General features: G+C 60.4%; 36 protein-coding genes and 2 tRNA genes. 19 read left to right on the top strand and 19 right to left on the bottom strand.

The features are described 5' to 3' along the window. Positions 1 to 117 precede the first annotated feature (117 nt). The 11 genes from AB4Z15_RS22395 to dnaA form a co-directional block, all read right to left on the bottom strand. Positions 118 to 193, bottom strand: a tRNA-Ala gene (locus AB4Z15_RS22395). Between the two features lie 71 nt (positions 194 to 264). Next, complete coding sequence (locus tag AB4Z15_RS22390) at positions 265 to 384, bottom strand: DLW-39 family protein (RefSeq protein WP_216924378.1); 120 nt, start codon at positions 382 to 384, stop codon at positions 265 to 267. 46 nt (positions 385 to 430) lie between these two features. Continuing rightward, positions 431 to 504: transfer RNA gene (locus tag AB4Z15_RS22385), tRNA-Ile, on the bottom strand. A gap of 113 nt (positions 505 to 617) precedes the next feature. Further along, positions 618 to 1,310 carry a DUF3566 domain-containing protein gene (locus tag AB4Z15_RS22380; protein ID WP_442019007.1) on the bottom strand — a complete coding sequence of 231 codons (693 nt, stop codon included), beginning with the start codon at positions 1,308 to 1,310 and terminating at the stop codon, positions 618 to 620. Beyond that, positions 1,307 to 3,976: a DNA gyrase subunit A gene (gene gyrA, locus AB4Z15_RS22375; RefSeq protein WP_442019006.1), complete on the bottom strand. Its 2,670-nt coding sequence runs from the start codon at positions 3,974 to 3,976 to the stop codon at positions 1,307 to 1,309. Before gyrA ends, AB4Z15_RS22380 begins: the two co-directional genes overlap by 4 nt. 61 nt (positions 3,977 to 4,037) lie before the next feature. After that, positions 4,038 to 6,116, bottom strand: a complete 2,079-nt coding sequence (gene gyrB / locus AB4Z15_RS22370) for a DNA topoisomerase (ATP-hydrolyzing) subunit B (protein WP_442019005.1) — start codon at positions 6,114 to 6,116, stop codon at positions 4,038 to 4,040. A gap of 338 nt (positions 6,117 to 6,454) precedes the next feature. Next, positions 6,455 to 7,009: a DUF721 domain-containing protein gene (locus AB4Z15_RS22365; RefSeq protein WP_442019004.1), complete on the bottom strand. Its 555-nt coding sequence runs from the start codon at positions 7,007 to 7,009 to the stop codon at positions 6,455 to 6,457. Beyond that, positions 6,996 to 8,189, bottom strand: a complete 1,194-nt coding sequence (gene recF / locus AB4Z15_RS22360; RefSeq protein ID WP_442019003.1) for a DNA replication/repair protein RecF — start codon at positions 8,187 to 8,189, stop codon at positions 6,996 to 6,998. The genes AB4Z15_RS22365 and recF overlap by 14 nt, the downstream gene beginning before the upstream one ends. Before the next feature lie 23 nt (positions 8,190 to 8,212). Continuing rightward, on the bottom strand, positions 8,213 to 9,097 hold the full coding sequence (gene gnd, locus AB4Z15_RS22355) for a phosphogluconate dehydrogenase (NAD(+)-dependent, decarboxylating) (protein ID WP_442005252.1): 885 nt from the start codon (positions 9,095 to 9,097) through the stop codon (positions 8,213 to 8,215). Between the two features lie 42 nt (positions 9,098 to 9,139). Next, on the bottom strand, positions 9,140 to 10,264 hold the full coding sequence (dnaN, locus tag AB4Z15_RS22350; protein ID WP_431117352.1) for a DNA polymerase III subunit beta: 1,125 nt from the start codon (positions 10,262 to 10,264) through the stop codon (positions 9,140 to 9,142). Between the two features lie 575 nt (positions 10,265 to 10,839). Next, complete coding sequence (gene dnaA / locus AB4Z15_RS22345; protein ID WP_431117351.1) at positions 10,840 to 12,261, bottom strand: chromosomal replication initiator protein DnaA; 1,422 nt, start codon at positions 12,259 to 12,261, stop codon at positions 10,840 to 10,842. A 464-nt stretch (positions 12,262 to 12,725) separates the two neighbouring features. Between dnaA and rpmH the strand changes: the two genes are divergently transcribed. The 8 genes from rpmH to AB4Z15_RS22305 all read left to right on the top strand — a co-directional run bounded on the left by rpmH (position 12,726) and on the right by AB4Z15_RS22305 (position 18,372). Then, positions 12,726 to 12,863, top strand: coding sequence for a 50S ribosomal protein L34 (rpmH, locus tag AB4Z15_RS22340; RefSeq protein WP_011776797.1), 138 nt, complete (start codon positions 12,726 to 12,728; stop codon positions 12,861 to 12,863). A 41-nt stretch (positions 12,864 to 12,904) separates the two neighbouring features. After that, positions 12,905 to 13,315, top strand: coding sequence for a ribonuclease P protein component (gene rnpA, locus AB4Z15_RS22335; RefSeq protein ID WP_442005253.1), 411 nt, complete (start codon positions 12,905 to 12,907; stop codon positions 13,313 to 13,315). A gap of 64 nt (positions 13,316 to 13,379) precedes the next feature. Next, positions 13,380 to 13,748, top strand: coding sequence for a membrane protein insertion efficiency factor YidD (gene yidD / locus AB4Z15_RS22330; RefSeq protein ID WP_442019008.1), 369 nt, complete (start codon positions 13,380 to 13,382; stop codon positions 13,746 to 13,748). A 16-nt stretch (positions 13,749 to 13,764) separates the two neighbouring features. Next, the gene (gene yidC / locus AB4Z15_RS22325; RefSeq protein WP_442019002.1) at positions 13,765 to 14,739 is read left to right on the top strand and encodes a membrane protein insertase YidC; all 975 of its coding nucleotides are present in this window, start codon (positions 13,765 to 13,767) and stop codon (positions 14,737 to 14,739) included. Continuing rightward, positions 14,739 to 15,290, top strand: coding sequence for a Jag family protein (locus AB4Z15_RS22320; RefSeq protein WP_442005255.1), 552 nt, complete (start codon positions 14,739 to 14,741; stop codon positions 15,288 to 15,290). Before yidC ends, AB4Z15_RS22320 begins: the two co-directional genes overlap by 1 nt. Positions 15,291 to 15,296: 6 nt before the next feature. Further along, a complete protein-coding gene (gene rsmG, locus AB4Z15_RS22315; RefSeq protein ID WP_442005256.1) occupies positions 15,297 to 15,947 on the top strand; it encodes a 16S rRNA (guanine(527)-N(7))-methyltransferase RsmG in 651 nt (216 codons plus the stop codon). Between the two features lie 129 nt (positions 15,948 to 16,076). After that, entirely contained in the window at positions 16,077 to 17,090 is a 1,014-nt protein-coding gene (locus AB4Z15_RS22310; RefSeq protein WP_442005257.1) for a ParA family protein, read from the top strand. Positions 17,091 to 17,157: 67 nt separating this feature from the next. Beyond that, positions 17,158 to 18,372, top strand: a complete 1,215-nt coding sequence (locus AB4Z15_RS22305; RefSeq protein WP_442019001.1) for a ParB/RepB/Spo0J family partition protein — start codon at positions 17,158 to 17,160, stop codon at positions 18,370 to 18,372. 5,894 nt (positions 18,373 to 24,266) lie between these two features. Here AB4Z15_RS22305 and trxA read toward each other — a convergent pair. The 5 genes from trxA to AB4Z15_RS22280 all read right to left on the bottom strand — a co-directional run bounded on the left by trxA (position 24,267) and on the right by AB4Z15_RS22280 (position 30,321). Further along, on the bottom strand, positions 24,267 to 24,593 hold the full coding sequence (gene trxA / locus AB4Z15_RS22300) for a thioredoxin (protein WP_216924410.1): 327 nt from the start codon (positions 24,591 to 24,593) through the stop codon (positions 24,267 to 24,269). A 37-nt stretch (positions 24,594 to 24,630) separates the two neighbouring features. Further along, a complete protein-coding gene (gene trxB / locus AB4Z15_RS22295; protein ID WP_442019000.1) occupies positions 24,631 to 25,587 on the bottom strand; it encodes a thioredoxin-disulfide reductase in 957 nt (318 codons plus the stop codon). A 290-nt stretch (positions 25,588 to 25,877) separates the two neighbouring features. Continuing rightward, a complete protein-coding gene (locus tag AB4Z15_RS22290) occupies positions 25,878 to 27,587 on the bottom strand; it encodes an ABC transporter substrate-binding protein (RefSeq protein ID WP_442018999.1) in 1,710 nt (569 codons plus the stop codon). 140 nt (positions 27,588 to 27,727) lie between these two features. Next, positions 27,728 to 29,791, bottom strand: a complete 2,064-nt coding sequence (gene murJ / locus AB4Z15_RS22285) for a murein biosynthesis integral membrane protein MurJ (RefSeq protein ID WP_442018998.1) — start codon at positions 29,789 to 29,791, stop codon at positions 27,728 to 27,730. 26 nt (positions 29,792 to 29,817) lie between these two features. Further along, positions 29,818 to 30,321: an NUDIX hydrolase gene (locus tag AB4Z15_RS22280; RefSeq protein ID WP_216924651.1), complete on the bottom strand. Its 504-nt coding sequence runs from the start codon at positions 30,319 to 30,321 to the stop codon at positions 29,818 to 29,820. A 196-nt stretch (positions 30,322 to 30,517) separates the two neighbouring features. On the opposite strand from AB4Z15_RS22280, the gene AB4Z15_RS22275 reads away from it, so the two are divergent. From AB4Z15_RS22275 to AB4Z15_RS22255, 5 genes are all read left to right on the top strand, one after another. Further along, positions 30,518 to 31,999 (top strand): CCA tRNA nucleotidyltransferase, encoded by a 1,482-nt coding sequence (locus AB4Z15_RS22275; protein WP_442018997.1) that lies wholly within the window; start codon positions 30,518 to 30,520, stop codon positions 31,997 to 31,999. Beyond that, positions 31,996 to 32,577, top strand: a complete 582-nt coding sequence (locus tag AB4Z15_RS22270) for a histidine phosphatase family protein (RefSeq protein WP_442005263.1) — start codon at positions 31,996 to 31,998, stop codon at positions 32,575 to 32,577. The genes AB4Z15_RS22275 and AB4Z15_RS22270 overlap by 4 nt, the downstream gene beginning before the upstream one ends. 612 nt (positions 32,578 to 33,189) lie before the next feature. Next, positions 33,190 to 33,330 (top strand): hypothetical protein, encoded by a 141-nt coding sequence (locus AB4Z15_RS22265; protein WP_223935169.1) that lies wholly within the window; start codon positions 33,190 to 33,192, stop codon positions 33,328 to 33,330. Positions 33,331 to 33,475: 145 nt separating this feature from the next. Then, positions 33,476 to 34,987, top strand: a complete 1,512-nt coding sequence (locus AB4Z15_RS22260; protein ID WP_442018996.1) for a glycosyltransferase family 87 protein — start codon at positions 33,476 to 33,478, stop codon at positions 34,985 to 34,987. Then, a complete protein-coding gene (locus AB4Z15_RS22255; protein ID WP_442018995.1) occupies positions 34,980 to 36,428 on the top strand; it encodes a phytoene desaturase family protein in 1,449 nt (482 codons plus the stop codon). Before AB4Z15_RS22260 ends, AB4Z15_RS22255 begins: the two co-directional genes overlap by 8 nt. 13 nt (positions 36,429 to 36,441) lie before the next feature. Here AB4Z15_RS22255 and AB4Z15_RS22250 read toward each other — a convergent pair whose 3' ends face one another. Beyond that, entirely contained in the window at positions 36,442 to 37,047 is a 606-nt protein-coding gene (locus tag AB4Z15_RS22250) for an NAD(P)-dependent oxidoreductase (RefSeq protein ID WP_442018994.1), read from the bottom strand. An 83-nt stretch (positions 37,048 to 37,130) separates the two neighbouring features. Between AB4Z15_RS22250 and AB4Z15_RS22245 the strand changes: the two genes are divergently transcribed. Then, positions 37,131 to 37,529: a winged helix-turn-helix transcriptional regulator gene (locus tag AB4Z15_RS22245; RefSeq protein WP_442018993.1), complete on the top strand. Its 399-nt coding sequence runs from the start codon at positions 37,131 to 37,133 to the stop codon at positions 37,527 to 37,529. 48 nt (positions 37,530 to 37,577) lie between these two features. On the opposite strand, the gene AB4Z15_RS22240 is transcribed toward AB4Z15_RS22245, so the two are convergent. Together AB4Z15_RS22240 and AB4Z15_RS22235 are read right to left on the bottom strand one after the other, a co-directional pair. Next, positions 37,578 to 38,279, bottom strand: a complete 702-nt coding sequence (locus tag AB4Z15_RS22240; RefSeq protein WP_442018992.1) for an ABC transporter ATP-binding protein — start codon at positions 38,277 to 38,279, stop codon at positions 37,578 to 37,580. Positions 38,280 to 38,309: 30 nt separating this feature from the next. Then, positions 38,310 to 39,389: an ABC transporter permease gene (locus AB4Z15_RS22235; protein ID WP_442018991.1), complete on the bottom strand. Its 1,080-nt coding sequence runs from the start codon at positions 39,387 to 39,389 to the stop codon at positions 38,310 to 38,312. A gap of 196 nt (positions 39,390 to 39,585) precedes the next feature. On the opposite strand from AB4Z15_RS22235, the gene AB4Z15_RS22230 reads away from it, so the two are divergent. The 5 genes from AB4Z15_RS22230 to AB4Z15_RS22210 all read left to right on the top strand — a co-directional run bounded on the left by AB4Z15_RS22230 (position 39,586) and on the right by AB4Z15_RS22210 (position 46,608). After that, complete coding sequence (locus AB4Z15_RS22230; protein WP_442018990.1) at positions 39,586 to 40,863, top strand: sensor histidine kinase; 1,278 nt, start codon at positions 39,586 to 39,588, stop codon at positions 40,861 to 40,863. Continuing rightward, on the top strand, positions 40,860 to 41,516 hold the full coding sequence (locus AB4Z15_RS22225) for a response regulator (RefSeq protein WP_442005272.1): 657 nt from the start codon (positions 40,860 to 40,862) through the stop codon (positions 41,514 to 41,516). Before AB4Z15_RS22230 ends, AB4Z15_RS22225 begins: the two co-directional genes overlap by 4 nt. A gap of 89 nt (positions 41,517 to 41,605) precedes the next feature. Next, positions 41,606 to 43,582 carry a penicillin-binding transpeptidase domain-containing protein gene (locus AB4Z15_RS22220; protein WP_442018989.1) on the top strand — a complete coding sequence of 659 codons (1,977 nt, stop codon included), beginning with the start codon at positions 41,606 to 41,608 and terminating at the stop codon, positions 43,580 to 43,582. A gap of 13 nt (positions 43,583 to 43,595) precedes the next feature. Then, positions 43,596 to 44,858, top strand: a complete 1,263-nt coding sequence (locus AB4Z15_RS22215; RefSeq protein ID WP_442018988.1) for an FAD-dependent oxidoreductase — start codon at positions 43,596 to 43,598, stop codon at positions 44,856 to 44,858. A gap of 67 nt (positions 44,859 to 44,925) precedes the next feature. Then, a complete protein-coding gene (locus AB4Z15_RS22210) occupies positions 44,926 to 46,608 on the top strand; it encodes an ABC-F family ATP-binding cassette domain-containing protein (RefSeq protein ID WP_216924442.1) in 1,683 nt (560 codons plus the stop codon). Positions 46,609 to 46,801: the final 193 nt, after the last annotated feature.

Raw genomic sequence — 46,801 nt, 5'->3', positions numbered from 1 at the left:
GCTGAGCGCGTTTTGAGCCGTCAAAACGCGCTCAGCTGCGACTCAGTTGGGAGCCCCAGGTGTGTGAATGGGTTAAATGCAAAAAGTCCCGGTCATTTCTGACCGGGACTTTTCTTATGGTGGAGGCACGGGGACTCGAACCCCGAACCCCCTGCTTGCAAAGCAGGTGCGCTACCAATTGCGCCATGCCCCCATAAGAAGCAACCCGTCAATCATACCCCATGTCAGGACTGGCTTTTGCCAGTTCCAGACCGGGCTCCGTGGCTAGTCGACCTTGTCGGTTGACTTGCTCCAGAGATCCTTCCGGGCTTCGGATTCCTGCGCCTTTTTATAGACCAGGACACCTGCGACCGCCGCTGCGACTACTACCAGCAACTTCTTCACAAGCACCTCATTCCGGTTCAGTGTTACCTGAACCTGTTAGGTTCCGTGGGCGTACCAGGACTTGAACCTGGGACCTCTTCGTTATCAGCGAAGCGCTCTAACCGCCTGAGCTATACGCCCCGATGCCTCATCGGGCCGAGATATGACTGTACAGCACATCCCGGCCCGATCTCAAATCGAGGCATTCTGACCGCTGAATCTCACCGTTTTCGGCGTAAATCCGCGGTTTTTTGCTAGTCGTCCGTCAGGGTGACGCCGATGCCGCCGACCAACGTTGCCGAAATGTTATAGAGCACGGCAGAGAGCATCGACAGGGCGGTCAACAGAACTACGTTCACTACGGCAATAATCGTGGCGAAGGAGGCCACCTGACCGAGCGAAGCAATCTTCTTCAACTCGAAACCACTGCCTTCGGAACCGGCCAAGGTCCCCAGCAGGCTGTCCACCTGGTTGAAGATACCTGTGAGATCCAACACAGTCCACAGCACGATCGCGGCGACAACCGTGACGATGCCCAGCGCCACAGACAGCAGGAACGCCATCTTCAGTACCGACCACGGGTCAACCTTGCTGACAAGGAGGCGTGCACGGCGCACCTTGGCCTTGGGAGCCGGCTTTACAAGTCCCGGCCCACCCTGCGCGGGGCGCTGACCGGGCGCACCAGTCGGACGCTGCCCGGGTTGTGCGGGCCGTTGGCCGGGAGCTGCAGCAGGACGTTGTCCGGCTGAGGCGGGGCGCTGTCCAGGCGAGGCCGGGCGCTGTCCAGGCGAGGCCGGGCGTTGTCCAGGAGCTCCGGCACCGGCGGCGCCGGCTCCCGGGCGTTGCTGGGGCCTTGCAGGCGCTCCTGCCTGCGTGCTGCCCGAGGGCTGCCGGAGTCCGCCGGGGACACCTGTGCTCGGCTTGGGATATGAGTCGGAATTACTCACTCGTTACCTCCGGTGTTGTCTTCGTTCAGCTCCGCGCCCGTTTCTGTATCCGGGTCCGCGTCGTTTTCCGTTTCTGACGTGACGGTCGCCTCAGTGGCTCCGTCTTCTGCAGCCAACGTTACGTCATCGTCCTGTCCGTCCTCGGACTCTTCGCCTTCCAAACCGCGTTCGCTGTTGCGGGCGACCTCAATAATGCGGTCATTCTTGTCCGGCTTCGCAAAGATGACGCCCATGGTGTCACGGCCCTTTGCCGGGACGCCACTGACGGCAGAGCGAACCACCTTGCCGCCCTCCATGACCACCAGGACTTCATCTTCTTCCTGCACAATCAAGGCGCCGACAAGGTCACCACGATCCTCCGCGAGCTTCGCCACCTTGATGCCAAGGCCGCCACGGCCCTGCAGTCGGTACTCATCCACGGCGGTCCGCTTCGCGTAGCCGCCCTCGGTCACGATGAAAACGAACGAGCCGTCCTGGACCACATCTGCGGCCAGCAGTTCGTCATCTTCACGGAACTTCATACCCGTCACACCGGATGTTGCCCGGCCCATGGGACGAAGTGCATCGTCGGTGGCGGTGAACCGGATGGACTGGCCCTTGCGTGACACCAGCAGGAGGTCATCAGTTTCACTGACCAACTGTGCAGAGACGAGCTCGTCACCGTCGCGCAGGTTGATGGCGATGACACCGGCTGTGCGGTTGGTGTCATAGTCCTCAAGCCTGGTCTTCTTGACCAAACCATTCTTGGTTGCAAGCACCAGATAGGGAGCCTGCTGGTAATCGCGGAGATCCAGCACCTGTGCGATGTGCTCGTCTGGCTGGAATGCCAACAGGTTTGCTACGTGCTGTCCCTTGGCGTCGCGTCCGGCTTCTGCGAGTTCGTAAGCCTTGGCACGGTACACGCGGCCCAGGTTGGTGAAGAACAACAGCCAGTGGTGCGTGGTGGTCACAAAGAAGTGCTCCACGACGTCGTCGCCGCGCAACTGTGCACCCTTGATGCCCTTTCCGCCACGCTGCTGGGAGCGGTAGTTGTCGCTGCGTGTGCGCTTGACGTAACCACCGCGGGTAATGGTGACGACCATTTCCTCTTCAGGGATCAGGTCCTCCATGGACATGTCCCCATCGAAGCCCATGAGAATGTGCGTGCGGCGGTCATCGCCATGCTTTGCAACGATCTCAGCAAGTTCCTCGCTGATGATCTGGCGCTGACGCTCTTCCGAAGCCAAAATCGCGTTGTACTCCTCGATCATGGCTTCGAGTTCGGAGTGACGGTCCTGGATCTTCTGGCGTTCCAAGGCAGCCAAACGGCGCAGCTGCATGTCCAGGATGGCGCGGGCCTGGAGTTCATCGATCTCCAGGAGCTCCATGAGTCCCTCGCGGGCCGCTTCCGTGGTGTTGGATGCACGAATAAGAGCGATAACCTCATCCAGCATGTCCAGTGCCTTCAGGAGTGCACGCAGGATGTGCGCTTCTTCCTCAGCCTTTCGCAAGCGGTAACGGGTCCGGCGGGCGATGACGTCCATCTGGTGGTTGACCCAGTGCCGGATAAAGGCGTCCAGGCTCAAGGTGCGGGGAACGCCGTCGACGATTGCCAGCATGTTCGCTGAGAAGTTGTCCTGAAGCTGGGTGTGCTTGTACAGGTTGTTCAGGACGACCTTGGCCACAGCATCGCGCTTCAGCACGATCACGAGGCGCTGGCCAGTACGGCCCGAGGTTTCGTCGCGGAGGTCCGCTATGCCTTGGATCTTGCCATCCTTGACCAGTTCGGCGATCTTGATGGCCAGGTTGTCCGGGTTTGCCTGATAAGGCAGTTCGGTGACCACCAGGCAGGTGCGGCCCTGTAGTTCTTCCACGTTGACCACTGCGCGCATGGTGACGGAGCCGCGACCGGTGCGGTAGGCGTCCTCGATGCCCTTGTGGCCCAGAATGGTGGCACCCGTGGGGAAGTCCGGTCCCTTGATCCGCAGCAGAAGTGCTTCGAGGAGTTCCTCGCGTGAAGCCGTGGGGTTGTCCAGGGCCCACTGCACGCCCTCTGCAACCTCGCGCAGGTTGTGCGGCGGAATGTTGGTAGCCATACCCACGGCGATACCGGAGGAACCATTCACCAGGAGGTTCGGGAAACGCGCCGGCAGGATGGTAGGTTCCTGGTTCTTGCCGTCGTAGTTGTCCTGGAAATCGACGGTTTCTTCGTCGATGTCGCGGACCATTTCCATGGCCAGTTGGGCCATCTTGGTTTCGGTATAACGGGGGGCAGCGGCGCCGTCGTTGCCGGGGGAACCGAAGTTGCCTTGGCCCAGCGCCAGCGGGTAGCGCATGGTCCAGTCCTGGATCAAGCGAACCAGGGCGTCGTAGATCGCCATATCACCATGAGGGTGATAGGTACCCATGACGTCACCCACAACACGGGCGCACTTGTTGAAAGAGCGGTCAGGACGGTAGCCGCCGTCGAACATCGCGTACAAAACGCGGCGGTGCACCGGCTTGAGGCCGTCGCGGACGTCCGGGAGGGCGCGTCCTACGATAACGGCCATGGCGTAGTCCAGGTAGGAGCGCTGCATTTCAGTCTGCAGGTCCACCTGCTCCACGCGGTCAGTCAGAACATCGCCTTCAAGGATGAGGTCGTCGACGCTGGGTTCCGCCGGGACTTCGGGAGTTTCGTCACTCATAATCTAAGTTTTCCGTTTCAGGTATATGTCAGCTCTGGAATATCTACAGCCTTGTGAGGCACTAGATGTCCAGGAACCTGACGTCCTTGGCGTTCTGCTGGATGAAGTTACGGCGCGATTCGACGTCCTCGCCCATCAGTACCGAGAAGGTCTGATCGGCAGCCAGGGCATCGTCCATAGTGACCTGCAAGAGAGTGCGGCGGTCCGGATCCATGGTGGTATCCCACAACTCGGTGTAGTCCATTTCACCAAGACCCTTGTAACGCTGGATTCCGTTGTCCTTGGGAAGGCGCTTGTTCATGGCCGCACCCTTACGGATGGTGTCGTCCCGTTCGCGATCGCTGTAGACATAGTCATGGGCGGCGTTGGACCACTTGATACGGTACAGCGGCGGCTGCGCAAGATAGACGTAGCCGTTCTCGATCAGCGGGCGCATGTAGCGGAACAGCAGCGTCATCAACAGCGTGGTGATGTGCTGACCGTCAACATCTGCGTCTGCCATCAAAACGATCTTGTGATAACGCAGCTTGGCGATATCGAAGTCTTCGCCAATGCCGGTGCCGAAGGCTGTAATCATGGACTGGACTTCGGTATTACCGAGCGCCTTGTCCAGGCGTGCGCGTTCAACGTTGAGGATCTTGCCTCGCAACGGCAGGATCGCCTGAGTTTCCGGGTTGCGTCCCCGCTTGGCCGAACCACCTGCGGAATCACCCTCCACCAGGTAGACCTCACAACGCGAAGGATCCTTGGAGGAGCAGTCGGACAACTTGCCGGGCATGCCGAAGGATTCCAGCGGGCTCTTGCGCCGGGCATTGTCACGAGCCTTGCGGGCAGCCATACGTGCCTGGGCAGCGGAAATGGCCTTCCGGATGACGTCGCGGGCGGGACCGGGGTTACGCTCCAACCAGTCGCCGAGCTGGTCCGTGACAACGCGCTGGACGAAGCCCTTGACCTCTGAGTTGCCCAGCTTGGTCTTGGTCTGTCCTTCAAACTGCGGCTCGGAAAGCTTGACCGAGATGACAGCCGTCAAACCTTCACGGATGTCATCACCGGTAAGGTTGTCTTCTTTTTCCTTGATGATGCTCTTCTCCCGCGCGTAGCGGTTGATCAGCGAGGTCATCGCAGCGCGGAAGCCTTCTTCGTGGGTTCCACCCTCATGGGTATTGATGGTGTTCGCGTACGTGTGGACGCTTTCGGAGTACGCGGTTGTCCACTGCATAGCGACCTCGACGGCGATGTGCCGCTCAGTGTCTTCAGTTTCGAAAGCGATGACATCCTCGTGGACGATCTCCACCTTCTTGCTCGAGTTCAGGTGCTTGACGTAGTCCAGCAGGCCGTCCGGGTACTGGTAGACGACCGTGCGGTGCTCGGCAGCAACTTCGCCTTCGGTAGCGACGGCGTCGAGATCCAGATCGTCCTCACCCTCCCGGGCGGCGGGACGCTCGTCAGTCAGGGTGATCCGAAGGCCCTTGTTCAGGAAGGCCATCTGCTGGAAGCGCGCGCGAAGTGTCTCGAAGTCGAATTCGGTGCTCTCGAAAATGGTTCCGTCAGGGTAGAACGTCTGTGTAGTCCCTGTTTGGTCCGTCTCTTCTCCCTTGACGAGTCCGCCTTGGGGCTTGCCGCCGTCGGCGAATGTCATACGCCAAACGTGGCCCTGCCGCCGGACTTCCGTATTCACGCGCCGGGACAGTGCGTTCACCACGGAGATACCCACGCCGTGAAGGCCACCGGAAACCGCGTAACCGCCGCCGCCAAACTTACCGCCGGCGTGCAGGATGGTCATCACGACTTCGACGGTGGGCTTGCCCTCGGTGGGGTGGATGTCAACGGGGATGCCGCGGCCGTCGTCAACAACCTGGACGCCGCCGTCGGCACGGAGCGTGACTTCAATATGGGTGCAGAATCCGGCCAGAGCTTCATCGACAGAGTTATCCACCACTTCATAGACCAAGTGGTGCAAACCGCGCGGACCGGTGGAACCGATGTACATACCGGGACGCTTACGTACCGCTTCAAGGCCCTCCAGGACAGTGATGTCGCTGGCACCGTACTCCCGGGGGGTTTCCGCGGGCGTGTCAGGCTTGGGAACAGTGTCCTCTTCGGGCTCTACTGCCAAGGTCTCTGCATTGTCGTTAGCCACAGGCGCTTTCGACTCCTCTGTATTCGATGACGGCCGTTCCCGTTGAAGGCCGCGGCAAACCGAGGCCTTCAACGAGCACGTGACTGATTGCGCCGTTTACTCCGACGAAGGGGGTCCTGGAAGCCAGGAAAGTGCTTCCAGGACCCCGACGACGTTTCACCGGCGCTCAGTGATCTACGCCAATTCTATCGTGGAAATGCGCGAATCCTTGCAAATACGGGGGCAGCCGAGAGCTGAATATGCCCGTGGGAGGCCACTGGCCCTATCTGAAATGGCCCTACGGTGGTCCTGATGGGGGCCTATACGACTCGGGGGCGTTGAAACGCCCTGCAAGCCGTTCAGCCGTACGTGTCCCGGGGGCCCCGACCTTTGACGCTGCGCCCACCCTTGCGCCAACTTGGCGCAGACGGACCGAGTACGTGGATGCTGGTCACCACACCTTCCCCGAGTTCATTCCGGAACATCTCAAGCAGGCTTGTACTCAGCAATCGCAGTTGAGTTGCCCATGCTGTGGAGTCGCAACGGACATGAAGTGTGGTGTCAGTAAAGCTCTCCGGCGTGCAGTGTGCAGAAATGTCCGCGCCCACCAACGTTTCCCATTCGGCCATGACCGAGCCAACGGCCACGGGCGATGTCCACCCACGTTCCGCCACCAACCGGCCGACGACTTTCCCCAGGCCCAACGGGTCACGTCCGGTCCCATGGAACTGGGTAAAACCCCTGGTGTCGCGAAGGCCCTTGCGTTTAGGCGCGGATCCGGGACGGGGAGCGCGCTGCCTGACTTCGCCTCTGGCTGCTGCGGCTTCCCGCATACGGTTCAGCGCGGCTTGGGCAGCATCGATTTCGTCCGGATCGCGGCCGGGTTGAAGTCCGTCGGGGCTATCCTTCGCCATCGATGCCTCCCGGAACAACGGTTATACGCCGCCCGGCCAGCTCCTCGGGAATATCGGCGTCGACGGCGGCCGTGACCAGTACCTGTTCGGCGCCGGCCACTATTGCTGCCAGTTTACGCCTGCGCTGGACATCGAGTTCGGCAAAGACATCGTCAAGAATGAGGATCGGCGCAGTGCCTCCGGTGCGGGCATCATCGAGCATGACGTAGTAGGAAGCGAGGCGCAGCGACAAGCACATTGACCACGTTTCACCGTGCGAAGCGTAGCCCTTGGCAGGTGCTTGGCCGAGCACGAGCTCCAATTCGTCCCGGTGCGGGCCCACCAGGGAGATGCCCCGCTCGAGTTCCTTCTTGCGGGATGCGGCGAAAGCATGGACGTAGCGCTCGGTGAGTTCGTCCACCGACAACAGCCTGAGGTCCTCGCCCGACGCCGAAGGTTCCGTTGGGCGATCGGCCGGACCGCCGTCGTCGTCCAGTACGCCCTGGATGGTTGAGCGGTACACCGCGCCGGCATCTTTTGAACCGTCAGTGAGCTGCGCGTAAGCACTGTTCAGGTGCGGGCGGAGCCGTTCCACAAGTTCCAGCCGCGCATGCAGGAGTTCGGCACCAGCGCGGGCCATATGCTGGTCCCAAACATCCAGCGTTGCCTCATGGCCTGCGGTAAATTTTCCGGTCCGCGCGGATTTCAGCAGGGCGTTGCGTTGCTTCAACACTCTGTCGTAGTCGCTGCGGGTAGCAGCATGGCGGGGAATCAAGCTGACCAGGAGCTCATCAAGGAAGCGCCTGCGGTTGGAAGGATCGCCCTTGACCAGCGCCAAATCCTCAGGTGCAAACAGGACGGTCTGGCAGATGCCCAGGATGTCCCTTGCGCGGACTGGGTTTCCTCGATTAATCCGGCCGCGGTTTGCCCGACCTGCATTAATTTCCACCTCAATAACCGTGGACTGCTCGCCGCGGATCAGCTTGGCCCTGATCATTGCGCGTTCCGCGCCGAAGCGAAGGAGTGGAGCATCGGTGCTGACGCGGTGCGAGCTCAGGGTTGCCAAATATCCGATGGCTTCCATGAGGTTGGTCTTACCGATCCCGTTCGAACCCACCAGGACAGTGACCCCGGGGCCAAGCTTCAGGTCAACCTGGGCGTAGCTGCGGAAATCGGTCAGCGAAAGATGTTCAAGATACACGCCGTCTGCTGGACTCCCGCGGCCTAGTTGGACGGACGTGTGGCGTGTCCGCCGAACTGGTGGCGCAACGCTGAAACCATCTTCATGGCCGGAGAGTTGTCTTCGCGCGAAGCGAACCGCGCGAAAAGTGCTGCGGTGATTGCCGGCGCCGGGACAGCGTTGGCAATTGCCTCTTCCACAGTCCATCGGCCTTCGCCGGAGTCTTCCACGTAGTCGTCGATCGAGGCCAGGCCCGGATCTTCGTCGAGTGCTTTGACCATAAGATCAAGCAGCCAGGAGCGCACGACCGTTCCTTTTTGCCAGGCGCGGAAGGTTCCGGGAAGGTCCTTCACGATGTCCTTGGCTGCCAGTAATTCGTAACCCTCGGCATAGGCCTGCATGAGCCCATACTCGATACCGTTATGCACCATTTTGGCGTAATGGCCGGCGCCGACTCCGCCGACGTGGACGAAGCTATCTGCTCGTTCCCCTTCGGGGCGCAGGGCATCGAAGACGGGCAACGCCAGCTCGATGTCTTCGTCAGCGCCTCCAGCCATCAGGCCATAACCGTTCTGCAATCCCCATACGCCACCGGATACACCGCAGTCCGCGAAGCGGATGCCTTTCTCTGCAAGTGCAGCAGCGTGCTTCTGGTCCTCCGTGAAACGTGAGTTGCCGCCGTCGATCACCAAATCACCAGGGTTGAGCTTTTCGCCAAGTTCGGTGATGACCGCATCTGTGATCCCGCCCGATGGAACCATGACCCATACGAGCTTCGGGGAGGGCAGGGCAGCGATGAGTTCGTCCACGGAAGCGACGTCCGTGACATCGGGATTCCGGTCAAACCCGGTTACTTCAATACCGCCGTTCCGCATGCGTTCCCGCATGTTGAAACCCATTTTTCCGAGGCCGATCAGTCCGATGTGCACGGGGTGAACTCTTTTCTGCGCTGGTGGATACGTGGCTGATCGCTAGTTTGGCAGGCGAACCGGCATCACGAGGTAGCGGTAATCGTCCTGGTCTTCGCCATCAGCTTCAGCCTGGGCCGTGATCATGGCCGGCTTGGGAGCGGTGGTAAAGGAGAAACGAACGTACTTCGTCTCGATGACGCTCAGGCCTTCAACCAGGTAGTGCGGATTGAAGGCGACAGTGATGTCCTCGCCTGATAGCTGGGCTTCCAGTTCCTCGGACGCCTGGGCATCTTCACCGGTACCGGCGTCGAGGTTCAGCAGACCCTGGCTGAAGGCCAGGCGGACCGGTGTGTTGCGTTCAGCCACGAGAGACACACGACGAACAGCTTCAACGAGTTCCTGTGTTTGGACCGTTGCGTGGATCGGGGTGGAGTCAGGGAAGAGCGAGCGGATCTTGGGGTAGTCGCCATCCACCAGCAAGGACGTGGTGGTGCGGCCTCCGCTTTCGAAGCCGATCAGGCGGCTGTCGTCGTCAGCGAGGGCAAGGTTGATGTCACCACTGCCACCGAGGGTCTTTGCCACCTCGTTCAGCGTCTTGGATTTGACCAGGGCGCTGGTGGAAATGCCCGGAGTGACGGGCTTCCAGGGGACTTCGCGCATCGCGAGGCGGTATCGGTCCGTAGCGAGGAGGGTGATCATGTCATCCTCAATTTCCATGCGCACGCCGGTAAGGATCGGCAGGGTGTCGTCCTTGCTGGCAGCGATGATCACCTGGGAAACAGCCTGTGCGAAGGCGTCACCTGGCAAAGTGCCACTGATGGCTGGCAACGCCGGAAGAGCCGGGTACTCGGCCTCAGGCATCGTAGCCAGGTGGAAACTGCTGCGGCGGCAGGTGAGGGTGACTTTGCTCCCGTCAGTTTCAACTTCCACAGGAGCTGAAGGCAGGCTGCGACAAATGTCTGCCAAGAGACGCCCGGACACCAGAATGGTGCCTTCCGTGGCGATATCCGCGGGGATCTCCAGGCGGGCTGATGTCTCGTAATCAAAGCTCGAGAGGCTTACCGTTCCAGCCTCGGCTTTGAGGAGGAGGCCGGAAAGCACAGGGACGGGCGGCCGCGGAGACAACGACCGCGCGGTCCACGTAACGGCTTCTGCCAGGACGTCGCGGTCGACTCTGAACTTCACGGAAGGGTGCCGCCTTTCATTGCTGCTGCCAAGTAGTAGCTGCGGATTCCTGCTTGGAACCCACCAAACCTTTGCTGTCCGGTACCGGAACCTGCATGGTCCGCACTCAAGCGAACTACAAACAGACCCAAGGATGGGAGCGCTGCTGACAGCTTAGCCGGAAGATCCGCGATTAACCCATCCCCGGCAGCACTCACCCCTCGTATGTGGACAGCCGCAGGCTGGCCGATGATCTGGTTGATCGGTCTGTCGGTGGCAGGCCGATGGGGCGCAGAACGAGATTGTTATTTGAGGGATTTCAATTTTTTGGGATTCGTAGTGTTAATAACTGCTGTGGAAACTGTGGATAACCCGACCTCGCCGCGTCGTTTCGCGGTTAAGCCCTGTTCACGGATTGTGCGTTAACTGGGTTTTAAACAGGGTGTGGATGGGGACAACTCCCAACCCGGTTTTTGACGATCCACAGATGCCTTAAGGGTTTTAAGCCCATTAACCGCGCTTGTCCCCTTAAGTATCCACAGGGTTATCCACATGCACCTGTTAATAAGGTATGTAGTGCGCGGCAGGATGTGGATTCAGGAGTCCCGCTGCTGCTGCTTGATGCGGTTTGTGAGCTCCGTGACCTGGTTGTAAATCACACGGCGCTCGGCCATCAGCTCACGGATCTTGCGGTCGGCGTGGATGACCGTGGTGTGGTCGCGTCCGCCAAGCTCCTGTCCGATCTTCGGCAAGGACATGTCGGTGAGCTCACGGCAGAGGTACATGGCGATCTGTCGCGCAGTGACGAGGGTTCGCGTACGAGACTTGCTGCAAAGCTCTTCCATGCTGAGCTTGAAGTAGTCAGCGGTCTGGTCCAGGATCTGCTTCGCTGTGATCTCTTGGGCGCCGTCGTCGGTGATGAGGTCCTTGAGGACCATCTCGGCGAGGGCCACATCCACCGGCTGTCGGTTCAGGCTGGCAAAAGCAGTAACGCGGATCAGGGCACCTTCAAGTTCCCGGATGTTGCTGGAGATCTTGGAAGCGATGTACTCCAGGGCGTCGTCCGGTGCCGACAATCCCTCGCTGAGGCCCTTCTTGCGGAGGATGGCAATACGGGTTTCCAGTTCAGGCGGCTGGATATCCGTCAGCAGGCCCCACTCGAAACGGGAGGTCATCCGGTCTTCGAAGCCCGCCAGCATCTTGGGAGGTTGGTCGGAGGTAATGACCACCTGCTTGTTGGCGTTATGCAGGGCGTTGAACGTGTGGAAGAACTCCTCCTGGGTCCGGTCTTTGCCCGCCAGGAACTGGATGTCGTCGATCAGCAGCACATCCACGTTTCGATACGTGGTCTTGAAGCTGGTGCCTTCGTCATCGCGGATCGAGTTGATGAAGTCGTTAGTGAACTCTTCGGAGTTGACGTAACGTACGCGGATTCCGCTGTAGAGGCGGCGGGCATAATGGCCGATCGCGTGAAGAAGGTGCGTCTTGCCGAGCCCGGAGTCGCCGTAGATGAACAGCGGGTTGTATGCCTTGGCAGGGGCCTCGGCTACGGCAACAGCGGCCGCGTGGGCAAAGCGGTTCGAGGAACCGATCACGAAAGTGTCGAAGATGTACTTCGGGTTCAGCCGGCCGAATTCATGCGAGGTACTCGGCGGTGTCGGCTGGGGCTTCGGCTCCGCGGCAAGATCCGGCATCGCGGAAAGTTCGACGGCGGGTTCCGGCTCTTCGTGGATGGGCACCAGATCGGTGTCGACGTCGATCGCGCAACGGATGTCATCCGAAAAAACGCTGCGAAGGGCGTCGTCCAGGGCGTCCTTGACCTGCGTCTGCAGGACCTCGCGGGTGAGCTCGTTGGGAACGGCTACCAGAAGCGTCGAGCCGATGAGGCCTTGGGCCTGGGCGAGGATGACGAAACCGCGCTGGCGGGGTGTGACCCGGTCGTCCTGCTCCAGAAGGCTCAGCACCCTGCGCCAGGAACTTCCGACAGTATTGGCGTGGTTGGCTTCGTCTACTGTCATCAATCAGTTCCTAAATACTTGCTTGCCGGCGTCGCTGGCAGCCGAAGTGTCTCCGACTGGCGATGTTTCCGGGGTTAATCCACAGAGTTATGCACAGCGGGTGGACAATGGGCTACTGAGCCACTCTAGGGGATGGAATCGCTAGAAGATAGCTGGGAAGTTGCTTGTGGATAATTACACCGTTGTGGTTCTGATTTCGGCCTTGTGAGCCACTTCATCCACAGGCTGTGCAGCATCCTTTGGCACAGCTGTGGATAGCTGCAGGAATGGCTCCCGGTTTGACTGGGGGTGCCTTTTTGCCCTAACGTTGTGAAGTCCTTTGTGTCCGCTTTTGTGATCAGTTGCATCGACGTACGTTTATCGTGCGGCAGGCAACGGCGGCAGGCACATACAAAACTTAGCGTCGGCCAGTTCTTCCCCTTTTGATCGGGTGGGCGCACCTTTGATCCACTGGAGTAACTAACGTGAGCAAGCGGACTTTTCAGCCGAATAACCGCCGTCGGGCCAAGAAGCACGGCTTCCGCCTTCGTATGCGCACCCGTGCCGGCCGCGCCATCCTGGCTGCACGTCGCGGCAAGGGCCGCGTCGAACTGTCGGCGTAAATAACTGACTTGTCGGTAAGGGACTTTTTGCGGGTTCGACGGTGCTAGCCACCCCTAACCGTCTGCGGACGTCTACCGACTTTTCAACAACTGTACGTTCCGGCGTCCGCAATGGACGCCGGAACTTAGTGTTATATACGGCCCCTATCGGGGCCGCGGAGCCGAGTCGAATCGGCTTCATTGTCTCCAAAGCCGTCGGGAACGCCGTGACCAGGAACCTCGTTAAGAGGAGACTGAGAGAAGCAGGCGCACTGTCCTTGCACACGCATGGAACGGGCCTGGCGGTCGTGGTCCGGGCGTTGCCCGCAGCTGCATCTGCCAGCTGGGAGCAACTGCTCTCGGACTACAACGCCGCATTGGCAGTGACGACGAAGCGACTGGGTGGATCCGTTCCACGCAGCGCTTCGCCAGACCACAACGGCACCACAAGGGAAGGGACACCGCGTGCATGACATAAGCACCGCCGTCGTTCCTTCCTCAGTTGACCCCTCTGGTTTTGGCGACCCCGCTGGCAAGATTCCCCATGGGAGCCTGTTGGCAGCGGTTGGCAAGTTCATGTGGGACCTGCCCCGAAATATCCTGATTCTCCTGCTGAAGACATACCGCAAGGTCATCTCGCCCCTGTACGGCCAGGTTTGCCGGTTCTTTCCGTCCTGCTCGGCATATGCCCTGGAAGCGGTGACGGTGCACGGCGCCGTAAAGGGTAGCTGGCTCGCAGCCAAGAGGCTCGCCAAATGCCATCCTTGGAATGCCGGTGGAGTGGACCATGTCCCCGCCGGCCATCGTCATTGGCCCGATGGCCAGACGCCCACAATTGTTGTACTGAACAACCCGGACCAGTTCCTGGTTGTTCAGGCTGATGAAGAAGGCCGCACTGCGGCCTAACGAATAGGGATATCGTATGGACTTCTTTGGAACGATCATGTTTCCGTTCAAGTGGCTGGTGTCAGTCATCATGGTTGGCTTCCATGACGGGTTGAGCTTCCTTGGCATGCCCGCCGCCAACGGCTGGACGTGGACCCTCTCCATCATCGGGCTCGTGCTGGTGATCCGTGCCGCCCTGATTCCCGTCTTCGTCAAGCAGATCAAGGCGCAGCGCGGCATGCAGCTGCTGCAGCCCGACTTGAAGAAGCTGCAGACCAAATACAAGGGCAAGACCGATCAGCTCTCCCGCCAGGCTATGGCGCAGGAGCAGATGGCCCTGTACAAGAAGCATGGCACCAACCCGTTCTCCGCATGTTTGCCCATGCTGATCCAGATGCCGTTCTTCTTCGCCCTGTTCCAGGTGCTGTCTGGTATCTCGACCGCCAAGAATGCGGGCGAGGGCATTGGGGCGCTGAGCCACGAACAGGTCATCGAGTTCGATCAGTCGAGCATCTTTGGTGCGCCGCTGTCTGCATCGTTGCTCCACGGTGGGGTACCTGGTACGGAAGTTGCCGTCTGGACCCTCTCCATCATCATGATCCTCGCCATGACAGCCTCGCAGTTCATCACGCAGAAGCAGATCATGGCCAAGAACATGTCCGAAGAAGCATTGGCCAGCCCGTTCATGCGCCAGCAGAAGATGATGCTCTACATCCTGCCGCTCGTGTTCGGTATCGGTGGTATCAACTTCCCCATCGGTGTCCTGATCTACTGGACCACCACCAACCTCTGGACCATGGGTCAGCAATTCTTCGTTATCCGCCGCATGCCCACTCCGGGCTCGCCTGCCGCCAGGGCACTGGAAGAGCGCCGCGCCGCGAAGGGCCTGCCGCCGCTGCTGGGTGGCAAGAAGAAGGACGACGACGACGCCGAGGCTGCCGCGGCTGCCGCTGCGGCCGAAATCAGGGCTCAGCGCGTCCAGCCACAACGTAAGAACAGGAAGAAGAAGTAATGTCTGCTGAGAGCACTGAAGATGTAACTGCCGCCGAGACTGAGGAGCAGGACGACACGCAGGAAGAGTCGTTGTCCAAGACGGCCAGCCGCCTCGAAGAGGAAGGCGACATTGCTGCCGACTACCTCGAGGAACTTCTTGATATCGCTGACATTGATGGCGACATTGACATTGAGGTCCGGAACGGCCGTACCTACATCTCCATCGGAACTGACGAAGAGTCCACTGCCCTGGACAGCCTGGTAGGTCGGGACGGCGAAGTCCTCGAAGCCCTGCAGGAACTGACTCGTCTGTCCGTCCTTTCGGCGACTGAAAGCCGGTCCCGCTTGGTATTGGACATCAACGGTTACCGCAAGGAACGTGCCGGGGTACTTCAGCAGATCGCCGAGGACGCCGTTGCCAAGGTCAAGGAATCCGGCGGGACCGTTGCACTGGAGCCAATGAGCGCCTATGAGCGCAAGATAGTTCACGATGCCGTCGCTGATCTCGGATTCGTCTCCGAATCCGAGGGCGAGGGCGCTGGCCGCCACATCGTGGTCTCGGCTGACTAGCGGCTCATGGTTGAAATTACGGCAACTGAACTGCAGGCAGCAGAGAAGATCTTTGGGGATCGCCTGGATCTCGCCAAGCGCTATGTAGAACATCTGGCCACGTCCGGAACTGAACGTGGGCTGATCGGTCCTCGTGAGATCCCGCGCTTGTGGAGCCGCCACGTCCTGAACTGTGCAGTCATCGAGTCAGCCATTGCCATGGACAGCCACGTGGCAGACGTCGGATCCGGTGCCGGGCTTCCTGGCCTGTGCCTTGCAATTGCCCGCCCAGACCTTGAACTGACCCTGATTGAACCTCTGGAGCGTCGAGTCATCTGGCTTCAGGAAGTCGTGGACGACCTCGGCCTGGACAATGTGACAATCATGCGAACCCGCGCTGAACTGGCTGTGGGATTGGTGGATGCGGACGTCGTTACGGCACGGGCAGTTTCCGCTCTTTCCAACCTGGCTGGGCTTACTATCCCCCTGCTGAATGGCAAGGGGGAGGTTGTCGCGATCAAGGGTCGCAGCGCTGCCGAAGAAATTGAGAAGGCCAAGAAGGTCATCCGTAAACTTGGCGGCGTGGAAACGTCCGTTGTGGTTTGTGGACAGGAGCTTTTGGAGGAACCCACCACCGTGGTGAGGATCATCGTCAACAAGCCCGGAAAGACGGGTTAGTCACCGCCCGGTTTCCCGCGTGTCGGCGGCTGAGCAGTTAGGCTAGAGAACGGCAGCAAGCGCCGAATGAGAGTGAGAGTGTGACCAGTGGGCAGTAGCGAAACCTCCACGCAACGGATCCCCCCCTTTATGTCCCTGGGGTCCGCGCGGGCCATGGCCACACCCTCGGCGTCACTTCAATCCGCTATTGTGCGAACGAATTCAGTTGATAATGCTGCCGTTTCACGTGAAACGCTGACGGATGAGGTTCACAACGTGATGGACTCCATCGATGATTCGAGCCCTATCGCTCGCCAACTGGCCAACGAAACACGCCGACGCGAGCGGCTGATTGGACGTGAACTCCCTAAACCTGATCGGACCCGGATTTTCACGGTCTCCAATCAGAAGGGTGGCGTTGGCAAGACGACTACCACCGTCAACATTGCCGCTGCTCTGGCATCTGCAGGACTCAACGTCCTGGTCATTGACATTGATCCCCAGGGAAATGCCTCTACAGCTTTGGGCATTGAGCACCACGCAGATGTGGACAGCATCTACGACGTCCTGATCAACGACCTTCCGCTGAAAGATGTAGTGGCTCCGTGCCCTGACATTCCCAACCTCATCTGCGCCCCAGCGACGATCCACCTGGCCGGCGCGGAAATCGAGTTGGTTTCATTGGTGGCCCGTGAACAGAGGCTTCGCCGCGCCATAGACGTCTACTCAAAAGAGCGGGAGAAAAACGGTGAGGGACGTTTGGACTTCATCTTTATCGACTGCCCACCCAGCCTGGGTCTGTTGACTGTCAATGCATTCTGCGCCGCCAGCGAAGTTCTCATTCCCATCCAGTGCGAGTACTACGCCCTGGAGGGCTTGAGTCAACTCCTGAAGAATATTGAGATGATCCAGAAGCACCTCAACGCTGACCTGGTGGTTTCGACTATTCTCCTGACCATGTATGACGGCCGAACCAACCTCGCAGCACAGGTTGCGTCTGAGGTCCGCCAACATTTCCCCGAGCAGGTTCTGAGCGCCGTGGTCCCCCGCTCGGTACGTATCTCTGAAGCGCCGAGCTACCAGCAGACTGTCATGACCTATGATCCTTCATCGAGCGGCGCGTTGTCCTACATGGAAGCCGCTGCCGAAATCGCTGAACGCTAGAATTCTTGAAACACTGCAACAGCCTGGGCGGGTCCGCACTCGGCAATTCCATCGGAGGGATGAATCAATGAGCGAAAAGCGAAGGGGCCTCGGCAGGGGTCTTGGGGCTCTCATTCCTAGCTCACCCGCGGGTGCCCAGGGAAACGGCGCTGCGCCCTCCCGCCCAGTGGACCTGTTCTTTCCGGAAGCGCGTAAGACAGCAGAGCCGCTGGAAGCGCCCGATGCTACGGCTCCCACAGCTACTGCCGACTCCGGGATGTCGAGCGTAGCTAGTGGTTCTCCTACCGGCGCTGCGAAGGAAGCATCCCCATCCGGCGAGGCGAAGCACGCCGCGCCCAAGCCAGCTACAAAGCGCTCTTCGTCTGCTTCGGTGAAGACGAGTGGTGCGGAGACGAGTTCGACGGCGTCTTCCGCCCCTGCTGCTCGCACTGCAGCTACTCCGCCCGAGGTGGAGTTGGTTGAGGTTCCAGGAGCGAGGTTCGCTGAAATACCGGTGACGGACATTCATCCCAACCGTAAGCAGCCTCGATCTGTCTTCGATGAAGACGACATGGCCGAGCTGGTGCACTCCGTCAAGGAAATCGGTGTCCTTCAGCCAATTGTTGTACGTACTTCAACCGAAAAGGGTGGAGAACCGTACGAACTGGTCATGGGTGAGCGACGTTGGCGTGCAGTTCAGGCCGCTGGGCTGGAAACAATCCCGGCGATCGTTCGTGACACCACTGACGACGACCTTCTTCGAGACGCGTTGCTGGAGAACCTGCACCGTAGCCAGTTGAACCCGTTGGAAGAGGCAGCCGCCTACCAGCAGCTCCTGGAAGACTTTGGAACTACCCATGAGCAACTGGCCGACCGCATCGGTCGCTCCCGTCCTCAGGTATCGAATACGCTGCGACTTTTGAAGCTTCCGCCGTTGGTGCAGCGCCGTGTGGCAGCCAGCGTCTTGTCAGCCGGCCACGCCCGTGCTCTCTTGGCGTTGCCTGACGCGGCCGCCATGGAGCGTCTTGCTCAGAAGATCGTTGCTGAAGGTATGTCTGTCCGGGCCACTGAAGAAGCCGTAGCTCTGTACCAGGACCCCACCGCGCCAGCCAAGAGTGCTATTCCCAAGCCCAACGCGAGGCACGAGCGCCTGGACTACCTGGCGTCGTCGCTTTCCGACCGCTTGGATACGAACGTGAAGATCACGTTGGGTGCTCGCAAGGGCCGCGTTAGCATCGAATTCGCGAGCGTAGAGGATCTCAACCGCATCATGGATGTTTTGGGACCGGGCTCTGAAGACTAGTTTTCCCGACCAACTGAATGGGGTTTGCCATGTGGGCAGACCCCATTTTTGTGCCCCGGAGCTTTGTGTTCCGAAGCGCTTGTCCTTCTCAATGCTAAGTTGTTAGGTCTTCGGTAGGCAGGCCGCCCTTCCGAGTGCGTGGTTTCACGTGAAACTATGTTCTCCCAGGGCTTCAGAATGCTATTCTTCTGTGCGCTTTTATAGCGTTCGACGTTGTGGATAAAAAGACACATCTCTTCTTGCTCCGGTAAGTCTGCCGCGCACGAGCCGCAATCACTCCAGCGCGGCAACGGAGAAGGGAGTCCGTGTTCGATGGGTTCCGTTCATGAGCATATCCGCGCATTGAACCAACAGGGTTTATAACCTCGTTTTGGCCGCCAAGCTGCTGGAGTCGGAATCCGCGTGGAGGCACATCTCCAAAACATTCGAGGCCGGTACCGAAGCTGTTTTCCAGCGGCTTTTGAAAGGACGCCGCATCCCGCAGCACCCGACTGCCTGATGATGAGGGATGTTTCACGTGAAACTGGGACGTCGCATACCCTCGAACAGCCTTCGCCTTGCAGGTACGTATTGCGGCTGGTTCGGACTTCCATGGCTGGACTTCTTCCTGTTGGGAGGAGGTTGCTTGAACTAGCCCGCTCCGCGCTAAAAGGAAAGTGAGCGATTTGATGTGGCGTGGGACGTTGAGTGTTCCACTCCGGCACGACCGGGAGAAGGTCTAAAGCGGTCGCGCTTCTGACGCGGAGGTGTAGAAACAGTCCGTGGTCTGGATTTCGTTGGAATGAGATTGAGCTCATGTCTCCGAGTAACTGAATGCACTACTTTGGCCCTTTGCAGTCTTTTCTCGTGGCACGGTGTCATTCCGATGCTCGCTTGGGGCCGCATGACCCGCTGGTCACGGTTTCCGGTCATCGTTTCACGTGAAACACTGCGAAGGCGCGTAGCAACTTCGCGATCGAAAGGGAGGGACATCGATTGTTTCACGTGAAATGCCCCGTTGTCTCAACTGGACCGAAGGAGCAGAGCATGGACTGGTGGATACGGAGAGTGCAACTAGGCAAGATGGAATTACAAGTCTGAAATTCGCGATGGTGTAGCGCGAACTCCCACTAGGGTCTGCCGACGAGCATCAAGCCCAGTACTCCCCATCACTCCAACGATCTCCATACCAGGAAGGGAAGTCAGTCGGGCTTTGGAGTCAGTTGATGTGGGAGGTAGATCCGGGCCTATGAAGCGGACCGGCCACGCCACGGCTGGACGTACGTCCTAGCGGTGCTTGTTGGTTGTGGGTATGGGAGCGACGGACCGGCGTGAGATGCAACGGCTTAGTGGCGGCATCTTGAGTCCGATAGACCATTGTCCCAATGTCTGGTGGTGTTCGATCGGTTCGAGCATCGTAAACTGAACGTTCTCGTGTAGCGCGCTCGAGGGGTCCGAGCTGGGCGTTCCCGTTGTCGCGTACATCTATGAAGTCTTCACGACACTGGCGCCCCCACCACAAATGACCTCCCTTTTCCCTCCTGCCAACGCCCTGGGGCCTGCACAATACAGGCCGATGCATTGCCGCCACCCTTATGGTATTGGCCCAGCGAGCTGACTACGCAGATGGAGCGCCGATTCTGCGGACCTTGAACTGAGGAGAACGCCAATGTTCAATGTGGCCGGAAAGACAACTGGGACAAGAGGTCTTAGGCTCCGTCAGGGAGAAGCTTTCCCCCGTTTGCGGTCTTCGACGCAGATGCCTTTCCAGCCATAGTCCGTGAACTTCCCACAGTAGCCACTGAGGGTCGAGGGTCGGCACGATGTCCATCCGAGCTCATCGACTACCTAAGCTTTTCGCCCATCCAAGATCTTCGCACACCCAAATTCTTCGAACACAGTGGCAATGGCCTATGCGGACCACGCGGCTTGTTCCAAGTCGTCGTCGACCTTGAGACGCAGTGCCACGTAGGAAGACGGCGACATGGCATCCTGGCGCTCAGCAGCGATGAGTTCCGTCGTGCGACCCCACAGCCCTTGCTTGGTGCGCGATCCACACCCAATTATCCAGGGGCAATTACACGTACCACCGAACCTCGTGGGTGAGCGAGGCATCACGGCTGGTCTGTTGGGAATTGAATGGATTTGACATTGGCTGCCTGATAGATCTGATGTTGTACGTTTGCCTTGATATTCCGTCTCGGTAATCGTCGTTAGCCTTAAAGGTCTGGCTCGGCCGACCGGTCACCCGGCTTCGTGGATGGCCTCCTGAAAGGACGTGCCGGACCCTCGTCGAGGACGAACGGCAGACACTGTCTGTTTCACGTGAAACATTATGCACTGTCAACTGCATAGCGCGGCGGGCGGAAGCTGACATCGAGATGCATGGGACTACACCTAGTTGGGAGGTGGATAAGCCTGTGGATAACTTTGGGGATAAGTCTGTCCCTTGCTAAGGAGTGCCTGTTTCCAGAAGTGTCCAAGTTGCACAAAGTAAGAGACGCGTGCACCGCGATCCTTCCTGGAAGATTCGACGCATGTTTCACGTGAAACGCTCCGGCAGGGAAAGGGGTGTATTTCATGTCACATGATCCCAAAACACTTTGATTTGCGGGAATTTGGCGCGTACGCGAACCGAAGGCGACACGGAGACCCTCACCAGATCCGGAGTAGTCAGAGGGAGATGAATCGGGGTGGCGAAGATCAGCGCAATGAAGAGCTGTGGAATCGATATGTTGAAGGCCAACTGGCCGGTGGATAAGCCTGTGGATAACTTTGTGAATAACGTGAGCCAGTCTCCGGGTCTGCGTGCCACTGCTGGCTTCCCGGGATCGCTCAGATTGGACCGACCCTCGATGCGCCGGCGTCTAGTCCATAACTGCGAAGTCGACTGCCGTGCAAGGGCAACAGCATGTTCAATGCCGAAGGCCGTCTGGGGCTCGTCACGGTGGTGTATTAGGTTCGCCGGTGAACCGCGGTTCATGCAGGAAGGTACTGAGGGCCGGTCAGAGCCAGGTTTCGACTCCGACTCCGGCTTCTTTGATCGGATGTTTCGTCCCCAGGGACTGGGTCGAGCTCTATGCCGAAAATTTCTAACTGTCCTTCTGGGGCCATCGCTGGGCGGGCAACGGTAGCAGCGTACTGCAAGTTGCTGTACGCATTTCCCCAAATGGTCGGGACGAGGAGCGCATCGTGTACGAGTCAACGGCCTCCCTATGGTCGTCCCCTACTGGGCGCTAACGTAAGTGGCGTTTGCGGGCGGTATGGTCAGCGGCGTCGTCCTTGAGATTGTAAGGCTTCTGTCGGAGTAGACTGCCTTCCGCCTAGGAAGTCCTCTGCAGGGGGCCCATCCATCTTGTGAACGTACAGCTAGACGGTCAGGTTACTTACCATGGTGGCTCAGTACCACTGGTGTGTTTCACGTGAAACATTCGGATCGCCTGGGGTTTCCCCGCAGAGCACTTCCTTGGAAGGCTTGGGTTCCGATATCAATCTCTTGCCGTCGAGCGTGATCGAGTGCTGGGTGGTTCCCGGCCCGACAGTTGATAGGACATTCCGGTGGCGGCAAGTTCTCCATGAAGCTGCCGCTCCTTCATTTTCCCAAGGTGCGTCGACGGTAGGTGGAAGGAGTCATCTCGAGCGCAGTAGAAAGCTGGCCGCCCACGCACGTCGCAGGAAGAACTCTCGACTTGTAGGTCATGCTTCCATGGCCAGGCCAGATGAGCTTCTTGCTATTGCCGGGCAGGGGCTCAGGAAAGCGCCAGTCGGTACTCCTGGAGGTCTGCGCGCCGCAGTAATGAAGTCCCACTGTCCCGTACGCGGGCCTGAGTCGCATTTGGTTCCAACCGCCCCGTCTGGGCCGTGTGGGAGTATGTACGGCTTCACTGGTGTCACCAGCACGCACAATGCACTCTTTGCACGTTGGCGCAGGAGCTGTTCCTGCAAACAATGAAGCTGCCAGGTGCCAGTCAAGATGTTTCACGTGAAACGGACGTCCAGCCCTGGAGAGCTCGTTGCTCTGAATAGGTTTGGGCACGCCTGCCGGGTCCATGGAACAATCGTGTAGTTCTCGACGCCAGACGAGTCGAGCTCCACCCCGAGCTGTGTCCTCCAGCCGCCAAATGCAGCCTGGGGTCGAATGCCCGTTACGCATTGAACTCCGACGAAGGAATTCGCGCATTGGACACGAGCGTTGAAATGCCGCTCCACCTTAAGTCGAATGCCACACCAGTTCTAGTCCCCAGGAGGACGGCAGGGGCGGCTCTTTTGACACCTGCAAGGGCTAGCAAGTCGAGGGAGCGTTCGCACTCCCCTATGCTCCATGATCAAGGTTGGAGTGAACTATTGGGCTGTCGGACTGTAGAGTGCGCCGTATTGAAGCGCGGTGGCCGTTCTCAGGCGTATGCCGATACCTTCTGGTGTATTCCTGACAGGCGAAGCTCAATTATCTAGATCCGCCAGGGAACGCGTATTGACATGGACAACAGCTCAGACGATGTTCGCGAGAGATTACTGTGCTTGCATTGAGTCGTTCCGGGGCAGATTCTCGAAGCGGGTATTTCATGAAGCCGGTCATCGCAGTCGTCTATTGCATTGGTTAGGACAGCAGCAAGGGGGCAAACGAGCAAGGCTGGGAACTCACTACGGTCAAGTGGAGCGTACCCAGGGTTGCCGACCCCTTGCTTCATTGCTATTTGTGATGCTGCCGAGTGCTCGCGGGCCTATGTTTCCTGAAACAGTCCTTCTCCTTGGCTTCAGAGCGTGTTTGTCTCCCCAGGTGAATATTCTTCACCACTGCACGGAGATGTTTCACGTGAAACACCGCGAGACTCCCTCGATGTGAGCAGGGCAGCAGTTGTTGTCCGAATTTGTAGCCGATGCCGGGATGGTTTTGGGGCTCGAAGTTTGGCCGCGGCGAAGCCGCTTCACGTGAAACATCTCGAGCGCCCCGACGTTGACCGGAGGAGCTCAGCGACCAGAAGTGCACCTGTTTGCCTCCGGGATGCTCCACGGAACGTGAGCCGCATGAACTAGCGACCTTGGAATCTTGACTGCATGCCTCCACTGCGGAGCGAACGGCACGAAGGGGAATAGGGGAAAGAACTGTGCATGTCCCCTACTAGGCCGCTTGAGACTCCTGGGTGTTGCTTGACATGAGAGGTAAGGGCATTGAGGTTCAGAGCCGGGTGTTATCAAGAGTCAGGCGGTTGCGAAGTTGCAGATCCAAATGATGCTGTCGATCCGGAGCGTTATGTACGGGCTTGTTCGACAATTTGCCACCGCAAACCCATCGGCGTTGGTGAAACTATTCGGCGAACCCGGACATTGGCATCAGATGACGTCGGAGCGGCACGACTGATGCCCTGCAACGATCGCAACTTCCCCGGCGGACTGAGAATGAGTATGCGCGCTGCTGTTTGCTGTATCCGGTTGAACATGGCCTGAGATAGGCGCCCAATCAGTGGTCATCGCTAGGCAGGACCATAATTCTCCACGGCCCTGTCTGCAGAGCACTTCAGGATCTGAGAGAGGATCCGGCGGGAGGGGTGGGGATGTGAGAGAGGATCCGGCGGGAGGGGTGGGGATGTGAGAGAGCATCCGGCGGGAGGGGTGAGGATGTGAGAGAGGATCCGGCGGGTGGGGTGGGGATGTGAGAGAGGATCCGGCGGGAGGGGTGGGGATGTGAGAGAGGATCCGGCGGGAGGGGTGGGGATGTGAGAGAAGGACGTGTTTGCCTACCCCAGGTAAGGGGAACACGCATTGAGGAGTTCGGCGGACGCACAGAGCCTTTGGCGCAATCACACCGATAGAAACAAACTCTAGGGGGTGCAAATTGGCCAAATGCAAAAAGCCGGCGACTCCCACTCCTTCAGGAGGGACAGCCGCCGGCTTTTCACTGACTAACTAAGGGGAACCTAGGACAAGACGTCTGCGAATTCCTTTTCGAAGAACTGCTTTGGCTTGGCGCCGATGACCGTGCTCTTCACTTCTCCCCCGCTGAACAGGTACACAGCCGGGATGGACGTGATGCCGTACTCGGCAGCGATGGCAGGGTTGTCGTCGACGTTGAGTTTCACGACGTCAACCTTCTCGCCGTATTCAACGGAGATCTCGTCGAGGATCGGGCCGAGCTTGCGGCAGGGTCCGCACCACTCTGCCCAGAAGTCCACGATGACTGGCTTCTCGGAAGCCAGGACATCGGTGCTGAAGCTTGCGTCAGTTACGTCTTTAGCGTTGCTCATAACTTTTCCCTTCGTATGGTTGCTGGTCTGGTGAAGCTCAGGAATGCAGGTCTGCGAGGTAGTGCTCCACATCCAGGGCAGCCACACAACCGGAACCCGAGGCCGTGATGGCCTGGCGGTAGGTGGGATCAATGACGTCGCCTGCGGCGAACACACCCTTGATGTTGGTACGGGAAGTCCGGCCCTCTACGGCAATCGTTCCTTCGGGGGTCAGATCAACTTTGCCCTTTACGAGTTCCGTGCGGGGATCGTTGCCGATGGCCACGAAGACGCCGGTGACGTCGAGTTCAGATTCGGTACCGTCAACCAGGTTCTTGAGCTTGAGGCCCGTTACCTTGTCATCGCCGAGAACGTCCTCTACAGCAGTGTTCCAAATGAAGTTGATTTTCTCGTGCGCCTGGGCGCGGTCGCCCATGATCTTGGAAGCTTTGAGGGTGTCGCGACGGTGGACCACTGTGACGGACTTGGCGAACTTGGTAAGGAAGAGGGCTTCTTCCATGGCGGAGTCGCCACCACCGATGACGGCGATGTCCTGATCCTTGAAGAAGAAACCGTCGCAGGTTGCACACCAGCTAACACCGTGGCCCGACAAGCGCTTTTCGTTCTTAAGTCCAAGCTCGCGGTAGGCCGAACCGGTGGACAGGATGATGGCCTTCGCCTGGAAGGTCTCCCCCGTGCCGATGGTGACCGACTTGATGTCGCCGTCGAGGTTCAGTTCGGTGACATCCTCGAAGAGAATCTCTGTGCCGAAGCGGGCTGCCTGTTTCTCGAAGTTTTCCATGAGATCTGGACCCATGATGCCGTCGGGGAACCCCGGGTAGTTTTCGACGTCCGTGGTGTTCATCAACTCGCCACCAGCAGTGACGGAGCCGGCAATGAGCAGAGGCTTCATGTTGGCGCGGGCGGTGTAAACGGCGGCTGTGTAACCGGCGGGGCCTGAACCGACGATGATGACGTCACGCACCTGCGATGCGCTGTTTTCTGCAATGCTCACGTGGCGTGAACCTCTTCCTTAGTCGATGCTGCGGCTTTCGGGGCAGCCACCTGACTCAACCCCTTCAACGGTCCAAATATTCCGTTGGATTTGGAGGGCCTAAAACCCACCATCATTCAGGGTACCGTCTGGAGGCGTGGCGAATCGAAGCGGGGACGCCGGATGACTGATGGCCACATCAGTCACAAAGACAGGCCCACATGCGAAAACCAGGTAGCAGCAGGTGTCGTTTTGGCGGCTCAAAACGCGCTCAACTGCAACCTAGTTGGGTAAGCGCGGCGAAAACGGAACTACTGGACCGTGATCTCGGCCAAGCGCAGACCAAATCCGAACTGGGTCTTGGGAGCAGCGAGTTTAGGCAGCGTCTTGATGACCACGATGACGTACTGGGTCTGCGTGGGAGCAGCCAGCGGCATTGTCAGGTCCGGAGACGTGAAGCTGTTGGTGCCGACGAGCTTGGCGCCGTCCATTGCGGGACGATCGTTGGTGTAGACGCTGATGCTTCCGCCCGAGCCGCCCAATTGGTTCAGCACCACTGACTTGACCTCTGTGGGCTGCTTGAGCTTCACGACCAAGGGCATCTCACCCGAGAGTCCACCCCAGTTGGCGGAAGCGAACTCCATGTCGGACCAGTAACTGGCCGGGTTCCCATCAAATGCTTTGGGAAGGTCCTTATCGAAGGATGCAGCGAAGGGGAAGTCGCCAAGGCGCGTAATGCCATCGATGGCCGGAGGCGTTGCCGGAGCAGCGGTCTCACTGGGCGTCGGCTTTTCGGAGTCGGTGCCCGTTGCCTGCGAGGAAGTCGTTGTTTTGTCTGATGCCTTCGGAGCGCCGCTGGGCAGGAGGCTTCCCAGGTTGGTGACCGCCAGGACAAGTCCAACGATCAACACTGCTGCCAGCAGACCGCCGACGAGCCAACGCAGGGACCGCGGCTCGCGTTCCGGGGTTTCGTCCTCGTAGACCTCTTCATCTTCGTAATCTTCTGTGGCAGCGGCCGACGCCGGGAAGCTGGTAGGAGCACGATCGTAACCAGGATCTGAGCTACCTCCAGCGGCTTGAGCCGCCCCGCCGGCAGCGAGGCCGTAGTCCTCCTCAGACCAGAGGGAAACCTTTGGTTCCCCGGCAGGCTCGCGAGTCGGTGCGGGCTGCGGGTTCACGGGTTGTGAAGCCACAGGCTGCGAAGTGACGGCTTGGGTAGGCGGCTGAACCGGGGCCACCGGCGTGGTAGCAGGCGAAGCTCCGGACGACGGCGACTGTACAGCCTGCGTCCGCGGCTGGGCCTCCGTACTAGCAGCGGCAGCAGAAGTACCGCCAGCACCGGAAGTCCCATTCGCGGCAGCCCCGGCGTCGTGGTTCTTGGACCCGGCGTTCTTCAGCGCGGCAGCGGCAGCAACTCCTGCTGCCCCGGCGCCAGCCGCAGCAGCAGCGAGCTTCCCCGCGAGACCACCCCTTGCCGATGACGGGCTGGATGAAGGCATAGGAGGAAGGTTGCTGGCCTGCGTGCCTGGTGCTTCGTGGGAAGCATCCGATTCCGATTGGACCGGGTAGCCATTTTCGTCGTACTGGATGTACTCGGCTTCGTGCTCATCGTCTTCATAGAGGCCGTCATAGGTCTCGGGCTCGTACGTGCGGGGCTGGCCGAAGATCTCGCTGCCGAGGGTTTCCGTGAAGAACGGTTCGATGTACGGCGGGTGGGTTGCGACCACGAGATCAAGAAGGTCCGGCGCAGTGCTGTGGTTGGTGATCAGGTACGTGGTGTTGTCGCTGACTCCGAGGTCCAGGATCTGGACATGGCCAGGGCGCTCCCCCGTGGCGACTTCGCGGGCACTCTGTGCTACCTGCTCGGCGTTTCCGGGACCGGCAACGAGGATGCTGACGGGGCGGTTGAGGACCTGGTCCACGCCGTCGAGCACCAGATCTTGGTCATGCGAGGTCAATACGGTGGCCGTGACCTTATAGCGGCCGCCAAGCACTGATCCGACGTCGATCGGGTGGGACACGTGTTCCTCCTAGGCTGTCCGGGAGCTGCGGGTCCTGCACGCGGTCCGCCCGGCGAGCCGGTTGTACCACTTTTGCAACTACCTGTATTCATTTCTAGCCTAGCCGATTGGCGCCCGCCGCCCATGTTGGCGCCACCGGTTCACTTCTTCCGCTTCTGCCGGGTGTGCTGTCCAGCGTCCCGATTGGCGGGAAAGTAGGGATTGTGGCCGGGGTCGCCTTGGTAGGTTCGCCTGCCTGGCAACGGAACCTGAGGGTGGAACCTTCCTCCCTTGGCCGTGCTCGGTACGTCTTCATCCGGCAGATAATTCGTGCGGGGTTGTTCAGATTCGGAGGTGCCGGAAACGTCTGCAGTCCTGGCTGGAGTCTCAACGGCGGGTTCGTGCTCAAGCGCCGGGCCGGCTCTGAAGGAGGCAGCATCGAACTCGCCCGAGATGCGAGGAATCAAACCGGTATCGTCCGAGACTGTGGCGCGTGCCGCCGTCGTGGGTTCAGCAGCTGCCCCTGCCACGGCAGGTGCGCCGCGGCCAAAGCGGCCCATCAGCGGGCGCATGAGATCGCGCAGCTCGGTGACGTGGAAGAGGCGAAGCAGGAGCAGATAAGCCACCAGCATGACGGGCCCGACGACGACCACGGTCACCAAGGCAGCCGGCCGGCTGCTCCACGCGAAACCGTCGGCACGGTAGCTGCCCAGGAGCCACAGCGCCAGAGCCCCCGCAATCGCAGAGCCGAGGCCCGCGTAGCCCATGCGGATGTAGGAATTGGCGATTCGCGGACCATCGAGATGGCCCATCATGCGGCGCAGGAACCAGACGCTGATCACCACGGAAAGGATGTTCCCCAAGGTGTAGAGGACAGCGATCGCGTAGATGATCTGGCCCACGGGCAGGAACTGAATGATAAACGCGCCCACCACATAAACGACGGCGAGCAACAGCTGCACATAGAGCGGCGTGCGGGCGTCCTCGTTGGCGTAAAACACGCGCGACATCATGAAGTTTGCGCTCATGAACGGCGTGCTCAACGCCAGGATGGTGAGCGTCTGGGCCAGCATGACGCCGTCCTGGGGCTTCCCGCCGGAGAAGAACATGCCCAGCGGGCCAGCCAGCGCGAACAGCGCCAATGCGCCAAAAACTGTTGCGACAGCCATGGTTCGCAGTCCATGCGAGAGCGCGTCACGCAGTTCGGCCTTGTTGCCATCCTGGGACGCCCGCGTCATGCGGTTAAAGAGGACAGTGGCCAACGACAGGGCAATGATCGAGTGCGGCAGCAGGTAGAGCTGGCTCGCAACTTCAAGGACCGCGTTACCCGGGAGAGTGGAGGCCGCTGTGGTCTGGCCTGAATTGTCCAGCCGGAGCCGTTCGGCACCGGGAATCGTGGCAATTTTCATGACGTACAGGAAGGCCAACTGCCCGACGGCGGCAGTCAGCAACGTCCACACGCTCAACTTGGCTGCCTGGCCCAGTCCAACGCCGCGCCACCCGAAACGGGGCCGCAGGCCCAGTTTCAGCCTCATGACGGGAATCAGCAGGATGGCGGTTTGGGCGATCACTCCGAACGTGGAGAATCCGGCAATCAGGAATGTCTGGGTTGGTCCCCAATTATCGAGTGTGTGCGGATTGGTGTAGTTGGCGCCCAGGATCCAGATGAACATGCCCAGGCCCGCGATGGCCACCACGTTGTTCAGGATGGGGGCCCACATGGCGGGGCCGAACGCACCATGCGCATTCAGGACCTGTGTAAGAAGTGCGTAAAGGCCGTAGAAGAAGATCTGTGGAAGGCACCAGAAGGCGAAAGTGACCGCCAGGGCCTTCTGCTGTTCCGAGTAGCCCTGGGTCGTTAGGTCGATAACGATGGGCGCGGCCAGGGTCACAAGGGCTGTCAGCCCCAGCAGCACCAGCACAGCCAGAGTCAGGAGTCGGCTGATGTAATCAGCGCCGCTGTCCGCACCCTTGCTGGCCTTAATGATCTGCGGGACCAGGACAGCGTTGAACACGCCGCCAGCCACCAACAGGAAGATCAGGTTGGGAAGGTTGTTCGCATTAATGAACGTGTCATTGACCGTTGAACCCAGGCCGAGTGCAGCGCCGAGCATCCACGTTTTGGCGAAGCCAAGGAACCGGGAAACCAACGTTCCGGCGGCCATGATGGCGCTGGAACGTGCTTCTCCGGATTGAACGGACTGGGTAGTTTTGGCTTCAGACATCGCCCTTATCGTCCCATGTAGCCGGGTCAGAGGTGTTCGGGAAGCACTTCCCGTGCCAAATCGGCGATGCGGCGTTCATTTGGGAAGGACAATTTGCGTGCCAACTCCTGGATCGGCACCCATGCGGCATCCACTGCCTCCTGGTCCGGATCATTCTCGATGGTGAGCTCGCCGCCAGTGGCCCGGAGCAGGAAATGGTGGACGGTTTTGTGGACCCGGTGGCCGCTCACAGTGAACCAGTAGTCGATGCTGCCCAGGGGCGCCAGGATGTTGCCCTCGATGCCGGTTTCCTCGGCGATCTCGCGGACGGCAGCTTCCTCGTTGTTCTCCCGGCCTTCCGGATGGCCCTTGGGCAGGCACCATTCAAGCCGGCCACCCCTATTAAGGCGGGCGATAATCGCGACCCGGAGTTCGCCGTCGGACGTGTCTACTACGACACCGCCTGCCGACACTTCCTCCACAGTGGGAAGCGAGGCCTGGACCGGGTGCTGCGGGGCAGGCGCGACGTGGGCGCCGATTGCCGACGGCAACGGTGCGTTCGTCCTCCTGCCAGGAGCGCTCGGGATCGGATTGGCCATGAAGTCCACTCTAACGACTCTTGCCCTCGAGTGATGACCGGGACATGGCCGCAAGATGGACTGCAGGAGACACGGGTTACGGGTCCGCTGGTTTTCGGATGCAACTCTGGCCCAATGCTGCGGAAAAATCTGCCAAGCTTAAGGAACTATGGCGCACGTATTGGACAGCTCTTCAGTTAACTTCACCATCGATCCGGTGGTGCTCGATCTCGGGCAGCGCTTTGTCGACGCCGGCTTCGAGCTGTCCTTGGTTGGTGGACCTGTGCGCGACCTTTTCCTGGGGAGGACGTCCCCGGACCTGGACTTCACCACAGACGCGACGCCCGAGCAGACGATCTCCGTCATCAAGAAGTGGGCGGACAACTTTTGGGAAATCGGACGGGCTTTCGGCACGATCGGGATGAAGAAGAACGGCTTCCAGATCGAAGTCACCACGTACCGCGCCGAGGCGTACGATCCTGACTCGCGTAAGCCCGTGGTCGCCTTTGGCAACTCCCTGACGGAGGACCTGCTCCGCCGCGACTTCACCATCAACGCCATGGCCTTGCGCCTGCCGAGCCTGGAGCTCGTGGACCCTTTCGGTGGCGTCCGGGACCTCCACGCCTCCGAACTCGCCACGCCCGGCGCGCCTGAGGCATCCTTCTCTGATGACCCCCTGCGCATGATGCGGGCGGCTCGCTTCGCGTCCCAGCTTGGCGTGTCGGTTCACGACGACGTCCGGCTCGCCATGTCCCAAATGGCCGACCGCATCAAGATCATCTCCGCCGAGCGGGTCCGCGATGAACTGGTCAAGCTGATTAACGGCGCGCACCCGCGCGTGGGCATCGATCTCCTGGTGGACACCGGGCTGGCTGAGTTTGTCCTCCCTGAGGTATCCGCGCTTCGCCTCGAAGCCGATGAACACCACCGCCACAAGGACGTGTATCAGCACTCCCTGCAGGTCCTCGAACAAGCTGCTTCACTGGAAACCGGCGGCGACGGTCCGGTGCCGGGCCCGGACTTCGTGCTTCGGTTCGCCGCGTTGATGCACGACGTCGGCAAGCCGGCTACGCGCCGGTTCGAACCGGGCGGCGCGGTGAGCTTCAGACATCACGACGTTGTGGGTGCCAAGCTGACGGCCAAGCGAATGAAGGCGTTGCGCTTTGACAACGAGTCGATCAAAGCCGTGTCCCGCCTGGTCGAATTGCACATGCGGTTCTACGGCTATGGGGATGCTGGCTGGACCGATTCTGCCGTCCGCCGCTATGTGACCGATGCCGGGCCGCTGCTGGAACGCCTGCACCGGCTCACCCGATCCGATGTCACCACGCGTAACCAGCGCAAGGCCGACCGCTTGTCCTTCGCCTACGATGACCTTGAGCACCGAATCTCGGCGCTCTTGGAGCAGGAATCGTTGGCGGCTGTTCGGCCTGACCTCGATGGAGCGCAAATAATGGCGCTTCTGGGGCTAAAGCCGGGTCCTGTCGTCGGGCGGGCCTACAAGTTCCTTCTGGAAGAACGGATGGAACACGGTCCGCTGTCCCCGGAGGAAGCTGAGAAGAAGCTCTTGGCGTGGTGGGAAGCGCAACCCGAGTCCGCCGTCGTCGAACCTTCAACCGAAACCGCCGCAGAAACCAAGGAGTCCTCATGAACGCCGCGATCTCCCCGCGTCCGCAACTTTGGATCCTTCGCCACGGCGAGACGGAATGGTCCAAGAGCGGCCAGTACACGGGCCTGACCGACCTTCCCTTGACCGTAGAGGGTGAGCAGCAGGCTGTCGAAGCGCGCAAAGTCCTTGAGGGCATCGACTTCGACCTCGTTCTGACCTCCCCACTGCGTCGCGCCCGCCGCACGGCTGAACTTGCAGGTTTTCCCGATGCCGTCCACGAGCCGCTGGCGGTGGAATGGAACTACGGAGACTATGAGGGCGTCAGCTCCGACCTCATCCGCAAGGACAATCCGGACTACCTCATCTGGACGGACGGCGTGCCCAACGGCGAAACGCTGGACGAAGTGGCCGCCCGCGCTGACAAGATCATTGGACGTGTCCTGGAGTCAGGCATGGACAATGTCCTGGTAGTGGCACACGGACATTTCTCCCGTATTCTCACAGCGCGTTGGCTGGAAATGGACGCCAGGGAAGGTCGCCACTTCATTCTTGGAACTGCCAAGGTTTGCACGCTTGGATGGGATAAGCGGACGCCGGCGATTGTCCGTTGGGGTCTCTGAAACGCGAATTTAGAAAAACTTTGGCTAAATAGCGAATTGCGCTGGCCAAGACTCCTATTCATGGGGTAGCTTATATCTTGTTCCCAGAGCGACCCGCCGGGAACAAGGCGCGCATTACACCGGTTAATCAGTCGGAACGTAATGCCACAGCGGAAAAGGAGGTTGGGAAAAATGATTACTTTGACTAGCGGATGGAATGTGACCGTCACTGCTACCCCGGCCTCTTGCGCTGATCGACGCCCTTTTTCGAAGCATTTTTCGAAGCGCTGACCACTCCCTGAACCACCGGACCGGCTCCAACGCCGGCGGTCTTCATGGCCACCCGTCAAGGGTGGCATTCTGAGCAGTCAGTTGTAGGCGCAGACCCACGCAACAAGCCGCGGGTGCGCAGTTTCCCCAAAGTTCGGAACCAGCTTCTTGTTGGGGACGACTGCAGGAAGCACACGCAATTGTGCACGATCACTCGCTGCTCCCGTATAGGTCTGCCCACTCCCCTTATTAGCGCCGGACTATTTGCGCGCGCTTTTATGCCTTGATTTCTCCTGAACTCAATTGGCTTTATTTGTTGTGCCCAATTCCGGCAATTTCCTGCAATGAAAGGAGGTGAACCATATGCCAAAGCGCCCCAAGGACCTGCGCTTCTACAAGAGCAGCGATGCTCCCAAGGAACGCACGCTGTTCAACGACCAGCTGCTCAAGCAAGGTCGTGAAGACGTCTTCGTCGTCCTGCACCAGATGGGACTCATCCGTTGATGTCCTTCAGCCCTTTCGAAGGAGTTTCCGGTGCCGCAGATGCATGCTGAACCCCAGGAAGCCCACGCGGCTACGCGTGGGCTTCCCCCTTTTAGCGGTCTGCTCTGGTGGCGATAGTTAAGCTGCCTGACTGTAAGCTCGATTTATGCAGGAGACGAAGCCGCACCGGCAGCGAAAACGTGCCCGCTTTGTGGTTCCAAGCCGCAGCGACTCCCTGCTTCGTAACTTCACGGAGGTTGTAGGTGGGCCCTTGGGCCGCCACTCAGCCCCAGGACTGATCTCCCCCGCGCCGTTCACGGTAGAACGCGTCCTCGTTATCCTCACCGTGATCGCTGCTTTGCTGGCGGTGCTGGCGAAGGACTATTGCCGCGTCAATGGTTGGGAGACGCCCACACAGTTTTACGCCACGTGCTACTCCGACTTCCCCGAGCTCTTCCGCAACCGCGGCCTGGGCGATGGAGTGTTCCCCTTCTTCACGCAAGACAGCTTGTTTGAGTACCCGGTCCTCATGGGGATCGTCGCAGGACTGACCGCACTGCTGGTGCCTGGCCAAGGGGTGAGTAGCGAACGCATTCTGGGTTACTTCGACGTCAACGCAACGCTGATCGTTGCCGTATGGATAATTACCGTCCTCCTGACCGCCCGAATGAACAAGCGCCGCCCCTGGGATGCCGCCATGGTGGCCCTGGCCCCGGGAATCGTCCTTGCGGGGTTCATTAACTGGGACATGTGGGCGGTGGCTCTGCTCGCACTAGCCATGTACTTCTTCTCCCGCGACAAGCTGGTCCTGGCGGGAATCTGCATCGGGCTGGGAACGGCCACCAAGCTGTACCCCGTCCTCATTCTGGGTGCCATTTTGGTGTTGGCCCTGCGCAGTGGCCGTTTGAGGGCCTTCTTCATGACAGCCGCCGCGGCCGCTGCGTCATGGCTGGCCGTCAACCTTCCCATCGCGGCAATGAACCCTTCGGGCTGGCGCTACTTCTTTGAGTTTACCCAGGAACGGCCCGCCGGATATAGCTCGCCCTGGTTCGCGTTCAACCTCGTTGCCGATCGGCTTCAATGGAGCCAACTCAACGCCGCCACGATCAACTCGCTCGCACTGAACCTGTTCGTCATTGCGTGCGCGTTGATCGGTGCCCTGGCTTTGGCGGCGCCCAGGCGCCCGCGCCTCGCCCAGTTGGCCTTCCTGATTGTGGCCGCGTTCATCCTCACCAACAAGGTGTACTCGCCCCAGTTCGTCATCTGGCTCATTCCCCTACTTGCACTCGCGAGACCGCGCTGGCGGGACTTCCTGGTCTGGCAGGCCGCCGAAGGTCTGCACTGGGCCGCCATCTGGATGTATCTGGGCCAAGCGACCAGCGGTGGGTCCGTGCAGCACAACATAGACATGTCCTACTACGTCCTGGCCGTGGCCCTGCACATGGTTGCAACGGCGTACCTGATGGCAAGGGTGGTGATGGATATCTGGGATCCATCGCAGGATCCCCTACGTGCTTTGGGCGAAGACGATCCGCATGGCGGGCCTTTCGAGGGCACCAAGGATTGGCTCAGGGTTAACGTTCTCCACCCGTCCACGTCGGTTCTCCCCTGGCGTTCAAGGGTTGAGCCGGCCGAGCCTGAAGCACCCCGGCAGTTGGAGGTGGGTAGCGATGGCTGATGTCGCCGTCGTCGGTTCGGGTCCGAATGGTCTTGCCGCGGCAGTGACCATGGCCCGCGCAGGGCTTGAAGTACATCTGTACGAGGCCGCCGATGCCATCGGAGGCGGAACGCGGACAAGCGAACTCATCGAGCCGGGTTATCTGTACGATGTATGCTCCGCGGTGCATCCAATGGCAGTGGCATCTCCTTTCTTCAAGGAGTTCAACCTTTCGCAGCGCATTGAGCTGCGGGTGCCCGAAGTCCAGCACGGCACACCGCTGGACGTGGGTGGGGCGGCACTCGCTTACCAGTCCTTGGAACGGACATCCATGGAACTGGGGGTGGATGGTCCAGCGTACCGTCGGCTGATTGCGCCGCTTCTTGCGCGCGTCAATGGGGTGGTGGACTTTACGTCGAACCAGTTGCTCCGTGTGCCCAAGGATCCGCTTGCGGCTGTGTTGTTTGGCCTCGCGACCCTGGACCAAGGAACACCGTTCTGGGGACGGCGCTTCCGTGAGGAGGCTGCTCCGGCCTTGCTGACCGGCGTGATGTCCCACGCTTTGGGCTCGCAGCCCGCGCTCAGTTCGACCGGTGCCGGACTCATGCTCGCCGTCCTGGCCCACGCCGGCGGATGGGTAGTGCCTGTGGGCGGTTCCGCAGCAATTGCACGTGCGATGGCCGAGGACCTCATTGCCCACGGCGGAACCATCCACACCGGTGAGCGCGTGGATTCTTTCGATCAGGTCAGGCCGGCAAAGGCGATCCTGCTGGATGTTGCACCCCCGACGCTCGCACGTCTGGGTGGCGCTCAGATACCCGACAACTATCGTAGGGCTCTGGCTGCATTCCGCTTCGGGAATGCAGCCTGCAAAGTGGACTACATTCTGTCCGAACCCGTTCCCTGGCTTGCTCTTGGCCTGAAGCGGGCGGGGACGGTCCATGTGGGCGGTTCGCGAATGGCCATGGCCGAATCCGAGAACCTCGTGGACATGGGCAAACACCCAACGGAGCCCTACGTGCTGGTTTCCCAGCCGTCCCTTGTGGACCCGTCGCGGGCGCCGGCGGGACGACACATCCTGTGGACGTATTGCCATGTGCCGGCTGACTCTGATGTGGACATGGCTGAGGCTGTCACCGCACGGATTGAGCGATACGCGCCAGGCTTCCGGGACGTGGTGGTTGCCTCGAAGACCACGACGGCGGTTGAACTGGCCGCCTACAACGAAAACTACGTGGGGGGTGACTTCAGCGCGGGTCTGTTGGATTTGCGGGGCCTCGTGCAGAGGCCAGTGGTGTCCAACGTGCCGTGGCGTACCCCAATGCAGGGCGTCTATTTGTGTTCTTCATCCACCCCACCCGGGCCTGGCGTTACGGGAATGCCCGGGTACCATGCGGCGAAACATGCCCTCAAGGACATATTCCAGATGCCGGTACCCGGGCTTGGCCTGACTGTGGGTTAAGCCAGGCTGCTGTTTAGTTCGCGGCCGTGAAGCGTGCGCGGCGGTGAGCCGGGCTTTCGATTTCATCCAGCATTGCAACGGCGTAGTCCTGCGAGGAGATGCTGGTTCCGGCGGGGGAATCCTTAGCCACGTTGTATTCGCCGGTACGCTCGCCGGGCTGGATAACCGGAGCGGGGGCAAGGACCGTCCAGTCGACGTCCTCGGGAGTCTGCTTGACGGCCTCCAGTGCCTTCGCGGCGGTGGTGGCTTCCGCTTTGTATGCCTCGGGGAAGTCCGGGGAGTCGAGGAGCCGGACGCCGTCTACCTCGAGGGTGCCTGCACCGCCAACGATCATGAGGCGGGTTCCTTCGGCGTTGCTGTAAGCAGTGGCCATGGCATCGAGCCACTCTCCGTGATCCCCGCCGGTGCGGCTGGGACCCGTAGCCAGCACAACGACGTCGTGGTCCTTTGCAATGGAGGCAAAGACCTCAGCGTCGCCCAAATCGGCAACCTGGGCAGTTGCGCCGGCGATCTCGGCGCCCTTGCGGGAGATAGCCGTCACTTCATGGCCGCGGTTGATGGATTCATTGACGATTTCAGTGCCGACCATACCCGTGGCGCCGTAGACTGCGATTTTCATGACTCTCCTTTGGGTTGCTATCCTTGCGATAACACAAAGGTATCTATTGGATACTGATAGCTTCAAAGGAACTGAGTTACCTGATGGATACTAATGCCCTGCCAGGGAACATCCTGGATCCCAATTGCCCATCCCGCGTGATCTTCCAAAGAATCGGCGACAAGTGGGCGTCTTTGGTGATCCAAGTCCTCGGTGATGGGCCCGTGCGGTTCTCGGAGCTGCGCAAGATGGTCAACGTTGTCACGCCGAAGGTCCTGACGCAGACCCTGCGTGCCCTGGAACGCGATGGGCTCATTACGCGGACCGTCCACGCTCAGGTGCCGCCGCGAGTGGATTACGAACTTACTCCAATGGGCGAATCCCTCCTGCAACCCCTCACACTTTTGCGTCAGTGGGCCGAGAGCCACGTGCCTACGATTCTCGAAGCCCGCGACGCCTACGATGACGCGCAGGATGAAGCTCTCCTCGGCTCCCCCAAGTAAGTCGCAGCTGAGCGCGTTCTGAGCACGCAAAACGCGCTCAACTGCGACCTAATTGGGCAGGGCGGACGGGAGTACGGCGCGGCTGATTCGTCCATCCCGCATGGTTGCGACGGAGTCAGTCAGAGGGAGAAACTCCGTGTCGTGCGTGACCATCACAGTAGCCGTGGAGAATTCGTCCGTTATCCGGCGCAACAACCTGACGATCGATTCGCTGCGTTCGTGGTCCAGTGCTGCGGTAGGTTCGTCCACCAGCAATACGGTGGGGCTGCCCATGAGGGCCCTCGCGATGTTCACCCTCTGACGCTGCCCCCCGGATAGCTGGTGTGGCCTCTTGTTTGCCGACGCGCTCAAACCCACAATCTCCAATAGTTCATTTGCTTTGCCAAGGGCCTCACGGACAGCTTTGCCACGAAGATGGTCCCGGATCAGCAACTGCTCGACGGCGGTCAGCGACGGAAGAAGATTTGGCTGCTGGAAGATGATGCCGACTTTGTCGCGCCGCAGGGCCGTGCGTTCGGCCTCCTTTAGCGCGGAAACGTCCTGCCCGTTGATAAGGACGAGTCCGGAGGTGGGCTTCACGAGCGTGGCCGCAACAGCCAGGAGTGAGGACTTGCCGGAACCGGACGGACCCACCAAAGAGAGGAACTCCCCGCGTCCAACTGCAAGGCCTACGGCATCCAAGGCCTTGAGGGTGGAGTCGCCGTCGGGGTATTCCAGAGTGATGTTGATGAGATTCAATGCATGCGTCATGATTTATGCCTTCCTGGGAATGTTCAAGATCTAGTTGCCGCCGAGGGCAAACAGTGGATCTACTTTGGTGACATTGCGGACCGCGAGGACAGCACCGCCGAGGCCCAGGACGATGACGCCGACAACTGGCACCAAGGTGGTCAAAGGCGTGACGAGGAACGGCGCCGCGGTGGCCGCGAGAAGTCCGCCCGCCAGACCTAACAAACCGCCACATGCGGCGCCCGCCAGCAGTACGATCGCCGCCTGAGCCAAGGCGTCACGCAGGACATACCCGGAAGAGCCGCCGAGGGCTTTCAGGACCGCAATGTCACGCGTCCGCTGCACTGTCCACACCGTAAGGAAGGCCACGATCACCAAGGCAGAGGTTCCGTAAAGAAATGCCTGCATCAGCATGAGCGAGCCGTTCTCACTCTTGTAGGAGGCGAGAGCCTGGAAAGAGCCGACGGGATCCATGCTTACCGTTCCAGCCGCAGCGTTGGCGGCATCAACGCTGACGGAGGCACCGGCGTCGTAATTCACGGTCAGGACCGTGGCGGTACCCTGGGGAGCGTGGGCGATGTTTCGCCAGGTGTCCAGCGTGGTCCACACGACGCCGGTGTGCGAGTACCACTGGTCCTGCACAACTTCTGAAACAGTCAGCTCCGTCCCACCCACCCGAACACGGCTACCGGCCTCAAGTGCCAGGTCCTTCGCAAGCGTTTCGCCGACCACGACGGTCCCGTCGTCAAGAGGCGCAGGAGCCGTCGGACCGCCAAAGATTGCCACATTTGCGGTACCGCTTGGAGCACCATCTCCAGCCAAGGATTGGAAGCGGGTTTGGCTGATGCCCAGGGCGTGTGCCGATGACACGCCGGGTTGTTCCCGCCAGGCCTCGAGCTGGGCAGTGGAAACCTCAGACTCGGTGTAGGAGGCCTTCGGCTCCCCGCCCGCCGGTGTGCCGAAGACAATCTGCTGTGCGGGCAATGATTCAATGGCCGAGGTCGACTGGTTTCCGAGCCCGGCAGTAAGCCCCGAAAGCATGACCAGCAGCAGGGTAATAAGGGCCACAACACTCCCCATGAGCGCGAAGCGGCCCTTGGCGAAGCGGATGTCGCGGATGGCGAGAAACATCGGAATCCTTTGCTTGGATGCGGGCTTGGTCCCGTCTGAATCCACTCTTCCGGCCAATGGAACCGGGCACATCGGGAGCCCGATGGATTCGCGCACATCAAGGGGTTGAACCGGCCATCATCCGATTGGTTGATTCCTGCTTCACGACGCGGAATTTTTCAGGGAGCGGCGCAAGGCCGGGGATAGGCTGGGACGCATGCAGGAGACTCCTACGGGCACCGCCACAATCCTCCGTGTGCTGCGGATAAGTCTCCATGTGGGCTTCGCGGCGCTGCTGTTGGTGGCAGTGGTGCGGCTCCTGGCAGGCACTGCGGGCAGTGCGACGCCGGTGGCGATCATTGCTGGACTGGGACTGTCAGCCGCCTTGGCCCTGGTGTATCTCGTGGGAACCATCCTTGAGAAACGCCACGCCAGCAATGGCTCCCGATTCGATCCCACACCATACTCCGGCTGGTGGCTTGCTGCCGTGATGGTCTTGTGGCTGTTGCTGCTCCTGGTCAGCAGCGATTTCGCATGGGTTGCCTTCCCACTCTTCTTCCTCCAATTGCACGTACTCCCCCGGCGCCTGGCCCTGCCGGCAATCGTCGTGAGCACCGCTTTGCTGATTGGTGCCCTGTGGTTCCACAGCAGGGGCGCGGCCGACGGCGGTCTGCAGCTTGCGATGGTCCTGGGACCCATGTTTGGAGCTGGCTTTGCCGTGGTCACCGGGTTGGCATACCGTGCCTTGTTTCTGGAAGCCGAGAACCAACGCGTTGTTGCTGACGATCTCCGACGAACACGGGCAGAATTGGCCAAAACCCAGCACGATGCCGGGGTCCTCGCGGAGCGCGAACGGCTGGCCCGGGAAATACATGACACTTTGGCGCAAGGATTCTCCAGCATCGTTCTGATGGGGAGGTCTGCGGGGAAAGCCTTGGACGAGGGGGATGTGAAGGCCGCGAACGAACGGTTGAGGATAGTTCAGGACACCGCTTCGGCCAACCTTGCCGAGGCCCGGAGTTTTGTCCGTGATCTCCGGCCACCTGCTTTGGAGGAGTCCAATCTGGTGGACACGTTGCGCAGGCTTTGCGAGAAAACCGAGACCGAAGCAGCCGCCCGGGGAACCGCACTGCGCTGCCGCTTCGAACTTGTGGGCACCCCCTTGGACTTGCCCAATACGTACCAGACCACCCTGCTTCGGGCCGCCCAGGCCTCCCTGGCAAACGTGTGGGCCCACGCCCGTGCGAGTGCCGTCGTCGTGACCTTGTCCTTCCTCGGCTCTGAGGTAACACTGGATGTTTTTGACGACGGCGTGGGTTTTGAACCGTCGAAGGCGGCTGGCAATGCCCGCGGGGACGGCACCGGCGTCGGACTTCAGGGCCTTCGCGAACGGTTGGCGGCGCTGGAAGGCAGCTTGGATATAGAGTCGGCGCCTGGCGAGGGAACGGTGGTTGCCCTTCGGGTGCCGCTGCCTGCCGGGAATGGTGCGGCATGAGTGAGATCCGCATCCTCCTGGTGGACGACCATCCTGTTGTGCGGGCCGGCCTCCGGGCAATGCTCGCCGATTTTCCTGGTATCAGCGTTGTGGCCGAGGCGGCGGACGGTGATGCAGCGCTGGCCGAGCTGGGCAGGTTGAACACACTGGGTGAGCCCGTGGACCTGGTGCTGATGGACCTGCAAATGGGCAACGGTATGGACGGCGTGACGGCAACAGGCAGGATCAAAGCCGGCGAGGCCGGGACTCCCCCGCCGCCTGTCCTTATCCTCACCACTTACGACACGGACGCTGACATCCTTGCCGCTGTCGAGGCCGGTGCCAGCGGCTACATGTTGAAGGACGCCCCGCCTGAGCAGATCCAGCAAGCTGTGGTGTCCGCTGCCGCTGGTCAGACCGCGCTGGCACCGGAGGTGGCCGCCCGGCTCATGGGCAGGATCCGGAATCCGTCCCCTGCATTGAGCCCCAGGGAAGTCCAGTTGCTGGAACTCCTGGCCACCGGAATGGGCAACCGCGCCATGGCGAAGCAGTTGTTCATTTCCGAGGCAACAGTGAAGACGCACTTGGTGCACATCTACTCCAAGCTCGGCGTGGACAACCGAACGGCGGCGATTGCCGTGGCGGCGCAACGCAGGATCATTCGCCAGCGTTAAAAGTCATTTTCGGTGGACCCGGGGCTGGGACGGGTCCGGGGTGTGGGCGCGACAAGAAAGTGTCAGTGGAACGGGGCATAATGTCGCAAATGGGGAAAATGAAAACACGGAATCTTGTTCTTGGCTTGGTGGCGCTGGTGATGGCTGGTTCGCTGACCGCCTGCGATGACGGCCGCGCGGGTGCCGAGGGTGCAGCGAAGCAGTTGGCCTCCTCGCTTGCCGCGCTCGACGTCGGTTCGCTCACCGTGGAGGGCAAGGACGCTTCCGCGGCCAACGATCAACTCAAAGCGGTGTTTGAGGGACTCGGCGCCAAGCCATCGGTTCAGTCAGGTGACGTGAAGCTCGACGGCGAGACAGCCACCTTCCCTTTGAACTACAGCTGGAACATTGGCTCGGCCAAATGGGAGTACAGCTCCGCGGCTACGTTGAAAAAGTCCGGCGACAAGTGGGCTGTTCAATGGAAACCCCAGCTCCTTGCCCCGGAACTTTCGGATGGCGAGACCCTCTCCGTTAAGACTGTTCCTGCCCAGCGCGGACAGATCCTCGGCGCAGGGGATGCCCCCATTGTGGAAGACCGCCCTGTTTTCCGCGTTGGTATCGACAAGACCAAGCTTGCCGCTGATCAGGCCGATGCCTCCGCGCGGGCTATGGCTGCCTTGCTCGGCCTCGATGTTGAAGAGTACGCCAAGCAGGTGGCAGCCTCGGGTCCGCAAGCTTTCGTGGAAGGCATCGTCCTCCGTGCCTACACCCCCGAAATTACCGAAGCAAAGATCACTGCCATTCCGGGTGGCGCGAGCATCCTGGATTCCATGGCGTTGGCACCAACACGCACTTTCGCCCGGGCGCTCCTGGGAAGTGTCGGCCAGGCCAGTGCGGAGCAGATCGAAAAGTCCAATGGTGCCCTGCGGGCCGGTGATACCACTGGAACCGGCGGCCTTCAGCAGAAATACGATTCGCTGCTGCGCGGTAAGGATGGCGTGGAGGTGATCGCCAAGCAGGAGGCGAAGTCGGAAGGCGAGACCCCTGCAACCCAAGTATTCTTCTCCTCCCTTCCTGTGCCCGGAACAACCCTCAAGACCACGCTTGACTTGAAGCTGCAGCAACTGGCCGAAGAAACGCTGGCCGGAGTAGGGCCAGCGTCCGCCATCGTGGCTCTCAAGCCTTCTACCGGGGCTGTCCTCGCGGCCGCATCCGGTCCGGGCAGCAACGGCTACAACACGGCGATGCTTGGCCAATACGCGCCGGGCTCCACGTTCAAGATCGTCGATTCCCTGGCGCTCTTCCGCGACGGCGCCACGCCTGATTCCAAGGTGGAATGTACCCCCACCCTGACGGTTGACGGCAGGACCTTCAAGAACTCCGAGGGCTACCCGGAGAGCTCCTTGGGCTCTGTTACGCTGCGGGACGCTTTTGCGCACTCCTGTAATACCGCTTTCATCAATGCCCGTGACACCGTCAGCCAGGACCAGCTCGAGTCTGCCGCGATGGCATTGGGCGTGGCCGTGGAAGCGCCCAAGCTGGGAGCCGACGCCTTCCTCGGTTCCGTCCCCGGAGCGGCAGAGGGAACCGAGCACGCGGCATCCATGATCGGCCAGGGGAAGGTGCTCTTCTCCCCGCTGTCTGCGGCGATCATGGCAGCCTCTGTTGGCAACGGCGCTCCGGTTTCGCCTCAACTCGTGCTGAACCCTGAGGCCCAGAACTCCAGCGCCACAGCCACGCCCACGGAAAGCGGCAGCGCGCCGCCGTCGTCCGCTTCCGCCAGCACGGCGCCCGCATCACCGCCCTCAACCAAGCCGATCACCAAGGAAGAAGCCGCTGCACTGTCGGACATGATGCGGGCAGTGGTGACCTCCGGGCACGCAGGATTCCTCGCCCAGGTACCGGGAGCGCCCGTTGGCGCAAAAACGGGAACTGCCGAGTTCGGCAATGACGACCCGCCCAAAACGCACGCCTGGATTGTTGCCGTCCATGGAGACCTGGCAGTTGCAGTATTCGTGGAAGACGGCGGGCTGGGTGCGACCACCAGCGGGCCGTTGTTGAAGTCGTTCCTCACCGCCGCCGGCTAAATCGGGAGAAGCTATGCAAAGCAGCACGCAGTGCGTTGTGGTTGGTGGAGGACCGGCCGGGATTGTGCTGGGCTTGCTGCTTGCCAGGGCCGGAGTCGAAGTCACTGTGCTGGAGAAGCACGCCGACTTCCTGAGGGACTTCCGTGGCGATACCGTGCATGCTTCCACCATTCGCCTGCTCGATGAGCTGGGGTTGGGCGAAGGTTTCCGGCAGCTGCCGCAGAGCAAGCTCGGCAATTTCCAACTGCCTGCAGGGACCGGGGATTCAGTGATCCTCGCTGATTTCGGGCTCCTCAAGGAGCCGTACAACTACGTGGCCATGGTGCCCCAGTGGGACTTGCTGAACTTTCTGGTGGAGGCAGCCAAGCAGGAACCCACCTTCACACTTCGGATGAACACTGAGGCGACAGAGCTGCTCCGTGATGGGTCCGGCGCCGTGACGGGCGTGGCCTACAGAACCCGGGATCCCCTGACGGGCGAAACCGTGAGGACGGGCGAAGTGAACGCTTCATTGACGGTGGCATGTGACGGCCGTAGTTCCGTACTTCGTTCACGGGCAGGTTTGATCCCACGCGAATTTCCGGTGCCGTTCGATACCTGGTGGTTCCGGCTTCCGAGGAATGCGGACGAGAGGAAAGCCGTGGCGTCGATTGCGCCCAGCTTCGGGACCTCGGACGTGTTGCTGAGTTTGACCCGCAAGGACTTTTATCAGATCGCCTACCTTGCGGCGAAAGGACTGGATCCGCAGTTGCGGGCCGAAGGCGTAGAGGCGTTTCGCGCACGCATCGCCAGATTGCGGCCAGATCTTGCCGACCGCGTGGACAACATTGGCTCCATGGATGATCTCCACCTGTTGGACGTGAAGCTCAACCGCATGTCCGAGTGGCACAAGCCAGGCCTCTTGCTGATTGGCGATGCTGCGCACGCGATGTCCCCCGCCGGCGGCGTGGGGATCAACCTGGCGGTGCAGGACGCCGTCGCAGCGGCCCGGATCATTGCTTCCCCGCTCCTGAGCAAAACGCTCGACGACGATCACCTCGCCGCCGTCCAGAAGCGGCGGTGGGCCCCAACCGTGATTGTGCAGACGTTTCAGCGGGTGCTGCATCGCGTGATCTTCGCACAGGTCATGGCGGGCAAGCAGCCAAAGCCGCCCAAGCTGTTGCTCTTTGTGCTCCGTAATTTTCCCAGCTTCCGGAAGTTGCCTGCACGGATGATTGCCTTCGGCCCACGACCCGAGCGTGCACCCCAGTTTGCCCGGCGAAAGCCTGACGCTTAGCCCGCTCGGGCACCCAGGCGAAGTTCCGCCGTCGAGCCCTAATACCTGGCCGTGGGAAGATTGGGCGGTGGCCCATATTGACGTTTCCGGCATCGACTACTTCCTCTCCGACGGCACCCAGCTGCTCAACGGCGTGACCTTCAAGGTGCCTGACGGCACCAAGACCGCGCTGATTGGACCTAACGGAACCGGCAAGACGACGCTGTTCAAGATCATTTCCGGCGACCTCACACCCGACGAAGGCGTCGTGGGGAAATCCGGGAACATGGGCATCATGCGGCAGTTCGTGGGGCAAGTCCGGGATGAATCAACGGTCCGGGATCTGCTGGTTTCGACGGCCCAAGCCGGTCTCGCGGCAGCTGCCAAGGCTGTAGAAGACGCAGAGCTCGCCATGATGGAGCACGACGACGAGCCCACCCAGATGAAGTACGCCCAGGCGATCGTGGATTGGGGAGACGCCGGCGGGTACGACGTCGAGACGGTCTGGGACGAAGTGTGCATGGCGGCTTTGGGAATTTCCTTCGACAAAGCACAGTTCCGACGTGCCTCCACGCTGTCCGGTGGGGAGCAGAAGCGCCTCGTGTTGGAAGCCCTCTTCGCTGGTCCGGACGAACTCCTGCTCCTGGACGAGCCGGACAACTACCTTGACGTCCCCGGTAAGCGCTGGCTCGAATCCAAGCTCAACGAATCCAAGAAGACCGTGCTGTTCATCAGCCACGACCGCGAGCTGCTCAACAACGCCGCCGGCCGAATCGTGACGCTGGAACCCGGCATCAACGGGGCCGGCGCATGGATCCACGGCGGCGGTTTCGGCTCCTATGTAGAGGCGCGCGCCGACAGGAACGCCCGGTTCGAGGAACTCCGCAAGCGTTGGGACGAAGAGCATGTGAAGCTCAAGGAACTCGTCAACATGTACAAGAACAAGGCCGCGTTCCGGTCTGACATGGCAAACAGGTACCAGGCAGCACAGACCCGTCTTGCCAAGTTCCTGGAGGCTGGACCACCCGAGGCCCTGCCAATTGAGCAGAACGTGAAGATGCGCCTCAAGGGTGGGCGAACAGCAAAACGTGCCGTCGTGGCGGAGAAGCTTGAACTGACTGGGCTCATGAAGCCGTTCTCCACGGAAATCTGGTTCGGAGACCGTGTGGGCGTACTCGGTTCCAACGGTTCGGGAAAGAGCCACTTCCTGCGCTTGCTTGCCACCGGTGGCACCGACCCGGAGCGGGAGCACTTGCCGGTGTCGGACGTTGTCATTGCTGAAGTGCCGCATGAAGGAACTGTGAAATTGGGCGCCCGGATCCGGCCCGGATTCTTCGCACAGACTCACGTTCGCCCTGATCTGCTGGGCCGGACGTTGTTGGAGATCCTGCACCGCGGCGACGAACACCGATCAGGCTTGCCCCGCGAAGCTGCGGCAGGTGCTCTGGACTCCTACGGATTGGCCGGCCAATCGGAGCAAAAGTACGAGTCACTGTCCGGTGGCCAGCAGGCGCGGTTCCAGATCCTCCTGCTGCAGCTGTCCGGGGCCACCCTCTTGCTCCTTGACGAGCCTACCGACAACCTGGACCTCCACTCCGGCGAAGCCCTGGAGCGTGCCATCGATGCTTTCGAGGGAACGGTCCTGGCCGTCACCCATGACCGGTGGTTCGCCAAGTCCTTTGACCGCTTCCTGATCTTCGGCTCAGATGGCAAGGTCTACGAGTCCGAGGAACCCGTCTGGGATGAGAAACGCGTGGAGCGCGCCCGCTAGTCCCCACGTTCTCTCACATCGTTGCCCTTTTGGCCGGATGCTCTCTGCGGTCGTATGGTTTTGTGAGACAGCTTGATGGGAGCTTCAGTTCAGATGACCACGCCCAGAAGAAAATACGATGCGGCTTTCCGTGAGGATGCTGTGCGGCTTGTTTTGTCCACGAACCGGCCGGTGAAACAGGTCGCCGAGGAGA

Source organism: Paenarthrobacter sp. 2TAF44 (assembly GCF_052114885.1).
Taxonomy (GTDB): Bacteria; Actinomycetota; Actinomycetes; order Actinomycetales; family Micrococcaceae; genus Arthrobacter.
The sequence above is the reverse complement of the archived record's forward strand: the minus strand, read 5'-3'. Positions and strand labels throughout refer to the sequence as shown.

What these genes read in the sequence shown, in the direction of transcription:
- AB4Z15_RS22220 (WP_442018989.1), top strand. Translation starts at nt 41,606, where the DNA reads ATGGGGAAAATGAAAACACGGAATCTTGTTCTTGGCTTGGTGGCGCTG.
- AB4Z15_RS22215 (WP_442018988.1), top strand. Translation starts at nt 43,596, where the DNA reads ATGCAAAGCAGCACGCAGTGCGTTGTGGTTGGTGGAGGACCGGCCGGG.
- trxA (WP_216924410.1), bottom strand. Translation starts at nt 24,593, where the DNA reads ATGAGCAACGCTAAAGACGTAACTGACGCAAGCTTCAGCACCGATGTC.
- AB4Z15_RS22275 (WP_442018997.1), top strand. Translation starts at nt 30,518, where the DNA reads ATGGCGCACGTATTGGACAGCTCTTCAGTTAACTTCACCATCGATCCG.
- AB4Z15_RS22245 (WP_442018993.1), top strand. Translation starts at nt 37,131, where the DNA reads ATGGATACTAATGCCCTGCCAGGGAACATCCTGGATCCCAATTGCCCA.
- rsmG (WP_442005256.1), top strand. Translation starts at nt 15,297, where the DNA reads ATGGTTGAAATTACGGCAACTGAACTGCAGGCAGCAGAGAAGATCTTT.
- AB4Z15_RS22320 (WP_442005255.1), top strand. Translation starts at nt 14,739, where the DNA reads ATGTCTGCTGAGAGCACTGAAGATGTAACTGCCGCCGAGACTGAGGAG.
- AB4Z15_RS22255 (WP_442018995.1), top strand. Translation starts at nt 34,980, where the DNA reads ATGGCTGATGTCGCCGTCGTCGGTTCGGGTCCGAATGGTCTTGCCGCG.
- AB4Z15_RS22235 (WP_442018991.1), bottom strand. Translation starts at nt 39,389, where the DNA reads ATGTTTCTCGCCATCCGCGACATCCGCTTCGCCAAGGGCCGCTTCGCG.
- AB4Z15_RS22250 (WP_442018994.1), bottom strand. Translation starts at nt 37,047, where the DNA reads ATGAAAATCGCAGTCTACGGCGCCACGGGTATGGTCGGCACTGAAATC.
- AB4Z15_RS22260 (WP_442018996.1), top strand. Translation starts at nt 33,476, where the DNA reads ATGCAGGAGACGAAGCCGCACCGGCAGCGAAAACGTGCCCGCTTTGTG.
- AB4Z15_RS22310 (WP_442005257.1), top strand. Translation starts at nt 16,077, where the DNA reads ATGTCCCTGGGGTCCGCGCGGGCCATGGCCACACCCTCGGCGTCACTT.
- gyrA (WP_442019006.1), bottom strand. Translation starts at nt 3,976, where the DNA reads ATGAGTGACGAAACTCCCGAAGTCCCGGCGGAACCCAGCGTCGACGAC.
- AB4Z15_RS22240 (WP_442018992.1), bottom strand. Translation starts at nt 38,279, where the DNA reads ATGACGCATGCATTGAATCTCATCAACATCACTCTGGAATACCCCGAC.
- AB4Z15_RS22270 (WP_442005263.1), top strand. Translation starts at nt 31,996, where the DNA reads ATGAACGCCGCGATCTCCCCGCGTCCGCAACTTTGGATCCTTCGCCAC.
- dnaA (WP_431117351.1), bottom strand. Translation starts at nt 12,261, where the DNA reads ATGACAGTAGACGAAGCCAACCACGCCAATACTGTCGGAAGTTCCTGG.
- murJ (WP_442018998.1), bottom strand. Translation starts at nt 29,791, where the DNA reads ATGTCTGAAGCCAAAACTACCCAGTCCGTTCAATCCGGAGAAGCACGT.
- AB4Z15_RS22305 (WP_442019001.1), top strand. Translation starts at nt 17,158, where the DNA reads ATGAGCGAAAAGCGAAGGGGCCTCGGCAGGGGTCTTGGGGCTCTCATT.
- AB4Z15_RS22365 (WP_442019004.1), bottom strand. Translation starts at nt 7,009, where the DNA reads ATGGCGAAGGATAGCCCCGACGGACTTCAACCCGGCCGCGATCCGGAC.
- yidC (WP_442019002.1), top strand. Translation starts at nt 13,765, where the DNA reads ATGGACTTCTTTGGAACGATCATGTTTCCGTTCAAGTGGCTGGTGTCA.
- AB4Z15_RS22230 (WP_442018990.1), top strand. Translation starts at nt 39,586, where the DNA reads ATGCAGGAGACTCCTACGGGCACCGCCACAATCCTCCGTGTGCTGCGG.
- AB4Z15_RS22225 (WP_442005272.1), top strand. Translation starts at nt 40,860, where the DNA reads ATGAGTGAGATCCGCATCCTCCTGGTGGACGACCATCCTGTTGTGCGG.
- AB4Z15_RS22265 (WP_223935169.1), top strand. Translation starts at nt 33,190, where the DNA reads ATGCCAAAGCGCCCCAAGGACCTGCGCTTCTACAAGAGCAGCGATGCT.